This window comes from Massilia oculi (genome assembly GCF_017582745.1).
In the GTDB taxonomy this organism is placed as follows: domain Bacteria; phylum Pseudomonadota; class Gammaproteobacteria; order Burkholderiales; family Burkholderiaceae_D; genus Telluria; species Telluria oculi_A.
Window position 1 is genome coordinate 1 of record NZ_JAFVIM010000008.1, and the last position, 57,671, is coordinate 57,671.

The 57,671-nt window shown below is 66.0% G+C and carries 45 protein-coding genes (1 of these 45 running past the window's edge); 24 read left to right on the forward strand and 21 right to left on the reverse strand.

Annotation, left to right across the window (positions count from 1 at the left end; all coding sequences use genetic code 11):
* Positions 1 to 107 precede the first annotated feature (107 nt).
* Positions 108 to 1,568 carry a T6SS effector BTH_I2691 family protein gene (locus J3U95_RS11210; protein ID WP_208278683.1) on the forward strand — a complete coding sequence of 487 codons (1,461 nt, stop codon included), beginning with the start codon at positions 108 to 110 and terminating at the stop codon, positions 1,566 to 1,568.
* 619 nt (positions 1,569 to 2,187) lie between these two features.
* Entirely contained in the window at positions 2,188 to 2,646 is a 459-nt protein-coding gene (locus J3U95_RS11215) for a DUF6708 domain-containing protein (RefSeq protein WP_441295264.1), read from the forward strand.
* A 79-nt stretch (positions 2,647 to 2,725) separates the two neighbouring features.
* Here the strand turns inward: J3U95_RS11215 and J3U95_RS11220 are convergent, their stop codons facing one another.
* The 3 genes from J3U95_RS11220 to J3U95_RS11230 all read right to left on the reverse strand — a co-directional run bounded on the left by J3U95_RS11220 (position 2,726) and on the right by J3U95_RS11230 (position 6,202).
* A complete protein-coding gene (locus J3U95_RS11220; RefSeq protein ID WP_208278685.1) occupies positions 2,726 to 3,325 on the reverse strand; it encodes a class I SAM-dependent methyltransferase in 600 nt (199 codons plus the stop codon).
* A gap of 52 nt (positions 3,326 to 3,377) precedes the next feature.
* A complete protein-coding gene (locus J3U95_RS11225) occupies positions 3,378 to 4,784 on the reverse strand; it encodes an APC family permease (RefSeq protein ID WP_229519776.1) in 1,407 nt (468 codons plus the stop codon).
* Between the two features lie 233 nt (positions 4,785 to 5,017).
* Entirely contained in the window at positions 5,018 to 6,202 is a 1,185-nt protein-coding gene (locus J3U95_RS11230; RefSeq protein ID WP_208278687.1) for an alpha/beta fold hydrolase, read from the reverse strand.
* Positions 6,203 to 6,481: 279 nt separating this feature from the next.
* On the opposite strand from J3U95_RS11230, the gene J3U95_RS11235 reads away from it, so the two are divergent.
* The gene (locus J3U95_RS11235) at positions 6,482 to 7,426 is read left to right on the forward strand and encodes a 2-hydroxyacid dehydrogenase (RefSeq protein ID WP_208278688.1); all 945 of its coding nucleotides are present in this window, start codon (positions 6,482 to 6,484) and stop codon (positions 7,424 to 7,426) included.
* A gap of 30 nt (positions 7,427 to 7,456) precedes the next feature.
* On the opposite strand, the gene J3U95_RS11240 is transcribed toward J3U95_RS11235, so the two are convergent.
* On the reverse strand, positions 7,457 to 8,020 hold the full coding sequence (locus J3U95_RS11240) for a TetR/AcrR family transcriptional regulator (protein ID WP_208278689.1): 564 nt from the start codon (positions 8,018 to 8,020) through the stop codon (positions 7,457 to 7,459).
* A gap of 93 nt (positions 8,021 to 8,113) precedes the next feature.
* On the opposite strand from J3U95_RS11240, the gene J3U95_RS11245 reads away from it, so the two are divergent.
* Positions 8,114 to 8,854: an SDR family NAD(P)-dependent oxidoreductase gene (locus J3U95_RS11245; RefSeq protein WP_208278690.1), complete on the forward strand. Its 741-nt coding sequence runs from the start codon at positions 8,114 to 8,116 to the stop codon at positions 8,852 to 8,854.
* 28 nt (positions 8,855 to 8,882) lie between these two features.
* On the opposite strand, the gene J3U95_RS11250 is transcribed toward J3U95_RS11245, so the two are convergent.
* Positions 8,883 to 9,611: a siderophore-interacting protein gene (locus J3U95_RS11250; RefSeq protein WP_208278691.1), complete on the reverse strand. Its 729-nt coding sequence runs from the start codon at positions 9,609 to 9,611 to the stop codon at positions 8,883 to 8,885.
* An 18-nt stretch (positions 9,612 to 9,629) separates the two neighbouring features.
* On the opposite strand from J3U95_RS11250, the gene J3U95_RS11255 reads away from it, so the two are divergent.
* Positions 9,630 to 10,124: a MarR family winged helix-turn-helix transcriptional regulator gene (locus J3U95_RS11255; RefSeq protein ID WP_229519777.1), complete on the forward strand. Its 495-nt coding sequence runs from the start codon at positions 9,630 to 9,632 to the stop codon at positions 10,122 to 10,124.
* A gap of 20 nt (positions 10,125 to 10,144) precedes the next feature.
* Here the strand turns inward: J3U95_RS11255 and zwf are convergent, their stop codons facing one another.
* The 5 genes from zwf to J3U95_RS11280 form a co-directional block, all read right to left on the reverse strand.
* Positions 10,145 to 11,623 carry a glucose-6-phosphate dehydrogenase gene (gene zwf, locus J3U95_RS11260; RefSeq protein ID WP_208278692.1) on the reverse strand — a complete coding sequence of 493 codons (1,479 nt, stop codon included), beginning with the start codon at positions 11,621 to 11,623 and terminating at the stop codon, positions 10,145 to 10,147.
* A gap of 197 nt (positions 11,624 to 11,820) precedes the next feature.
* Positions 11,821 to 14,772, reverse strand: coding sequence for a TonB-dependent receptor (locus J3U95_RS11265; RefSeq protein WP_208278693.1), 2,952 nt, complete (start codon positions 14,770 to 14,772; stop codon positions 11,821 to 11,823).
* 184 nt (positions 14,773 to 14,956) lie between these two features.
* Positions 14,957 to 16,822: a glycoside hydrolase family 28 protein gene (locus J3U95_RS11270; RefSeq protein ID WP_208278694.1), complete on the reverse strand. Its 1,866-nt coding sequence runs from the start codon at positions 16,820 to 16,822 to the stop codon at positions 14,957 to 14,959.
* A gap of 9 nt (positions 16,823 to 16,831) precedes the next feature.
* Positions 16,832 to 18,043 carry a BT3233 family polysaccharide utilization protein gene (locus tag J3U95_RS11275; protein WP_208278695.1) on the reverse strand — a complete coding sequence of 404 codons (1,212 nt, stop codon included), beginning with the start codon at positions 18,041 to 18,043 and terminating at the stop codon, positions 16,832 to 16,834.
* A gap of 12 nt (positions 18,044 to 18,055) precedes the next feature.
* Entirely contained in the window at positions 18,056 to 19,453 is a 1,398-nt protein-coding gene (locus tag J3U95_RS11280; protein WP_208278696.1) for a glycoside hydrolase family 88/105 protein, read from the reverse strand.
* A 211-nt stretch (positions 19,454 to 19,664) separates the two neighbouring features.
* On the opposite strand from J3U95_RS11280, the gene garD reads away from it, so the two are divergent.
* Genes garD through J3U95_RS11305 form a run of 4 tightly spaced genes read left to right on the forward strand, consistent with a single transcriptional unit; the run spans position 19,665 to position 25,365 of the window.
* Positions 19,665 to 21,206, forward strand: a complete 1,542-nt coding sequence (gene garD / locus J3U95_RS11285) for a galactarate dehydratase (RefSeq protein ID WP_208278697.1) — start codon at positions 19,665 to 19,667, stop codon at positions 21,204 to 21,206.
* A 27-nt stretch (positions 21,207 to 21,233) separates the two neighbouring features.
* Positions 21,234 to 22,067 carry an NAD-dependent epimerase/dehydratase family protein gene (locus J3U95_RS11290; RefSeq protein WP_208278698.1) on the forward strand — a complete coding sequence of 278 codons (834 nt, stop codon included), beginning with the start codon at positions 21,234 to 21,236 and terminating at the stop codon, positions 22,065 to 22,067.
* Complete coding sequence (locus tag J3U95_RS11295; protein ID WP_208278699.1) at positions 22,067 to 22,942, forward strand: aldose 1-epimerase; 876 nt, start codon at positions 22,067 to 22,069, stop codon at positions 22,940 to 22,942. The genes J3U95_RS11290 and J3U95_RS11295 overlap by 1 nt, the downstream gene beginning before the upstream one ends.
* Positions 22,939 to 25,365, forward strand: coding sequence for a family 43 glycosylhydrolase (locus J3U95_RS11305; RefSeq protein WP_370662061.1), 2,427 nt, complete (start codon positions 22,939 to 22,941; stop codon positions 25,363 to 25,365). Before J3U95_RS11295 ends, J3U95_RS11305 begins: the two co-directional genes overlap by 4 nt.
* Before the next feature lie 6 nt (positions 25,366 to 25,371).
* On the opposite strand, the gene J3U95_RS11310 is transcribed toward J3U95_RS11305, so the two are convergent.
* The 3 genes from J3U95_RS11310 to J3U95_RS11320 all read right to left on the reverse strand — a co-directional run bounded on the left by J3U95_RS11310 (position 25,372) and on the right by J3U95_RS11320 (position 30,013).
* On the reverse strand, positions 25,372 to 28,482 hold the full coding sequence (locus tag J3U95_RS11310; protein ID WP_208278700.1) for a pectinesterase family protein: 3,111 nt from the start codon (positions 28,480 to 28,482) through the stop codon (positions 25,372 to 25,374).
* Entirely contained in the window at positions 28,479 to 29,231 is a 753-nt protein-coding gene (locus J3U95_RS11315) for a rhamnogalacturonan acetylesterase (RefSeq protein WP_109347702.1), read from the reverse strand. Before J3U95_RS11315 ends, J3U95_RS11310 begins: the two co-directional genes overlap by 4 nt.
* An 86-nt stretch (positions 29,232 to 29,317) precedes the next feature.
* A complete protein-coding gene (locus J3U95_RS11320; RefSeq protein ID WP_208278701.1) occupies positions 29,318 to 30,013 on the reverse strand; it encodes a FadR/GntR family transcriptional regulator in 696 nt (231 codons plus the stop codon).
* A gap of 189 nt (positions 30,014 to 30,202) precedes the next feature.
* Here J3U95_RS11320 and J3U95_RS11325 point away from each other — a divergent pair, with 189 nt between their 5' ends.
* From J3U95_RS11325 to J3U95_RS11345, 5 genes are all read left to right on the forward strand, one after another.
* Positions 30,203 to 30,931 carry a FadR/GntR family transcriptional regulator gene (locus J3U95_RS11325; RefSeq protein ID WP_208278702.1) on the forward strand — a complete coding sequence of 243 codons (729 nt, stop codon included), beginning with the start codon at positions 30,203 to 30,205 and terminating at the stop codon, positions 30,929 to 30,931.
* A gap of 124 nt (positions 30,932 to 31,055) precedes the next feature.
* Positions 31,056 to 31,967: a 5-dehydro-4-deoxyglucarate dehydratase gene (gene kdgD, locus J3U95_RS11330; RefSeq protein WP_208278703.1), complete on the forward strand. Its 912-nt coding sequence runs from the start codon at positions 31,056 to 31,058 to the stop codon at positions 31,965 to 31,967.
* A 2-nt stretch (positions 31,968 to 31,969) separates the two neighbouring features.
* Positions 31,970 to 33,556, forward strand: a complete 1,587-nt coding sequence (locus tag J3U95_RS11335; protein ID WP_208278704.1) for an aldehyde dehydrogenase (NADP(+)) — start codon at positions 31,970 to 31,972, stop codon at positions 33,554 to 33,556.
* A 72-nt stretch (positions 33,557 to 33,628) separates the two neighbouring features.
* Positions 33,629 to 35,029, forward strand: coding sequence for an MFS transporter (locus J3U95_RS11340; protein ID WP_208278705.1), 1,401 nt, complete (start codon positions 33,629 to 33,631; stop codon positions 35,027 to 35,029).
* 8 nt (positions 35,030 to 35,037) lie between these two features.
* Complete coding sequence (locus tag J3U95_RS11345) at positions 35,038 to 35,931, forward strand: SMP-30/gluconolactonase/LRE family protein (RefSeq protein WP_370662062.1); 894 nt, start codon at positions 35,038 to 35,040, stop codon at positions 35,929 to 35,931.
* On the opposite strand, the gene J3U95_RS11350 is transcribed toward J3U95_RS11345, so the two are convergent.
* From J3U95_RS11350 to J3U95_RS11360, 3 genes are all read right to left on the reverse strand, one after another.
* Positions 35,920 to 36,966: a DUF4380 domain-containing protein gene (locus J3U95_RS11350; RefSeq protein WP_307728379.1), complete on the reverse strand. Its 1,047-nt coding sequence runs from the start codon at positions 36,964 to 36,966 to the stop codon at positions 35,920 to 35,922. The genes J3U95_RS11345 and J3U95_RS11350 overlap by 12 nt on opposite strands.
* A 101-nt stretch (positions 36,967 to 37,067) precedes the next feature.
* On the reverse strand, positions 37,068 to 37,457 hold the full coding sequence (locus tag J3U95_RS11355) for a hypothetical protein (RefSeq protein ID WP_109347708.1): 390 nt from the start codon (positions 37,455 to 37,457) through the stop codon (positions 37,068 to 37,070).
* Positions 37,458 to 37,569: 112 nt separating this feature from the next.
* Entirely contained in the window at positions 37,570 to 38,457 is an 888-nt protein-coding gene (locus tag J3U95_RS11360; protein ID WP_208278707.1) for a LysR family transcriptional regulator, read from the reverse strand.
* A gap of 97 nt (positions 38,458 to 38,554) precedes the next feature.
* On the opposite strand from J3U95_RS11360, the gene J3U95_RS11365 reads away from it, so the two are divergent.
* On the forward strand, positions 38,555 to 39,484 hold the full coding sequence (locus tag J3U95_RS11365) for a DMT family transporter (protein WP_208278708.1): 930 nt from the start codon (positions 38,555 to 38,557) through the stop codon (positions 39,482 to 39,484).
* Between the two features lie 105 nt (positions 39,485 to 39,589).
* Positions 39,590 to 41,092, forward strand: a complete 1,503-nt coding sequence (locus J3U95_RS11370) for a S41 family peptidase (RefSeq protein WP_208278709.1) — start codon at positions 39,590 to 39,592, stop codon at positions 41,090 to 41,092.
* Here the strand turns inward: J3U95_RS11370 and J3U95_RS11375 are convergent.
* Positions 40,998 to 41,804 (reverse strand): MOSC domain-containing protein, encoded by an 807-nt coding sequence (locus tag J3U95_RS11375; protein WP_229519778.1) that lies wholly within the window; start codon positions 41,802 to 41,804, stop codon positions 40,998 to 41,000. The two genes, J3U95_RS11370 and J3U95_RS11375, sit on opposite strands and share 95 nt — an antisense overlap.
* Positions 41,719 to 43,176, reverse strand: coding sequence for a M28 family peptidase (locus tag J3U95_RS11380; protein ID WP_208278710.1), 1,458 nt, complete (start codon positions 43,174 to 43,176; stop codon positions 41,719 to 41,721). Before J3U95_RS11380 ends, J3U95_RS11375 begins: the two co-directional genes overlap by 86 nt.
* A 387-nt stretch (positions 43,177 to 43,563) precedes the next feature.
* Here J3U95_RS11380 and J3U95_RS11385 point away from each other — a divergent pair, with 387 nt between their 5' ends.
* The 3 genes from J3U95_RS11385 to J3U95_RS11395 all read left to right on the forward strand — a co-directional run bounded on the left by J3U95_RS11385 (position 43,564) and on the right by J3U95_RS11395 (position 48,153).
* Positions 43,564 to 46,131 carry a TonB-dependent receptor plug domain-containing protein gene (locus tag J3U95_RS11385; RefSeq protein WP_208278711.1) on the forward strand — a complete coding sequence of 856 codons (2,568 nt, stop codon included), beginning with the start codon at positions 43,564 to 43,566 and terminating at the stop codon, positions 46,129 to 46,131.
* Between the two features lie 133 nt (positions 46,132 to 46,264).
* A complete protein-coding gene (locus tag J3U95_RS11390) occupies positions 46,265 to 47,356 on the forward strand; it encodes a sensor histidine kinase (protein WP_208278712.1) in 1,092 nt (363 codons plus the stop codon).
* Positions 47,353 to 48,153, forward strand: coding sequence for a LytR/AlgR family response regulator transcription factor (locus tag J3U95_RS11395; protein ID WP_208278713.1), 801 nt, complete (start codon positions 47,353 to 47,355; stop codon positions 48,151 to 48,153). Before J3U95_RS11390 ends, J3U95_RS11395 begins: the two co-directional genes overlap by 4 nt.
* Before the next feature lie 413 nt (positions 48,154 to 48,566).
* Here the strand turns inward: J3U95_RS11395 and J3U95_RS11400 are convergent, their stop codons facing one another.
* Together J3U95_RS11400 and J3U95_RS11405 are read right to left on the reverse strand one after the other, a co-directional pair.
* The gene (locus J3U95_RS11400; RefSeq protein ID WP_208278714.1) at positions 48,567 to 48,944 is read right to left on the reverse strand and encodes a hypothetical protein; all 378 of its coding nucleotides are present in this window, start codon (positions 48,942 to 48,944) and stop codon (positions 48,567 to 48,569) included.
* A gap of 9 nt (positions 48,945 to 48,953) precedes the next feature.
* Positions 48,954 to 49,355, reverse strand: a complete 402-nt coding sequence (locus J3U95_RS11405; protein ID WP_208278715.1) for a DUF6973 domain-containing protein — start codon at positions 49,353 to 49,355, stop codon at positions 48,954 to 48,956.
* A gap of 165 nt (positions 49,356 to 49,520) precedes the next feature.
* Here J3U95_RS11405 and J3U95_RS11410 point away from each other — a divergent pair, with 165 nt between their 5' ends.
* Both J3U95_RS11410 and J3U95_RS11415 read left to right on the forward strand, forming a co-directional pair.
* The gene (locus J3U95_RS11410; RefSeq protein ID WP_208278716.1) at positions 49,521 to 50,309 is read left to right on the forward strand and encodes a ferritin-like domain-containing protein; all 789 of its coding nucleotides are present in this window, start codon (positions 49,521 to 49,523) and stop codon (positions 50,307 to 50,309) included.
* Entirely contained in the window at positions 50,309 to 52,669 is a 2,361-nt protein-coding gene (locus J3U95_RS11415) for a DNA polymerase II (RefSeq protein WP_208278717.1), read from the forward strand. The genes J3U95_RS11410 and J3U95_RS11415 overlap by 1 nt, the downstream gene beginning before the upstream one ends.
* Here J3U95_RS11415 and J3U95_RS11420 read toward each other — a convergent pair.
* Complete coding sequence (locus tag J3U95_RS11420; RefSeq protein ID WP_208278718.1) at positions 52,666 to 53,835, reverse strand: FAD-dependent oxidoreductase; 1,170 nt, start codon at positions 53,833 to 53,835, stop codon at positions 52,666 to 52,668. The two genes, J3U95_RS11415 and J3U95_RS11420, sit on opposite strands and share 4 nt — an antisense overlap.
* Before the next feature lie 122 nt (positions 53,836 to 53,957).
* Here J3U95_RS11420 and J3U95_RS11425 point away from each other — a divergent pair, with 122 nt between their 5' ends.
* From J3U95_RS11425 to J3U95_RS11435, 3 genes are all read left to right on the forward strand, one after another.
* On the forward strand, positions 53,958 to 55,736 hold the full coding sequence (locus tag J3U95_RS11425; RefSeq protein WP_208278719.1) for an alkaline phosphatase D family protein: 1,779 nt from the start codon (positions 53,958 to 53,960) through the stop codon (positions 55,734 to 55,736).
* 118 nt (positions 55,737 to 55,854) lie between these two features.
* Positions 55,855 to 57,264: a GntP family permease gene (locus tag J3U95_RS11430; RefSeq protein WP_208278720.1), complete on the forward strand. Its 1,410-nt coding sequence runs from the start codon at positions 55,855 to 55,857 to the stop codon at positions 57,262 to 57,264.
* A gap of 135 nt (positions 57,265 to 57,399) precedes the next feature.
* Positions 57,400 to 57,671 carry the beginning of a chemotaxis protein gene (locus J3U95_RS11435; RefSeq protein WP_208278721.1) on the forward strand. 688 nt of this gene lie beyond the right edge of the window, so only the first 272 of its 960 coding nucleotides appear in the window; it begins with the start codon at positions 57,400 to 57,402; its stop codon lies off the right edge, out of view.

Here is a 57,671-nt window from a genome sequence, read left to right on the forward strand (position 1 = left end):
GTTGTGGACCTACAATCACGACCGGCCTAACATGGCGCTCGGCGGTATTACGCCAAAACAGAAATTGGCGCTCGCCGCTTAACCTCTACTTTTAGCGTGCTCTAAAAATGGGGGGATTACCGGCGGAATTCGATGCGAAGCTCAAGGCATTCGATGAGCAATCGATCGCACTGTTGGCTCTGCGCCATGTGGAATGGTTCAAGAGTGCAGCATTCACGGATTATCTTGAATTTAATTATGATCCGTCCAACGCCCTGTGTGGGGTGGCTTATACGAATGTCGTGACCAGATGTATCGCCGGGACACAGGATAAAGCCTGCTGCAGTAAATTGTATGTAGAACTCCTTCAGGGAAATTTTCAAGATAAAAAGAATGTTCTTTTGAGGGCGTCTATCCTTAACCAGTCTGCAGTTGCTGAGTCGATAGAGGAAGCTTCAAAAATCGCTCTCGATAGTCGGCAAATACCGTGGGACAGCCTGTTCGAAGTTTACAAGGCTGCAATGGAAGCACTGGATGATAATTCCACAAATGGGCTTGCACTGTATCTTGCGCAAATATCCGGTCCAGTGGCCCGGATCCTGGGTAAAGTCGTGGATGGCCGTCCCGGCTTTCACAAGACGCTGATGATGTTGGGGTTCATCTCTGGAGATGCCGTCACCGTCTTCGAGATTAATGGGAAGCGTTCGCAGTTTGTGAGGTATCTCGCAAAGCAGATGATACGGACGAGCGGTGCGGTGATCAGCGAGAATCAGCTGCGCGCGGCAGTAAGCCTCGAGTTGGAGCGCCTCCAAATACGCGGAATGAGAGTTGAAGGAAGCAGAAAATTGCGTTGGGTTGTCAGCGCCGACCGCGCCAACATCGAGAACCTGCCCAGCGGTATGAGTCGAGTTGCACAAGAAACGCAGCTGAAGTCTAGTCTGCGATCGGTGGAGCAACTGGAATCGCTTCGCCTGGAGCGCTGGCGATCAGTAATTAATCAAAAAGTTCGGTGGGGCGTGGTGACAGCAATCCTGCAGACTGTTTGTCTGACAAAAATATATGAAGATGAAGAAATGGGCCTCGCGAATGAAAGGCAAGATGCTCGCTGGCGACGGATAGCAGGAATTAGTGGCTTAGTCGGGACAACATGTGAGGTCATTGGAAACGCACTGGAATCTCGCGTACAACAAGGACTTCGCTTTGGACGAGAATTTATCTCACTAGCGGCAAAAGCTCTAAAATTTATTGGAAGAGTCGCCGGCGCGGCGGCAGGTATGATCCTGGCCGCACTGGATACGGCCAAAGCGTTTGAAGCAAGCGAAGAAGGTGGCTCCGGTTTGCTGATTGCCGCGTATTTAACATCTGGAATCGGGGGCTTATGTCTGACCGTGGCAATCTTCTTCGGAGCTGCATTCCCGGTAATCGTCGCACTTGTTGCGTTGCTGGTGGCCGTTGGGATATTTATTGAATTCATTAAAGACGATCCATTGCAAGACTGGCTGGAGCGGTGTCCATGGGGGGTGCTGCCGAATCAACGCTATCTGAATATGAAAATTGAGCAAGAGCAGCTTGCACAAGCTTTTAAGTGAGTTTATCAATGAACTATTTCGGATTATTCCCCGCGTATAAGGTTAATCGACGCCTGAGTGAAAACGAGATGAAGCGTCAGTTGGTGCAAACGCAACGATTGGATGTTGAGCCGCGTTCTCAATTATGTGTAATAAAGATGAACTCGACATTCCTCGAGTCTGTTGACAAATGGTATGGCTGGCGCGGGAGTCTTTTGCTATTTTTAATTCCTGCAACGGCGATACCTTCGTGGATGCTGGGCGGAATGGTGTACATAGCAGTCTCGAGAGCTGATGGATGGAACCTGCGGCCTTATGATGTCGAGATTCTATTAATAACAGCGGTGATTACCATCCCAACGCTTCTTACTGGGATCTGGATTCTACTTAAAGATTGCTTCTCCTTTACGCATTATCCGATGAGGTTCAATCGTAAGAAGCGAGTCGTCCACGTGTTCCATACGGATGGCTCCGTTAGTACAACACCTTGGGATGAGATCTATTTCACACTAGGTCACATGAAGGGGTTACACGAATGGGAGGTCCGGGGGCACATCCTTGAACCAAATACCTCGACTATAAAAAAACGTTTGCTTTAAGTTATACAGGACCGTTGAAGGCGAATGATGTCAACCCGGGTGTGAGCGGTCCATCCGAATACGACTTTATTCGATCGCATTGGGAATTCATCAGACGTTACATGGAAGAGGGACCTGAGGAAGTTTCGGGCCAGGTTCAGTTCTGTATGCCGCTGGATGGCCGCAGAGAGAGCATCCGTGTGGGGACTGAGCGAGTATTTGCAAATTTCGCTTCGGTGCCACTTGTGCTATACGTCGTGACTTGGCCGTTGTGTGCGCTTATCAGCCTGTTTCGCATCTTCGCGATGCGAACCAGTAAAATTCCTGTATGGCCAGATGAGGTCGAGAGAGACTGCAAGATAGAAATTGACGATCCATATGCCATCATCGGCGACGAGAACGGCGACAGAGTCGCCGTCTATCCCGACGCAGCTGCAGCAGCCGGAGTCGAATTCCGTGAGCCTGTGGAGGTGGCCGCACATTTACGATCGAGAATTGGAATCACCAAAGTCACCAGGTGAGGTGCCGATCGGCTTTGACCACAGCATGACTAGTTTTGCGGGTGGAGCCCTACTTCGGGGCTCTCGTCCGTTGTTTAAATCAAGCGACTTCCTTCTTGTTCGCCTCTGTAATGGTCCAGTAATAAATCGTCCGGCCATCCACCTCGACCGTCTTCTCCGCCGGCCATTCCGATCCCATATCGAAGGCATGCGACACCACCCGCGTGCCGACCTTGAGCTGCTTCCACAGTTGCGGACGCAGCTTGGCATTAATGGTCGGCAGCAGATACAGGGTCACGACGGTGGCCGTCGAAAAATCGGTCTTGAACAGGTCGCCTACACGAAACTGGGCGCGATCGGACACGCCAGCCTTCTTGGCGTTTTCCTTTGCTTCCGCGATACGGGTCGGGTCGATGTCGATGCCGGTGCCGCGCGCGCCGCGTTCCTTGGCGGCGGTGACGACGATGCGGCCGTCGCCGCAGCCCAGGTCGAACAGGGTGTCGTTCTTGCCGACCTTGGCCAGGTCGAGCATCTTGTCGACCACCTCTTGCGGGGTCGGGACGTAAGGCACGTCGAGGCGCGGCGTGGCGGCGCTGGCGGCAGTTGCCTGCGCCAGCGCGCGGCCGAACGGGAACATCATCAGGCCGGTCGCGGCGGCGGTGGACAGCAGCAGGGTACGGCGGCGAGGTTGCAGGTTCATCAACACAGCTCCTTGGTCAGGTTTGGTCTTGGGGGGATAAAACGGTTGGTATTTATCGATCGCTCTTCGAGCGCAGCAGCAGCAACAGCACGACGCCGATGGCCAGCACGGCGACGCCGATCCAGGCGGCGTTCAGGCCGCCCAGCTGCTGGCTGTACACATACGACAAGCTCGACCACAGCATATAGGCGCAGCTGGCGCAGAACAGCAGCGGCAGCACCGGATACAGCGGCACCTTGAACGGCCGCGGCACGTTCGGCTCGCGCCGGCGCAGCACGAACAGCGAGATGCCGGTGAGCAGGAAGAACAGCCAGAACACGGGCGCCGTGAACTCGACCATGGCCTTGAAGCCGCCGCCCAGGGCGGCGCCAGTCGCGACCAGGGCCAGGGCCGCCACGCACTGCACCGTCATGGCGACCGTCGGCGTGCCGCGCTCGTTGTCCCACTCGGCCAGGCGGCCCAGCTTTTTCCAGTCGAGGCCCATGGCGTAGCTGGTGCGGGCGCCGACGATCATGGTGGCGTTGATCGAGGTGAGGGCGGAGATCGCCACCAGCACCGAGATGATTTTTTCGCCGGCCGGGCCGAAGACGACCTTCATGACGTCGGCCGCGACAGCTTCGGAGGCGGACATGCCGTCCATGCCGAGCACTTTCCAATAGGCCCAGGTCACCATCAGGTAGAGCACGGTGATGATGACGATGCCCATGGTCAGCGCCTTGACCATGTCGCGCGGGCCGCCGCGCATCTCGGCGCTGATGTAGGCGGCCTCGTTCCAGCCGCCGTAGGTGAGCAGGACGAAGACCATCGCCATGCCGAGGGCGGCGGCCGCTGGGCTGGACACGCCGCCGGCGGCCGTTGCGGTAGCCGCAGGTGCGGGCGCCGGATCGGTGAACAGTGCGGCGGCGCCGACGATGAGCAGCAGGCCGAGGATCTCCGCGACCGTCAGGAAGGTCTGGGTGCCGGTGCCGGTGCGGATGCCGCGCAGGTTGAGCGCCGACAGGCCGGCGATCACGGCGACGCCGTACACGGTGCTGCCCCAGCCGGCCGGCAGCATGCTCAAGGGAACCGCCTGCTGCATGTAGTCGCCGAAGACGAAACCGAGCAGCGCGATCGAGCCGGTGGTGATCACCGAGAAGCGCGCCCAGCCGAACAGGAAAGCGACCGAGCGGCCGTAGGCGCGGTGCAGGTAGTGGTAGTCGCCGCCGGCATGCGGATACGAGGTGGTCAGTTCGGCATAGCACAGGGCGCCGATGAGCGAGACCACGCCGCCCATGATCCAGAGGGTAAACATGGCCGTGGCGTCGCCGCTCATGCTGGCGACCAGGGACGGGGCCTTGAAGATGCCGGCGCCGATCACGACGCCGACGATGACGGCGACCGCTTCGCGCAGGCCGATGGTGGGTCGAGGTCGGGTGTCGTGAGGGGCTGAGACAGTGCGTTCTGCTTCTATGGCATCCATGTCGTGATCGGTTGGGCACGTCGGCGGCCGCGGGCCGTGTCGCGCTTGGTTGCACATGGGGAGCCTATAAACACTACCGCTCACCCGCTTTTCGGTACTGGATGTTATCCAGACCGCAGAGCAGATGGCGCGCGATTGAATTGCTATAAAGATAAATACAGTTTGGTTGGACGGGGCGCGGAGAAATGTGCAATGCACGGGCGCGGCACGACGCCGCGCCCGTGCCCCGGGTACTAGTCCGCTGCCGGGGAAGCCTTGGTGTCAGTCGCGGCACTGACCGTGACGGCCGGCAGCGCACGCTTGCCTCCCTCGTTCGATGCATTCGCCAGCGCGGGCGAGCCGAGCCACTCGAAGATGGCCGGCCAGATCGCGGCGTGGGCGCTGCGGCCCACCAGCACACCGACGTGCTGCAGGTTGACGCCGACGTCGCCCTGGTATTCGAGCACGCGCTTGCGCTCGCTGCCGGCTGCTTCGTGGAACGGCAGCACCGATTCCGGTGGAATCACCTTGCTGCGGAAATCGACCACGCACAGCAGCGGCGCGCACAGGTCGCGCGGGCCGATCGTGCGCCCGCCGATGTCGAGCCGGCCCTGCATGAACTCGTCGTTGCGGTACAGCGACTCGACGATGTCGGTGAACAGCCGGCCGGGCAGCGGGAATTCGTCATGGGTCCAGCGCTCTACCCGCATATGGGTGGCCAGCGCCTTCGGGTCGAGCAGCGACAGCCAGCGGTCGGCGATGCGCTCCCACTGGAAGGCCTGCGGTTCGGCCATGGCGCTCATCATGTTCAGGTAGACGCCCGGTACGTGGCGGAAGGCATCGGCGATGCCGCGCGCGTGCGGGGTGGCGTTGACCAGTGGCGAGAAGCAGCAGCTGGCTTGCTCGAAGTGCAGCGGAGATTCGAGCAGGACGGTCGCCGCCACATGCTCGGGATGGGTGCAGCTGTAGATGGCGGCCAGGATGCCGCCCAGCGAGTGGCCGACAATTGTCAATTGCTCTTGCCCGCTGTCTTCCATGATCGCCTGCTGGCAGGTTGACAGCATGCGGTCGCCATAGTCGTCCAGGCCGACGTCGCCGTCGTCATCCGGCATCGGCAGCCACTCGGCCAGGTAGACCCGGTAGCCGCGCTCGCTCCAGCGCTGGACCACGCTGATGTCGGGCGCCAGGTCCCAGATATAGGCGCGCTTGATCGGGGCCGGCACCAGCAGCACCGCCGGGCCGCCGCCGGGCGCGTCGTGGTAGCGGTGCAGATGGAGGCCGGGCTGCTCGAGGATCACGGTCGACGGGGTTGGCTGCGGCCCATAATCGGCGCGATCCAGCATCTTGCCGCGCGCCTGGCGGCTGCGGTCCATTTGCTTGAGGGCCTGCGTTCCGAGGTCTCCGAAGGCCCCGAGGCGGTTCCAGTTGCTGGCGTACATGAATGGCGATCCCGTCGAATTGGCGATCACGAGACTCTACGCCAACTACTGCCTGGCTCCAACTGCGCACGCTTCGAATCGCGAGCGTGTTTGCGCTAGGTAAAACTTTGGGCGAACAGAACTAGCCGAGCAGAATCGAACTGTACTCACAGACACGTGACCCACGCCTTGCCGCTCTGGCGCTCGACCTGTCCGAAACGCTTCGTCGGCCGGCGCGGGGCGTGCTCCTCTGGCATACTCGACCCATCCATATTCAGTCACAGGGCAGGGTGTTCATCGATGAAACCAGAGATTCTCGTGTTGGGCAGCGTGTGGTCGCCAGAGGTGCGCGCGCAGGTAGAGCAGGCATTCCAGTGCCATTTCGTGCCGTCGATTCCGGTGGCCGGAGATCCGGATTTCCAGCGAATAGCCGGCGGCATCCGCGCCATCCTCACCACCGGCACGCTCGGCGTGACGCCGGAGCTGGTGGGCAGCCTGCCGGCGCTCGAGATCGTGTCGGTGCACGGTGTCGGCGTCGACGCGGTACCGCTGGCGTTGCTGGCGGACAAGGGCATCCACGTCACCAACACGCCCGACGTGCTCACCGACGACGTGGCCGATTTCGCAGTCACCCTGCTGCTGTCGGCCGTGCGCCGCCTGCCACTGCTGGATCGCTACGTGCGCGCCGGCGGGTGGCCGGCCAAGGCGCCGTTGACCCAGGCGCGCAGCCTGAAGGGCAAGGTGGCGGGCATCGTCGGCTTCGGCCGCATCGGCCAGGCGGTGGCGCAGCGCTTGCAGGGCTTCGGGATGGAGATCCGATACTACCAGCGCAGCCCGGGGCCGGCGCCGGAACGGCGCAGCGGCTCGCTGCTGGCGCTGGCCGGGGAGAGCGATATGCTGGTGCTGTGCATGCCGGGCGGCCCCGAGACCCGGCACATGATCGGGCTGGACGTGATCGAGGCGCTGGGGCCGGAAGGCACGCTGGTGAACATCGCGCGCGGCTCGGTGGTGGACGAGGCGGCGCTGGTCGCGGCCCTGCAGGACGGGCGGCTCGGCGCGGCGGGGCTGGATGTGTTCGAGGACGAGCCGAACGTGCCGGCGGCGCTGCTCGCGCTCGATAACGTGGTGCTTACGCCGCACGTCGGCAGCTTCACCGTGGAAGCGCGGCGTGCGATGGGGCGGCTGGCGGTGGCCAATCTGCTGGCCCATTTCGGTGGCGAGCCGCTGCCGACGCCTGTCCGGTAGCCGCGCCGGCCCCGGCCCCGGCCCCGCCTGTCAGGCGCGCGGCCGGGTGGTCACACCATCGAAGAAGATGCCGGCCAGTTGGCCGATGCGCGTCGTCGATCCGCCTTCCTGTTCGATCGCCAGCGAAATCGCCGTGATCACGTACACCAGGTCATTGAACGCGATGTCAGTGCGAACGGCGCCGCCGTCCTGGGCCTGGCGCAGCAGCAGGGCGCCAGTCTCGGAGATCGCCGCGCAGCCGGGGGTGCCGCTTTGCAGCACCATGCCGATCGATGCCGCCAGCCCGCGGTAGATATTGATGTGGATGACCAGGCCCTCGACGAAGCCGCGCAGGGCCTGGTCCGGGGCCAGCGTGGCGGCGCCGGCGCGGCACGCCTCGGCGAATGCCAGCAGCCGCTCGCTATAGGTCGCGGCGAGCAGCTCGTCGCGCGTCGGAAAGCGTCGGTACAAGGTGCCGATGCCGACGCCCGCGCGCTTCGCTACCGCCTCGAGCGACGCTCCGCCTCCCTGTTCCATAAAAACTTCTTCCGCCGCCGCGAGGATCCGTTCGCGGTTTTGCCGGGCATCGGCCCGCAGTGGCGCTTCCTTGTTCATTCCCTGCCTTCTCAATCGACACTTGCTAAGTGGAGGATACCTCCATATTATAAGTGGAGCAATCCTCCACTTAATGAAGAAAGGTCATGCAAGATGAAACTGTTCGAGAGCAAGGTGGTTGTCGTGACGGGCGGCAGCGAGGGTATCGGCCTGGCCACGGCCAGGCGCTTCGCCGCCGAAGGCGCGCACGTCTATTTCACGGGACGGCGCCAGGAGCGCCTGGACTCGGCGGCGGCCGAGATCGGCCACGGCGCGGTCGGCATCCAGGGCGACGTGGGCAGCGGCGCGGACCTGGACCGGCTGTATCGGCGGATCGCGCGCGACCACGGACGCGTCGACGTGGTGTTCGCCAACGCCGGCCTGTCCGAATCGGCGCCGCTCGGGGAGATCGACGAGGCGCATATCGGCCGGCTGTTCGACACGAATGTCAAGGGCACGGTGCTTACCGTGCAGAAGGCCCTGCCGCTGATGGGGACCGGCGGTGCGATCATCCTGGCGGGCTCGGTGGCGGGCAGCAAGGGCTTTCCGGCGCTGTCGATGTATAGCGCGACGAAAGCGGCCATCCGTTCGCTGGCGCGTACCTGGACCACCGATCTCAAGGAGCAGGGAATCCGCGTGAACGTCGTCTCGCCCGGCATGATCCTCACGCCGGCGATGGAGACCTACCTGAACGACAATCCAGGCGCAGAAGAGGGCTTGACGCAGTCGGTGCCGTTCCGGCGACTGGGCGAGCCCGACGAGATCGCAGCGGCCGTCCTGTTCCTGGCCTCGAGCGAGAGCCGCTACGTGGCGGGCGAGGAGCTCTTCGTGGACGGCGGGTTCAAGGCTGTCTGACGAATGTGAAGGCGTGGCCGGGCCTGGCTCAGTCCAGATGCTCGTGGTGGTCTGCCACGCCCCGCTTCCAATAGGCCGAGATACGAGCCGCCTGGCGTGGCAGACCCTTGTCGATCAAGAGCTGGCGCACCTGGACCATCAGCGAAGCCTCGCCGCCGCCCCAGGCCAGGCCGGCGCCGCCCGGCAATGGCAAGTCCTTCAGCGCTTGCAGCAATTCCTCGTTCGACGCCACCCAGTGGACGTCGGCGTTGGCTTGTGTGGCGAACTCGCGGCGGTCAGCCGCATCGACCAGCAATACGGCCTGTACCCGGGCCGAGGAGGGCAGTTCTTCCAGGCGCCGCGCTACAGCCGGCAGCGCGCTGGCGTCGCCCACCAGCAGGTGCCAGTCCATCTCCAGCGGCAGGATCATCGAGCCGCGCGGACCACCGATGATGGCTTTCGATCCAACCTTCGCATTGCGCGCCCACTCGGCCGCGCCGCCATGGCCGTGCAGGGCGAACTCGAGGTCGACCTCGCAGGCTTGGCGGTCGAAGCGGCGTGGCGTATAGTCGCGCCGAACCTGCTGGCCGCCTGCATCGTCGAACATGAACTTGACGTGGTCGTCGAAGGACAGCGACGTGAAATCCGAGAGTGCGGCGCCCTTGAAGGTGATGCCGGCAAAGCCGGGGCTCAGCTGCTCGATGCGCGCAACCTCGACCTCGCGCATCTTGAGATCGTGCCGGACGCGTTCAATGGACGGAATGTGGGATTCAGACATGCTACACTCCGGAATTAGTTGATAGTATCCACCATTATGCAAAAAGAAGTTGATAGAGTCAACCAAGTGCGCGGCAATCGTGCGGACGATCCCCTGGAGACGATGCACGCGATCGTGCATCTGTTCCGTTCGCGGCAGCTGCGCGGCTTGCGCAGCGGCCCGCACGAGCTGGCGCATATGGAGATGAAGGCGCTGGGATATTTTGCCCGCCATCCCGGCGCCACACAGAGCGATCTGGTGGCGCATTCGGGAAGGGACAAGGCCCAGGTGGCGCGCCTTATCCGGGCGCTGCGCGAAGCACAGCTGCTGGAAGCGGCCGCGGACGAGCAGGACCGGCGCAGCACGCGGCTGACGCTCAGCGCGGCCGGACAGGAAGTTTTTGCGGGACTGCACCGCCAGAGCGGCGCATTGGGAGAGGCTGCGCTCGCCGGGCTGTCCGAAGGTGAACGAGCCCAGCTGACTTCGCTGCTGGCGCGGGTGCGCGCCAATCTGGAAGAGACGCGGGCGGATTAGGCCGCCCGATCGATCGAAGTTTATTCGACCCAGCCGAACCCGTCGCGCGCCAGCAGCGCGAACGACTCCGCCGGACCCCACGAGCCAGCCGCATACGGATGCGGCTTCTCGTTCAGGGTTTCCCAACCGTTGATGATCGGCTCGACCCATTCCCACGCCGCTTCCAGTTCGTCGCGGCGCATGAAGTGGGTCAGGCGGCCGCGCACCACGTCGATCAGCAGGCGCTCATAGGCTTCGGCGCGGCGTTGCTGGAACGCCGACTGCAGGTCGAGGTTGAGCGCGACCTGCTGCATCTGCATGCCGCTGCCGGGCTGCTTGGCGAAGAGCTGCAGCTTGATCGCTTCTTCGGGCTGCAGCTCGATCACGAGGCGGTTGGCGACGCCGCCCGGGGTTTCCGGGAACAGCGGGAACGGCGGATTCGCGAATTCGATCACGATCTTGGACGAGCGGCGCTGCATCCGTTTGCCGGTGCGCAGGTAGAACGGCACCTTCGACCAGCGCCATGTATCGATGTGGGCGCGCAGGGCCACGAAGGTCTCGGTGTGGCTGTTGGCCGGCACGTTGCTCTCTTCGTGGTAGCCCTTGACCTCCTGGTTGCCGCTCACGCCGCGGCTGTACTGGCCGCGTACGGTGTCGCGCGCGATGTCGGCCAAGGTCATGCGGCGCAGCGAACGGATCACCTTCAGCTTCTCGTCGCGCACTGCGTCCGGCGACAGCGAGGTCGGCGGCTCCATGGCGACGATGCACAGCAGCTGCATCAGGTGGTTCTGCACCATGTCGCGCATCGCGCCGGCGCTGTCGTAGAAGCCGGCGCGGCTGCCCACGCCCACTTCCTCGGCCACCGTGATCTGCACGCTCGAGATGTTCGGCGCGCGCCACAGCGGTTCCAGGATCGAATTCCCGAAGCGCAGCACCATCAGGTTCTGCACCGTCTCTTTACCCAGGTAGTGGTCGATACGGTAGATCTGCGATTCGGCGAAGTGCTTGCCGACCGCCTCGTTGATCTCGACCGCCGAGGCCAGGTCGCGGCCCAGCGGCTTCTCGAGCACCACGCGCGCATTGGCGTCGACCAGGCCGGTTGCGGCCAGCTTGTCGCAGATGGTGGTGAACAGCGATGGCGCGGTGGCCAGGTAGAACACGCGCTGGGCGCCGTCGCGCGAAGCGTCCTTCAGCGTGTCGAAGATCTCGGTGTTCGACACGTCCAGGCGCACGTAGACCAGCAGGTCGAGGAAGCCGGCCCAGCTCTTTTCGTTGAAATTGGCGGCGCTGATGAAGGAGCGCGAATGTTCCTCGACGAAGGCCAGATAGGCGGCGCGATCGTAGTCCTGGCGGCCGGTCGACAGGATGCGGGTCGACGGCGGCAGGTTACCGTGCAAAAAGGCCATGTACAGGGCGGGCAACAGCTTGCGCATGGCAAGGTCGCCCATGCCGCCGAAGATGGTCATGTCGAGGGGAAGGCCGTCATTGTGCTGATTCGCTTGCTCGTTCGAGGTGCTCATGTCTCTTTCGCTGACAGGTTGTATAGATCGCTTGCGTCGTGCGCTCGCCTGAAATGGTCTTTGATTGTAGCCTACATGACCGAATAAAGTCTGGCAAAAGCGGCAAGCTTGCCTTCGCCGGTGGTTGGACCAACGGTGGAACGAAAAAAAGCCCGCGCAAGCGCGGGCCTGAAAGCCACCAAGAGAAGAGATAAAACTTAGAACTTGTAGCGCAAGCCGAACAGGTACTCGCGGCCGGTCACGTTGTTCACCACCACGCTGTCGCGCTGGCGGCTGATGAACTGGTCGTTTTCCTCGTTGGTCAGGTTGACGCCTTCGAGCGTGAACTCGAGGTTCTCGTTGACCTTGTACGACAGCGACAGGTCGACGTTGAACGTCTCGTTCTTGCCCTCGACGTCGTTGTTGTTCTGGCCCGGCACGCGGGTCACGAAGCCCGAACGCTTGGCGCCCGAGATGCGCGCGCTGAACTTGCCGTCGTCATAGAAGAAGGTGGCGTTCCACGATTTCGGCGACAGGTTCAGCAGGTCGTCGGTGATGGTGGCGCCGCCGGTCGGCGAGACCAGGTATTCGATCTTCGAGCTCACCTTGGTGTAGTTCAGCAGGGTGCCGAAGTTCTTGCCCCAGCCGGGCAGGAAGGTGAATGGCTGCTGGTAGCTGATCTCGAAGCCCTTCAGCTTGCCGCCATCGGTATTGACCGGCAGCGTCTGCTGGAACACTTCCTCGCCCGTGAAGTTCGACGGCAGCAGCGACAGCGGCAGGCCCGAATCCTTGAACGCCACGTTGGTGCGCAGGCTCTGGATATAGGTGTCGATGTTCTTCTGGAACAGGCCCAGGCCGACGAAGGCCTTGTTGGCGAAGTAGTACTCGAAGCTGCTGTCGAAGGTCTTGGCGCGGAACGGCTTCAGGAACGGGTTGCCCGAGTTGATCGACAGGTTGCCGGTGGTGGCGATGCTGCCGCCCGGCGACAGGAAGCCCAGCTGCGGACGGGTCATTACCTTGGCCGCGCCGAAACGCACGATGAACTCGTCGGTCACGTTGGCGGTCAGGTTGAACGACGGCAGGGTGTCGGTGTAGTCGTGGTTGACCTTGACCTGGGTGCCGCCGCCGGCCGCCTGGTAGCCGATGGTTTCGAGGTCGGTCTTCACGTAGCGCACGCCGACGTTGCCGCGCACCGGAATATTCCACAGGTCGTGGCGGAACTCGCCCATCAGGTAGACGCCGTCGCTCTTCTCGGTGACGGAACGGTTGTTGCCGCGCGCATTGCCGTTCTCGATCGACGACAGGGTGAAGTCGCCCGGGCCGCCGGCAGGGCCGCTCTTGATGCAGTTGCAGTAGATGTCGTAGGCGGCGGCGATGGCTTGCAGGTTCGGCACCACCCAGCCGGTCGCGTTCCCGGCCGGCATGCCGAGCTGGCTGCCGAAACCGGTCATGTTCGTGGTCAGGCCGGTCGCGCCGGCAGGCGGGGCGAAGATCGTGTCGTTCTGGTTCACCCGGCGGAACTCATAGGTGTCCGAGGTGTACTTCTTGCTGTTGACGCCGCCCTTGAAGGTCAGGTTGTCGCTCGCTTCCCAGGCCAGGTCGAACTGGGCGACGTTGTTGACGTTGTCGGTGCCTTGCGGACGGATGCGGATCTCGCTGGTGGTGGTGTTCGGCACGGTCGTCGGCTGGGCGCCGCTGGCGACCTGCGGCACGCCGATCAGGCCCAGCGGACCGCCGTTGACGTCGAACGGATAGCTGATGACCGGACGGCGGCTGTCGCCGCGGAAGTCGATGCTGTAGCCATCCACGTTCAGGGCGTCGAGCGTGACCGTGGTCTGGATCGGATTGCGGAACTTGGATTCGGCGCGGCCATACTTGGCGCTCATGCTCCAGGTGTCGGAGAGCTTGTGTTCCAGGGTCAGCGTCGGCTGGGTGAAGGTGGTCTTCAGCTCGTCGAATCGCTGCTCGGAGCGAATGTCGACGTTGTTGTAGCGGCCGTACAGCAGCGAGCCGTTCGGCGCGTACTGCGCTTCGAGCACGCCGACCTGCGGCTTGCCGCCCTGGCTGGCGCTGCGGCTGAACGAGGTCGCCTGCAGGAAGTCTTCCTGGCGGGTCGCATCGAGCTTCGAGTACAGCATGTCGAAGGTCAAGAGGGTGCCGCGTTGCGGACGCCATTGCACCGAACCGGTCAGGCCCAGGCGATCCTGGTCGTGGGTCTGGCGGCCGTAGCGCGGCAGGCGCGGATGGAAGTTGTTCGGGTCGCTGGCCGCGTTGTAGGCGGCGATGTTCTCGGGCGTGCCGGGCAGGCGCTCGGCGCCCTGTGCGGCCGGGCCGCAGGTGGTCGCGGTCGAGTTGCTCGGATTGGCGACCATGCCTTGCGGCGCGCACCAGCCGCCCGACGATGGGCCGTTATCCCAGCGCACGGTGCTGAAACCGTCTTCCAGCACGCGGCGCTTGGAGTAGGCGCCCGAGAACAGCACGCCGACCTTGCGGTCGAAGAAGGTGTTCGAGACCATGAAGGCCGCGCGCGGGTCGGTCTTTTCCGAGCCGTCGTTGTACTTGCCCTTCAGCGCCACGGTGGCGTTGAAGCCGCGCAGGTCGAACGGGCGCAGGGTCTGCAGGTCGACGGTGGCGCCGAGCGAGCCTTCGTCGACGTCGGCCGAGGAGCTCTTGCGCACCGTCAGGGCGCTGAACAACTCGGAGGCGAACACATTGAAGTCGAAGCCGCGGCCGCGGTTGGTGCCGCCCGAGCTGTCGGTGCCGCCGGTGGTGGCCAGGCCCTCGATGCCGTTGATCCGCACGCGGGTAAAGTCCTGGCCCAGGCCGCGCACCGTGATGCTGCGGCCTTCGCCGGCGTCACGGTCGATCACCACGCCCGGCACGCGCTGCAGCGACTCGGCCAGGTTCGTGTCCGGGAACTTGCCCATGTCTTCCGACTTGATGACGTCGACGATGCCGTTGTCCTGGCGCTTGGCGTTCAGTGCGCTTTCCAGCGAGGCGCGCAGGCCGGTCACGACCACGGTTTGCGCATTGGCCGTCTCGGCGCCGGCTGGCGTGGCCGCCACTTCCTGGGCAAATGCCGGGCCGAGCGAGAGGGCCGACACCGAGGCGGTGCCGAGCAGGCACAGGGTAAGTTTGCGCAGGACTGCGCGGTGGGGATTGTGGTTCATCTTGTCTCCATGCGTTTTTGATCCGGTGGACTATGAACATGTCCGCCGCCGCTACTTTGTGATTATTTGGTCACCCCGGTGTTGATCCCGGTGGTCAGGCCAGTTGTTGAATTCTATGTCAACTTTTGTAGTTTTGGTCAGACCAATTAAAAAATATTTTTCAACTGGCCTGACCTCTTGCGAGTCAGGTCTTTGTCGACAAGACCTGCTTGTACCGCTTGCCGCCGATGGTGACGTTATCGAGGGTGATGTCGACGGCGTTGTGGATGAACCACGGCTGCTTCGTATTGGCGGGCGTCCCGAAGTCCGAATCGCTGATGCGGATGCGCGCGATCGGCGGGATTGGCGTGCCAGGCTTGCCGTTGAAGCTCGACGCGACCGGCCCCAGCAGCATGAAGGCCTGGTAGCACGAGAAGCTGCCTTTGCCGGTATCGACATTGCTGGCGCGGACATTGCGGATGTCGATGTCCGACACCTGCGGCGGCCGGATGCGCATCGTGTCGTCGCCCGGCACGTAGTCGCAGTCGATCGTGACGATGGCGCCGGCGCTCGAGGCCACCGGCACCTTGATCTCGTGCGCGCCCGGCAGGGGCTTGTACAGCATCGGCTCGATCGAGACGCCGTGGGGCAGGGTGACGTCGCGCACGTACAGGTGGCGCAGGAAGCCGCCCCGGTTCATATTCGTCTTGAGCCGAATCGCCGTGTTCAGCGGATCGTCCTTCCAGTGGATGTTGCGGAACTCGAGCTTCTCCGCGAACACGTATTCGATGCCGCCCGCCATCTCGCTGCCGAGGGTGACCCCGCCATGGCCGCTGTTCATCACGCAGTTCTGGATGACGATATTACGCGTCGGGCCGTGCTGGGTATCGAGGTTCTTGCCTGCCTTGATCGCGATGCAGTCGTCGCCATTGTTGAACATGCAGTCGTCGACCAGCACCCCGTCGCAGGCTTCCGGATCGAAGCCGTCGCTGTTCGGGCCCAGGCTTTCCATGTTCACGCGCCGGATCAACAGGTCGCGGCAGTTCACCGGATGATGCAGCCAGAACGGCGCCGCATTCACCTGGTAACCCTGCAGCAGCACTTTATTACAGCCGATCAGCTCGATCATGCACGGGCGCAGGTAGTGACCATGGCCGAACACGCGCCGTTCCACGGGCACTCCGGCTTCGGACAGCGCCGGCAGGTAGCGCGAATCGGTCTGCCAGCGATCGCCTTCACCCTGGATGCTGGCCTGGCGCGAGGCATCGATGCCAGGAACGACCTTATCGAGGGGCGGATTGTTCGGATTGGCATAAACCTCGGTGCGCTTACGCACCGGTTTGCCACGTCCCTTCCAGTCCCACCAGCATTCCGGCCCCTCGGCGAAGCCCGGCTCGAACGGCACGCCGCCCTGGCCATTGAGGATGCTGGTCCAGTCCTCGCCGGTGAGGGCGATATTGGTCTGGTTGATCGCGTACACCATCGGAGAATAGTTCAGGCAATCGTTGCCCTGCCAGCGCGACAGCACCAGCTTGCCGTTCTTGCCGCAATCGTGTTCGCCGTGGCGCGCATAGTGGGCCGGATTGGCGGCGAAGTGCACGCGCGCGCCGGCGGCGAGGTGCACGTGCACGTTCGAGCGCAGCACGATCGGGCCGGCGCAATACCACTCTCCCTTCGGGATCACGACCCGGCCGCCACCCTTGGCGTGGCAGGCCGCGATGGCGGCGGCGATCGCCGGATAGCAGTCGGGGGAGCCCGGCGCCGGTGTGTCGAGCGTGCCTTCGACCAGCGATTCGGTCTGGCCGTTCACTTTGACAAGCGTGCAGGGTTTGGCGCCATGGGCGGTGATGGGGAAATCCTCGTCGCGGAACTTCAGCGGCGTGGCGAAGCGGGCCACGATGGCGGCGGCGCGCTGCCATGGGTCGGCCGCAGTCGCGGCCGCGGTGGCCAATGCCCCCGTGGCGGCCAGTGCGCCGGCCTGGTGCGCCGCAGCGGTCTTGACGCCGCCCAGCATGAGCGAGGCGGCCGGGACGGTGCGCAGCAGGGCGCGGCGTTTTGCTTGAAAAGTCATCGAGATCCTTTACTTCGCAGGCTGGATGGTCACGCGCACCGGGCTGGCGTCGCGCGCGGCGATGTCCTGGGCCAGGCGTTCCCACTGTGCGCGGCTGGTGATTTCACCGGCACGGCTCCAGGCGGCGCCGGCGTAGTAGCGGAGCAGCTTGCCCGGCGTAGCCTTCGCGAACACGAGTTCGTTGAGCGGGTCCTGGGCGAAGCCTTCGGCGCTTGGCAGCACGATAGCGGTGCCGAAGGCGTCGTTGCTCTTCTGTTCGACCCATTGAAGCAGCACTTTGCCGTCGCGGCCGACCCCGATCTTCGCGTCCTGGCCCTTGTCGCTCGGCGTCTTGTTCAGGCCCACGGCCACCGTCAGCGGCGTGGTGTCACCCGCGGTAGTGGTGAAGGTGCTGTCGATGCGGTCCAGCCAGTGGCCGGCGTCGACCGTGAAGCGCTTGACCTCGCTGACCTGGCGGCCGCACGCGTCCCATGGCGCGTAGTGCAGCTCGAACACGGCGCGGATCGGGCCATTCGCCAGGATCTTGTAGCTGGCGTAGTTCACGCCCGTGTACAGCGTCTTGCCATCCCAGATGCCGGTGCCGCCGGCGCCGCGCGACTTGCCGACGTTGTACATGTCCATGCCTTCACCCTGGTCCTTGTGGTAATGGTCATGGCCCTTGTTGTACCAGCGGTCGACGATCGGATAGTCGACCCGCTTGAACCAGATATCCAGGCCGCTGGTCACCAGCACTTCCTTGAGCACGCCGGCGGGCGCCGGCGCGGCCAGGGCCGGTCCGTAGGTGCGGTGCGCCACCTTGTCGTTCTCCCAGGCGAAATCGTCCAGGCGTTCCGGCACCTGGCGCGCGAACGCCTTGATCGGGAAGGGCGGCGCCACGCCGTCGATGCGCTCGACGGTGAAGCTGGCGCTCTTTTCGCCGGCGCCGAAGCTGTGCTGGAACAGCAGCTCGCCGTAGGCGACGCCCTCGTTGTTCGGATCCTTGGCTTGCGGGGCGACGTTGGTCACCTGGTGCGGCAGCACACGGCCACTGGCATCCTTGACCGCGATCTTCTGCACCATCGCGCCCGGCATGGCGGCATTGACCTGTTTCCAGGGGATGGCAATGGTCTCGGATGGCCGCGCGATCGACAGGTCGTGCTGCACGGTGACCGTGAATTTGTCCTGGGCCTGCGCCTGCGCGAGCGCCGCCCCCAGCATGGCTGCTAGTACGAGTCGTTTCATCTTGTCCCCCGATCAGTGGTGTTCGCGGTAGTCGGTCTGGCCGCCCTTGGGCATGTAGTGGTAGGTGCGCACCTTGTGCTGCACCTCGAAGGCCGGATTCTTCACCAGGCGGATGATCTCGGCGCCGGCCATCAGCATCGGACCGTAGCCATGCAGGGCGTCGACGCTGGTCGGGCGGTGGTAGTAATAGACCATGTCGCTCGCGAGCGTCGTGCCCACGCAGGTGCCTTCCACCTGGCCCAGCGAATTGATGCGGGTCGACAGCGCGTTCCAGCCGGCCTGGGCGATCGAGCCATAGGTGGTCGGGCTGACCCAGCCTTCATTCACGGCGTGCGCGAACACGTAGGTGAACATGGCGCTGGCCGAGGTCTCGAGATAGGAGTCGTTGCGGTCCAGCATCTGGTGCCATAGGCCGCTGCCGCTTTGCAGCTCGGCGATGCCCTTCAAGGAAGCGCGCAACTGGGCCAGCACCTTCGGATAGCCCGGATGGTCTTTCGGCAGCACGTCGAGCAGGTCGGACATCGCCAGTACCGCCCAGCCGTTGGCCCGCGCCCAGTAGAAGCGCGGCGCATCCTGGTGATTGGCGTGCCAGCCGTGGGTGTACAGGCCCAGTTGCGGATTGAACATGCGGCTAGACATGCCCAGCACATTGTTGACGGCGTCGTCGAAGTGTTCGCGCTTTCCGGTCAGGCGGCCCATCTCGGCCAGCGCCGGGATGCTCATATACATATCGTCGGCCCACAGCGAGACTTCCTGCGGACGCTTGCGCGCCATGGTGCCGTCGTCCAGGCGGAACTGGCGCTTGGCGACCCAGTCGCTGCAGGTGTCGATCATGCTCTTGAGATCGGGGCCGACCTTGGCCAGGCGCGCGCGGATCAGGGCCGCGCACATCGAGCCGGTGTCGTCGAGCGAGCGCGGATCGAGGAAGCGCGAGAAACTGTTGCCGCGCTCGAGCTTGAACTTTTGCTCTTGGGCGCGGAAATAGGGGAGGGTGTCGTTGAAGAACTGGAAGTGGCGGCGGGTCATGCCGGTGAAACCGTCATCGCCGGTGATCCGGGCGGCCTTGAGCAGGCCCGAATGCACCACGCCCATTTCGTATACCTGAATGCCGTAGTCGCCGGCGCTGCGCTCGAACACCGCGTCGGCGTTCGGCGTCCTGAGGTCAAGGATCGGCTGGCCGGTGCGCTTGCTGACGATGCGGGTCGGGGTGGCGCGGTCCATGAAGGAGCGGATCGATTGCAGCTGGGCCGTCACTTCGGCCACGACCGGCATCTTGTAGGGGATCGGGTAGGTTCCTTCGCCCGGGTCGCCCAGGTTGGTGTTGTCGGGATTGCGGTACTTGCCCTCGGCGAGGGCGGGTCCGCAAGCGAGCGCGCAGCCCAGCAGGGCTGCCAGCAGTTGCAGTTTCATTTGTCTCCAATCGGCGTTGTTGTGTTACCCGTGTTGCATTTCCAGCAGGTCCGAGTCTTGTGTGCTGCGTTTTGGTCAGGCCATTCTAATTTGGTCAGACCAAAATCGCAAGGTGGACTAGCCACTTTCGATTTTTGTGTGGCATACTGAAAAAAACATCACGCATGGCAGCTCGCCATTGCAGACCTCTATGAACTCGCAGGCAGACCCTATGAACCAGCTCGTACCCCGTACCATCCGCATGCAGGCCAGCGACAACGTGGCGATCGTCGCCAACGATGGCGGCCTGCCCGCCGGCACTGTCCTGGCCGATGGCCTGGTGCTGGTCGAAGGGGTGCCGCAGGGGCACAAGGTCGCGTTGGTCGACTTTCTCGATAACGATCCGGTGATCCGCTATGGCGTGGTGATCGGCTATGCCAATGGCGCCATCCCGCGCGGCAGCTGGATCTCGGAGAAGGTGCTGCGCATGCCGGCCGCGCGTTCGCTCGACAACCTGCCGATCGGCACCCATGCCGTGACCGATTTCGCGCCGCTGGAAGGTTTCACCTTCGAGGGCTACCGCAACGCCGACGGTTCGGTCGGCACCCGCAACCTGCTGGCGATCACCAGCACCGTGCAATGCGTGTCGGGCGTGATCGAGTACGCGGTCAAGCGCATCCGCGACGAGCTGCTGCCGCGCTATCCGAACGTCGACGACGTGGTCTCGCTCGAACACATCTATGGCTGCGGCGTCGCGATCGACGCGCCCGGCGCCGAGATCCCGATCCGCACCATCCGCAACCTGTCGAAGAACCCGAACTTCGGCGACGACGTGATGGTCGTCAGCCTGGGCTGCGAGAAGCTGCCGCCGACGCGCCTGTTCCCGGCCGGCTCGATCCCGATCGGCACGGCCCAACCTTCGGTCGTGACCTTGCAGGACCAGCAGCACGTCGGCTTCATGTCGATGATCGACAACCTGATGGCGACCGCCGAACGGCACCTGCAAAAGCTGAACGCCCGCCGCCGCGAGACCTGCCCGGCCTCGAACCTGGTGGTGGGCGTGCAGTGCGGCGGCAGCGACGCGTTCTCGGGCGTCACCGCCAACCCGGCGGTAGGCTACGCCACCGACCTGATCGTGCGCGCCGGCGGCACCGTCATGTTCTCCGAGACGACCGAGGTGCGCGACGGGATCGACCAGCTGACCGCGCGCGCCGCGACGCCGGAAATCGCCCAGGCCATGGTCCGCGAGATGCAGTGGTACGATGACTACCTGGTGCGGGGCGGCGTGGACCGCAGCGCGAACACGACGCCGGGGAACAAGAAGGGCGGCCTGTCCAATATCGTCGAAAAGGCGATGGGATCGATCGTCAAATCGGGCAGCACGGCCATCACCGGCGTGCTCTCGCCCGGCGACAAGCTCGAGCAAAAAGGCCTGATCTACGCCGCCACGCCGGCCAGCGACTTCATTTGCGGTACGCTGCAGATGGCCGCCGGGATGAACGTGCATATTTTCACCACCGGCCGCGGCACGCCTTATGGCCTGGCCGCGGTCCCGGTGATCAAGATGGCGACCCGTTCCGACCTGGCGCGCCGCTGGCACGACCTGATGGACGTCGATGCCGGCCGCATCGCCACGGGCGAGGCGAGCATCGAGGACGTGGGCTGGGAATTGTTCCGCCTGATCCTCGACGTGGCCAGCGGACGCCGCACCTGGGCCGAGCAGTGGAAACTGCATAATTCGCTGGCGCTGTTCAATCCGGCGCCGGTGACGTAAACGATAAAGAGAAAGAGGAGTGGTGGAATGACCGAAGGAGTAGGCAGTACGAAGAAGATTGGCAAGCCGTTCAAGCGCATCCTGCTGACCGGCGCCGCCGGCGGCCTGGGCAAGGTGCTGCGCGACCGCATCAAGCCATGGGCCGAGGTGGTGCGCCTGTCGGACGTGGCGGACATGGGCGAGGCGCGCGAGGGCGAAGAGATCGTCCAGTGCGACCTGGCCGACAAGGAGGCGGTGATCAAGCTCCTGGAAGGCGTGGACGCGGTGCTGCACTTCGGCGGCATTTCGACGGAAAAGCCGTTCGAACCGATCATGCAGGCCAACATCCTGGGCGTTGCCAACCTGTACGAGGCGCTGCACAAGGCCGGCACCCGGCGCGTGGTCTTCGCCAGCTCCAACCACGCCATCGGCTACCACCGCACCACCGAGGTGCTCGATGCGAACTCGCCGACCCGCCCGGACAGCTACTACGGCCTGTCGAAGGTGTTCGGCGAACAGATGGCGCGCTACTACTTCGACCGCTTCGGCATCGAGACCGTCTGCATCCGCATCGGCTCGAGCTTCCCGGAGCCGGCCAACAAGCGCATGATGAGCACCTTCCTCTCCTACGACGACCTGACCGAGCTGCTGCGCTGCTCGCTGTTCGCGCCGCGCGTCGGCCACACCATCGTGTACGGCCAGTCGGACAACGACAGCACCTGGTGGGACAACCGCCTGGCATCGCACCTCGGCTACAAGCCAAAGGACAGCTCGAGCAAGTTCGCCCACCTGTTCCCGGATACCTCCGAGTTCCCGGCCCAGGACGACGTGACCACGATGTACCAGGGCGGGAAGTTCCTGCTCGACGGTCCGCAATACTGATGCTGCAGCGCCTGCAGCTCGGGAACGGCCGCCTGCGTGCCGACGTCGTGCCGCAGGCGGGGGGCGGTCTCGGTCGCCTCGACTGGCTGGGCGGAGCGAGCCCGCAGCCGCTGTTGCGGCCCCTGGCAACGGACACGCAGGAAGTGCCGCTGCCTTCGCAACTTGCGTGCTTTCCTCTCGTGCCGTGGTCGAACCGCATGGCGCCGTTTGGCTTCGCGTTCGATGACCGACGTCACGTGCCGGCGCCGAATCGCGCCGGCGAACCATGTCCGATCCATGGCGACGGCTGGCAGCAGGCGTGGGAAGTGATGTCCCACACCCCCGATTCGGCGCTGCTGCGCCTGAAGCGCCATGCTGCTTCGCCGTTTTCCTATGACGCCGCGCTGCGCTATGCCCTGGAAGGCGATGCGCTGGTGGTGGAACTGGAAGTGCGCAACGCCGGCAAATACGCCTTGCCGTTCGGCCTTGGCCTGCATCCCTGGCTTCCCGATCCACAAGGCGCGCGCCTGCAGGCCAGGGCATCCCAGGTGTGGCTGGCAGGCGCCGACAAGCTGCCGTCGATGCGCGGGCCCCTGCCACCGGACTGGAACTTCGTCGATCCGGCCCGCCTGCCCGAGCATGGCGTCGATAACGTTTTCGACGGTTGGGACGGGACGGCCCACGTTACCTGGCCGGCGCGCGGCGTGGGCCTGAGCATCGAGGCCAACATGGATTACTTCATCCTGTACGCGCCACCCGGACGCGACTTCTTTTGTTTCGAACCGGTCGACCACCCGATCAACGCCCATAATCTGCCGGGCTATCCGGGCTTGAGCATCCTGGCGCCGGGCGCCAGCCTGCGTCGCCGCGTCGTGTTCAGGGGCAGTGTGCTGTGAGGCGCTGGCCGCTGGCCTTGTTGCTGCCATTTGCTGCGGCAAGCGCGCAGCCGCAGCCTTACAATGCCGAGACTACCTACCGCAAATTGGCGGCCGACTATCCGTTCATCCGCATCGCCAGCGGCACGGCGCCGGCTCCAGTCCAGGTGCGCAAGGACCTGGTCTATGCGGTCCGGGGCGACACTTCACTGGCGCTCGACCTGTACCTGCCCGCGCGAGGCAAGAGGCCGGCGCCGCTGGTCGTGCTGGTCCACGGCGGCGGCTGGCGCAGCGGCGACCGTAGCGAGATGGCGCCGCTGGCGGCGCGGCTGGCAGCGCGTGGCTATGCTGCCGCCAGCGTCAGCTATCGCCTGTCCGGCCAGGCACCTTACCCAGCGGCGATCGACGACGTCAGGCAAGCCGTAGGCTGGCTGCAGGCGAGCGCTGAGCGCTTCGGCGTCGATCCGGCGCGCGTGGCGATCGCAGGCGGTTCGGCCGGAGGGCAGATTGCCGCCCTGGTCGGCATGACGGATCGGGGCGCCATCCGGGCGGTCGTCAATATCGATGGCCTGTCCGACTTCACCTCCGCCGAAGCCCTGCGTCACGAGGACGACCCAGCCAAGAGTCCGTCGGCCGCCGGCGCCTGGTTTGGCGGGCGCTATGCCGAACAGCGTGAGGTATGGCATGCAGCGTCGCCGATTTCGCATGTCGACATGGCGAGCCCGCCGGTCCTGTTCATCGTGAGCGGTGTGCCGCGCTTCTCGGCCGGGCGCGAAGCGATGATGGCCAAGCTGCGGAGCCATGGCGTCCTGGCCGAGACCGTGGCGCTGCCCGGTACGCCGCACGCGTTCTGGCTGTTCGACCCGTGGCTGGCGCCGACCGTGGACGCGATGGGCGACTTCCTGGGGCGAGTACTCGGCCCCATGCCGGCCCGGGCGCCCTGGTCGCCCGACCTGGGAAATGGCCGCTACCGCAATCCGATCCTGCACGCCGATTACTCCGACCCGGACGTGATCCGCGTGGGGGACACCTACTACATGGTGGCGTCGAGCTTCGCCAACTCGCCCGGCTTGCCCCTGTTGACGTCGAAGGACATGGTCAACTGGGAGCTGACGGGCCATGCGCTGCCGCGCCTCGTGCCCGAGGCGGCGTTCGCGACGCCCCAACACGGCAAGGGCGTCTGGGCGCCGTGCCTGCGCTACCACGACGGCAAGTTCTGGATCTTCTATCCGGATCCCGACCAGGGCGTGTTCGTCACCACCGCGACCAGTTTCAACGGCCCATGGAGCGCGCCGCACCTGCTCCTGCCGGGCAAGGGCATCATCGACCCGACGCCGCTGTGGGACGACGACGGCAAGGCCTGGCTGCTGCACGCCTGGGCGAAAAGCCGCGCCGGCTTCAATAATGTCTTGACCTTGCGTCGCATGGCGCCCGATGGCCGCAGCCTGCAGGACGACAAAGGCAAGGTGGTCATCGACGGCAATCGTCTGCCGGCCTACCGCACGCTGGAAGGACCGAAGCTGTACAAGGCCGATGGCTGGTACTACGTGTTCGCCCCGGCCGGCGGCGTCGAGCATGGCTGGCAGTCGGTGTTCCGTTCGCGTTCGATCGAGGGGCCGTACGAGGACCGCATCGTGCTGGCCCAGTCGACCACCGACGTCAATGGCCCGCACCAGGGCGCCTGGGTCAGGACGCTGGAAGGGACTGACTGGTTCTTCCACTTCCAGGACAAGCGCGCCTATGGCCGCGTGGTGCACCTGCAACCGATGCGCTGGCAGGACGGCTGGCCGCTGATTGGCGAGCCGTCCGCTGCCCCTGGCGTCGGCCAGCCGGTGCTGGAGCACGACAAGCCGGTGGCGGGCGCCTATCCGCGGCGTCAGCCTGCGGTCGGCGACGAGTTCGACGGAGCGACGCTCGGCCCGCAGTGGCAATGGGCCGCCAACTGGAAGACCGGCTGGTATGCGCTGGGGGACGGCAAGCTGCGCCTGAACGCCCAGCCGCAGGCGCCGTTGCGCCAGCTGGCGTCGGTGCTGACCCATAAATTCGTGGCGCCGACGTTCAGCGCGACGGCAAGCGTGCGCCTGAACGCGGTGCGCGATGGCGACCAGGCCGGCTTCGGCATCGCGGGGCTGGCGGACAACTGGTTCGGGGTGCGCCAGGTTGCCGGAGTTCCTCGAATGGTGACAATGCGCTGCGGCGAGGGCGGGCCATGCGTGGAAGAGGTCGGGGCTGCGCTGCCGCGCCTCGACGTGCGCCTGAAGATCGACGTGACGGATGGCGCGCGGGTGGCGTTCTCGTACAGCGCCGATGGCGGCGGCTTCGTTGCGCTCGGCACGCCGTTCGAGGCGCGCATGGGGCGCTGGGTGGGCGCGCAACTGGCGCTGTTCGCCACCGGGGCGCCGGGCGCGCACGCGGACGTCGACTACGTCCGCATCACGCCCTGAACCTGTTCATGGCAGGGGTTCCCAGCCCTGGCCGTCGTTGAAGCGCTTGAATATGCCGCTGCGGGCCGACCAGTCGCGCGCTTCTTCTTCACGCAGGCGATAGCCACCGAAGGATCGCGGCGTCCCATCCGGCGCCGTATTGCCGGATTCGCGCCAGCCCGATACCGCATCTGCGGCCTGCGGATTCGGCGCCGGTTGGCGCAGCCAGGCCTCGGCGGCGATGTGGCGGTCGACCGAGTTGCCGATGAAGGCGACGTTGTCCCATGTGTGGGCGGTCCCCGGAGAGCGGGCGAGATACACGCTGCCGGGCGGCGGCAGGTTCCCCGCTGGCCCTGGTCCGTGCGTCAGCCGCGAGCGCAGGAAGACGAAGCCAGGATCATCGCGTTCGACAGTCCTTGCCTGCACCAGGTAGCCGCCGTTCTGGATCGACGCGCTGTCGCCGACGCTGCGGATCTCGCTCTCCTCGAACAGCGCCGCGCGATTGTTACCCCAGATAAAGTCGACGTTGCCCTCGACCAGCGAGCGGTGGATCCAGGCATAGCCGGTCAGCTGCAGCGTGTCCTGCTCGCTGAGGAAGGCGGCGTTGCGGGCGATGAGCCTGCCTTTGTCGTTGCTGAAGAAGAGCGTTTCGGCCTGGGCCGAGTGGCCGTCGCTGCGGCGCGTCGTGTTGTGCAGCGTCAGGTCGCGGATCTCGAGCAGGTCGCTGCCCTGGACCAGGAATTGCGCCCGTCCTTCTGAACCCGGGTTGCGCGCATCGCTGTTGGCCGCCCGGATGATGGTCGCCTCGCGGCTCTGCCCGCGCAGCATCAGCTTGTCCTTGTCGCGCAGGTAGAGCAGTTCCGGGTAGACGCCGCTGCGCACGTTGACGGTCACCGCCTGCGCGCGCGGCAGCGTCATCGCATGGTCGAGCGCGCCCTGCACGGTGCGGAAATCGGCGCGGCCATCGTCATCCACCGTCACGCTGTCGCCGACAGGCGGATAGGGTGTGGTGCGGAAGGTCCAGCGCGCTCCCTTGAACGCCGGGTCGCGCAGCAGGGCCGGATCGACGACGGCTTCGTACTCGACGCCGTAGCCGAGCTTGAGCGGCAGGCGAATGCGCACCGCATGGCCTTCGACCGAGATTGGCTGGTGGCGTAGCAGGCGCTGCTTCCCGGCCGGGCCGAGCGCGATGACGGTTTCGCCGGGCCGTATCGTCGCGAGTTGCGCGCCATCATGGCGCCGCACGATGCGCACGCTGCCGGCGCCGCTCAGGACTGGAGGACGATCGAAGGTCATCAGCAGCGGCGTGTCCGGCGGGACGCCGCGTTCGGCATGCGCCGGGCGCAGGCGCGCTGCCGGCAGCGCGGTGCGTCGTGGCCCGGCGAATGGCGTACCGACTTCCAGCGCGAACGTGGCTTGCTGCCAGGCCGGGTCCGGGCCGCCGACGGTGATGGTGGCGCGCCCGGGTTTGAGCGGCGTGACCAGCAGCCGGCCGTCAGCGCGGGCGACCGAGGCGACACCGGGATCGCTGGAGGTGACGAGCGATGCCTGCCCCGTGACGACGACGCTCTCGGCCGGATCGCCGGCCTGCAAGGCCAGCGTGTTCGCGCCGAGCCGCAGGGCGATGCGCTCCGCAGGCAGGCCGGCCGGACCGTCGCGCAGGTCGAGCAGTGCATGCCCCGCGGCGTCCCAGGCCGCCGGCGCGCTGGCGGCCAGCGGCGCGACCTGGCTCGACGTCACCCGCTCGCCATCGAGCCAGGCCGACAGCATGCCGGCCTGACTTTCCACGCGCAGCACCAGCGGCGTACCCACCAGCGGCGCGCGCCGCCTGACCTGCTTGAGGCGCACTGGTCCGCCGCCGCGTGCTTCCAGCAGCTCGACCTGGAGCGTGGCGCCGTCGTCGATGGCGCGCACGCTTGCGCCTTGCCAGCCACCGTGCTCATCCCGCCGCGCCTGCAGGACGAACGGTGGCGCGCCGGCCTTCACTACCAGGCGCGCCTCGACGACGCCGTTCTCCCGGTCGAGGGGGCGCGGGCCTGCGTGGGCCAGAACATGACGCGGCACCTCGTGCGCGGGCAGGGCGGCGAACATGTAGGGCACGCGCCAGCCGGCGTCGCCGCCATACGGGCAGCCGGCCAATGGCTGGCCATTCAGGACCGAATCCTGATCGATGTGGACGCCGGCGCTGCCGCCTGGCGCGCGCACCACCTGTGCGCAGCCGGTCGCGCCCAGGATCTCGTAGGCATTGGCATGGGCAATGACGTGGGCTTCGGTGCCGACGCCCACGCTGTAGGCGTGCGCATACACGGGATGCTTGCGGTCGCCGACGTGGTAGTTGTTCAGCAGGTGCACCTGGCCGTAGCGCACGCGCGGCGCGCGTTCGCTCACGTGCTCGAACAGGTTGCCCTTGAAGGTCACGCGCAGGTGCTCACGGTCGCCCTGCGCGCGGTCGCTGCCGCCCACCAGGGTGTTCTTCTGGTGCTGCGCGAAGCGGTTGTAGGTGACGCTGACGAAGTCCGAGCCATTGGTGATGTCCAGCGCGCCGTCGTGGCACTGCCTGGGCATGCCGTTTTCCACCGGCTGGGTATCGTCAGTCACCGGCGCGTCGGTGAAGCTGTTGTGGTCGATCCAGACGTGATGGGCGTTCGAGACGCTGATGCCGTCGTAGCGCGCATTCCAGTTGCCCCTGGCCCCGTCCCGCGGGTCCCACTGCGGTTCGACGTCGCAGGGATTCCGGAGCATCAGGTTGCGCACGATGACCTGCGACACGCCGGATACGACCAGGCTGGCGTTGACGAAGCCGGCGCCCGGCGTCACGCCGAGCAGGGTGGTGTTGGCGGGAATGCGCACCACGCCGCGGCGCGCCTGGTCTGCGGCGTCTTGAAAAGGTCGGCCCGCGCTCATGTCGATGCTGGCTGCGACGCGCACGATGCGGGCCGGCGCCGGCGCAGTTGCCGGAACCTGCAGCGCCGCCAGCAACTCGTCCGGACTGCGCACCGTGTAGACGTGGGCAGGGGCCGCCATGGCGCCGCCGCGCGTGCCGCCCTCCTGGGCCGCCCAGCCGTCGCCGGGCGCATGCTGACGCTCGCTGACCGCCCCCGCCAGGGCTAGCGCAACCGCCGCCAGGGCGGCGCTCATCGGGCGCTCCCGAATGCGGCGGCCATGCCGGGCACCTGGCGCCGCAAGGCGTGCGCCATCATGCTCCCGTAGCGCTCGGCTCCGGCCGGCCCGACGTGCGTGTGGTCGAAGTTTGCGCCGGCGCGGGCCAGGGCGTCGGCCTGGCGCGGTCCCATGGCCTGGACGTCGGCCATCGACAGCGCGTTCAGGTCGACCAGCGCGGTCGTCGTCTCACGCGCGACCTGGCGTACCGCGGCCGACCAAGGCGCGAGGTCGTCATGCACCCAGGCGCCGCGGAAGCTGCGCCGCGTCAGCGGCGTCACCAACACCGGGATGCCGCCGGCGGCCCGGGTCTCCTCGACGTAGCGCCGCATATTGGCCGGGAACTCGTTTACGATGTCGGTCGAACGTCCCGGCTTGCCGGGCTGGTCGTTGTGGCCGAACTGGATCAGGACGTAGCTTGCCCCGAATGCCTCGCCAGCGCGCAGCAGCGACTGCACCTCGTCCCAGCGGCCTTCGGCGCGGAAGCTCCCCGAGCTGCGACCGCCGCGCGCCAGGTTGAGGCAGGCGGTGTCGGGAGTGAGGCGGGCGCACAGTGCGTCGCCATAACCGGTGCTGCTGGCCATGGTCGAGTCGCCCACGAGGATCAGGCGCAGCGGCCTGTCGGGAGCGGCGCTGGCGCCGGTCGCAAGAAAGGCCGGCAGAACGAGCGGCAGGAAGAGCGGCAGGAAGCGCGGCAGGAAGCGACGAGCGCGGAAATGAAACGGCATTGGCAAACTCCAAGGGGTTTGCCGGATTCTATTTTGGCCTGACCAATTTAGCAAGCGGTCAGGCCATGCGCTTGTCTGGCAATCAGCTAGCCGCGCGAGAACGTTCGCGTCACGCGCTCCAGGTGTGCACGCATCGCGGCGCGGGCAGCAGGCGCATCGTGCGAGGCGATCGCGGCCAGGATGTTGCGGTGGTCGAGCAGGGTTTGCTTGCGCAATTCCTCGGTCTGGAAGTGTTCCTTCAGCTTGTGCCACAGGCTGCCGCGCTGGGCCCACAGGTATTCGATCACGCCCACCATGGCGGTGTTGCCGGTGGCGCGCGCCAGCGCCAGGTGGAAGTTGCGGTCGGCATTCTCGTTGCTGGCGCGGTCGTCGTGCTGGCGCTCCATCTCTTCGACCGCCTTCAGGATGGCGTCGATCGCCGAATCGGTGGCGTTCTTGGCGGCAAGGGCGGCGATCTCCGATTCGATCATGCGGCGCGCGGCCAGCACCTCGAATGGGCCCGGGCCGGCTTCCGGCACGTCGGACGGCGCCACCGCCTTCTCGCTGACATAGACACCGGAACCGCCGCGCACCTCGACGATGCCCGACAACTCCAGCACGATCAGCGCCTCGCGCAGCGAGGCGCGGCTGACTTCGAGCTTGGCGGCCAGCTCGCGCTCCGCAGGCAGCCGCGTGCCGGGCTGGATCTTTTCGTCCCGGATCAGATCCTGGATGCGCGCGGCGACGACGCGGTACAGGCGCGGCTCCTGGCCTGGCTCGGCGATTGCTGGAACTTTTTTCATGTGGCGGGGGCGCTGTCGGCGTGATGACCGACGGGTAGGTGACGGTCAGGCGATTCTAATTTGGCCAGACCAATCCCGCAAGGTGGACATACCAATGATGCAAGAAAAGACGTCTGCTCATAAGACGTCTGACAACTTGTACCAAGGTATAATCAACTGAATTCTCTTTAACTTCATTCTTAGGCAATCATGGTACTCCCGCAGCGCAAGCACCGCAGTCTGGCACAGGGCGTGGTCGAGCAGGTCACCGGCATCATCCGCGACGGCATGCTCAAACCGGGCGACAAGCTGCCCACCGAATCGTCCCTGATGACGCAGTACGGGGTCAGCCGCACCGTGGTGCGCGAGGCGATCTCGCACCTGCAGGCGGCCGGCCTGGTGCAGACCCGGCACGGCATCGGCACCTTCGTGCTGGACCGTCCGCAGTCGGGCCTCGGCCTCGATGCCGAGAGCATCCTGACCTTGCGCGACGTGCTGTCCATCCTCGAGCTGCGCATCGGCGTCGAGACCGAGACGGCGGGCCTGGCGGCCAGCCGGCGCAGCGAAGACCAGGTCGACGAGCTGGCCGGCGCGCTGCTCGAGATGCAGCAGGCGATGGCAGAGGGCAGGTCGGCGGTGGACGCCGACAAGCGCTTCCACCTGCTGATCGCCCAGGCCACCGGCAACCGCTATTTCGTCGACATCCTCGAACAGCTGGGCAATGCCATCATCCCGCGCGCGCGCCTCGATACGCCCAAGCTGGAGCAGGACAAGCCGGCCGATTTCCTCGAACGCGTCAGCCGCGAGCACGACGACATCTTCCGCGCTATCGAGCGACGCGACCCGGAAGCGGCGCGGGCGGCGATGCGCACCCACCTTTCGAACAGCCGCGAACGCCTGGTGCAGGCGCAGCGCCGCCTGGAAGGAGCCCTCAACTAAAGATTGCCGCACATTTTGCTTGCGGTCGACTTCGCTAGGTTGTACGATGACTTACAACTGAGTTGACTGATCATTCGTCAACATACTTTTTCGTCCAACACCTAGACCTACGGAGACCTAAGCAATGCAACCAAATGAACTCAAGCAAGTCCTGTCGCACGGCCTGCTGTCCTTCCCGATCACCGACTTCGACGCGCAGGGCGAGTTCGATCCGAAGGGCTACGCCGCGCGCCTCGAATGGCTCGCGCCGTTCGGCGCGACCGCGCTGTTCGCTGCCGGCGGCACCGGCGAATACTTCTCGCTGCATGGCGAGGAATACGGCCAGATCATCAAGACCGCGGTCGACACCTGCGCCGGCGTGGTGCCGATCCTGGCCGGTTGCGGCGGTCCGACCCGCACCGCCATCGCGCACGCCCAGGAAGCCGAGCGCCAGGGCGCCAAGGGCCTGCTGCTGCTGCCGCACTACCTGACCGAAGCCAGCCAGGACGGCCTGATCGCCCACGTCGAGGCGGTGTGCCGCTCGGTCAAGATCGGCGTCGTGGTCTACAACCGCGCCAACTGCCGCCTGACCCCGGACTCGCTGGCCAAGCTGGCCGACCGCTGCCCGAACCTGATCGGCTTCAAGGACGGCAACGGCGACATCGAACTGATGGTCTCGATCTGGCGCAAGCTGGGCGACCGCTTCAGCTACCTGGGCGGCCTGCCGACCGCCGAAGTGTATGCCGGCGCCTATAAAGCCCTGGGCACTCCGGTCTATTCGTCGGCCGTGTTCAACTTCGTGCCGCAACTGGCGATGGACTTCTACCACGCCACCGCCGCCGGCGACACCGACACCACCAACCGCCTGATCGACGACTTCTTCCTGCCTTACCTCGAGATCCGCAACCGCAAGGCCGGCTACGCCGTCAGCATCATCAAGGCCGGCGCCCGCCTGGTCGGCCACGGCGCCGGTCCGGTGCGTCCGCCGCTGACCGACCTGACCGCCGAAGAAGACGCGATGCTGCTCGACCTGCTGAAGAAGAACGGAGTGCTGTAATCATGACGATTCTCGGCGAAATGATCATTGGCCAGCAGTGCGTGCGCGGCACCGCCGGCGAGGCCTTCGGCTTCAACCCGTCCACCCGTGCCAACCTGGAGCCGGGCTTCGGCCAGGCGACCGGCGACGACGTCGAGCGCGCCTGCGCGCTGGCCGGCCAGGCTTTCGACCCTTATCGCGCACTGCCGCTCGAACAGCGTGCGCGCTTCCTGGAAGCGATCGCCGAGCAGATCCTGGCCGTGGGCCCGGAACTGATCGAGCGCGCGATGCTGGAGACCGGCCTGCCGCAGGCGCGCCTGGAAGGCGAGCGGATGCGCACCGTGAACCAGCTGCGCCTGTTCGCCAAGGTGGTGCGCGACGGTTACTTCATGGACGCGACGATCGACAGCGCGCTGCCGGACCGTGCGCCGCCGCGTCCCGACCTGCGCCTCTCCAAGATCGGCCTCGGACCGGTCGCCGTGTTCGGCGCCAGTAACTTCCCGCTGGCGTTCTCGGTGGCCGGGGGCGACACCGCCTCGGCGCTGGCGGCCGGCTGCCCGGTCGTGGTCAAGGCCCATGCCGCCCACCCAGGCACGTCGGAACTGGTCGGCCGCGCCGTCCAGCGCGCCGCGAAGGAAGCCGGCATGCCGGAAGGCGTGTTCTCGATGCTGTACGGCGATGGCCGTACCGTCGGCCAGCAACTGGTGGCCCACCCCGCGATCAAGGCGGTGGGCTTCACCGGTTCGCGCCAGGGCGGCACTGCGCTGATGCGCACCGCCGCCGGCCGCTCCGAGCCGATCCCGGTCTATGCCGAAATGAGCAGCGTGAATCCGGTATTCCTGCTGCCGGCCGCGCTGCAGGCCGGCGGCGCCGGCCTGGCGCAGGGCTTCGTCGACTCGCTGACGCTGGGCGTCGGCCAGTTCTGCACCAACCCGGGCCTGGTGTTCGCCCTCGAAAGCGCCGAGCTGGACGCCTTCGTCAAGGCGGCCGGCGAGGCGCTGGCGGGCAAGGGCGCCGGCACCATGCTCACCGCCGGCATCCATGAGGCGTACAACACCGGCGTTGCCAAGTTCGGCCAGGTCGAGGGATTGCAGCTGGTGGCCCAGGGGGCCGAAGAGGGCGCCGGTTGCGCGGCGCGCGCCGCGCTGTACCTGTGCGATGCCGACACCTATCTCGGTAACGCGGCGCTCGAAGACGAAGTGTTCGGCCCGGCCGCGGTGCTGGTGCGCTTCAAGGATGCAGAGCAGCTGTTGAAGGCGGCCGAGCACCTGCACGGCCAGCTGACCGCCACCGTCCATGCGCAAGCCGCCGACCACGGCCTGGCCGGCGCGCTGTTGCCTATCCTGGAGCGCAAGGCGGGCCGAGTGCTGTTCAACGGCTTCCCGACCGGCGTCGAAGTGTCGCACGCGATGGTCCACGGCGGCCCGTTCCCGGCCACCAGCGACAGCCGCACCACCTCGGTCGGCGCCAGCGCGATCGACCGCTTCCTGCGGCCGGTGTGCTACCAGAACCTGCCTGCCAACCTGCTGCCGGAAGCGCTGCGCGACGAGAACCCGCTGGGCCTCGCGCGCCTGCTGGACGGCGCACTGCAAGCTGGAGGGAAAGCGTAACGCCGTAAGTTTCTGTCGCAGCACCAGCCGGGGGAGACACCGGCTGTTTTAACTTGTAAAGAACTGATCACCATGAATCAGCAAGTCATCGACCTCGCACCGGCACAGACGGTGGTGGGCAAATATCGCTGGACGATTTGCGCACTGCTGTTCTTCGCCACCACCATCAATTACCTGGACCGCCAGGTCCTCAGCCTGCTGGCGCCGATGTTGTCAGCCGAATTCGGCTGGTCCAACACCGACTACGCGAACATCGCGGCCACCTTCCAGTTCGTCTACGCCATCTCGATGCTGTTCGCCGGCCGCGTGATCGACCGCATGGGCACCAAGCGCGCCTACGTGCTGGCCATCGTCGTGTGGTCGCTCGGCGCCGTCGCCCACGCCTACGCGATCTGGATCGGCGAGGCGGTCAACACCGTCTTCACCGCCATCGGATTGGCCGTGGTGCCGGTGTCGATCGCCGGCTTCATGATCGGCCGCGCGATCCTCGCCATCGGCGAGGCGGGCAACTTCCCGGCCGCGATCAAGGCCACCGCCGAATACTTTCCCAAGCGCGAGCGCTCGTTCGCGACCGGCATCTTCAACTCGGGCGCCAACGTCGGCGCCATCCTGGCGCCGCTGACGGTGCCGGTGATCGCCGAGTTCTGGGGCTGGCAGGCGGCTTTCATCGTGATCGGGGCCATCGGCTTCGTCTGGATGGGCGCCTGGATCTGGCTGTACGACGTCCCGGAGCGCTCGCCGCGCGTCGGCGCGGCCGAACTGGCGTATATCAACAGCGACGCCGGTGCAGGCGTGGCTGCGGCCGCGGTCGACAACACGCAGGTGGCCAAGAGCTCGTGGTTCAAGCTGCTTGGCTACCGCCAGACCTGGGCCTTCGTCGCCGGTAAATTCCTGACCGACGGCGTGTGGTGGTTCTTCCTGTTCTGGCTGCCCAAGTACATGTCGGCGCAGTACGGCATGTCGGCCACCGCCATGATCCTGCCGCTCGCCGTCCTGTACAGCATGACGATGGTGGGCAGTATCGGCGGCGGCTGGCTGCCGACCTACTTCCTGAACCGCGGCGCCGACATCTATCACGGCCGCATGCGCGCCATGCTGCTGATCGCGCTGTGCCCGCTGGTGGTGCTGCTGGCGCAACCGCTGGGCTACCTTGGCTTCTGGATTCCCGTGATCCTGATCGGCATCGGCGCCTCGGCCCACCAGGCCTGGTCGGCCAACCTGTTCACGACGGTGTCGGACATGTTCCCGAAACACAGCGTGGGCTCGGTGGTCGGCATCGGCGGCATGGCCGGCGGCCTGGGCGGCGTGCTGCTGACCAAGCTCGGTGGCTGGCTGTTCGACTATTATGGCGCGCTGGGCCAGCTGTCGACCGGTTACATGATCATGTTCTCGATCTGCGCGCTGGCCTATCTGGTGGCCTGGTGCGTGATGAAGGCGCTGGTGCCGCAGCACCGGGAAATCAAGGACCTGTAAGGATGTCGATGGAAATGGAAATCGTCGCCGGCGTGCACTGCGCGACCGGTGAGAGCCCGATGTGGCATGCGGGGGAACAGGCCTGGTACTGGGTCGACATTCCCGCCCGCCGCATCTGGCGGCTGGACCACGCCAGCGGAGAGTTGCGCCGCTGGCTGGCGCCGGAGATGGTGGCCTGCATCGCTGCGAGCGGCGGCGGCGGCCTGGTGGCGGGAATGGAGACTGGGATCTTCCATCTCGACCTGCACGACGACGGCACGGTCGGCGCCAGCCGGCTGGCTGCACCGGCGGCAAGCGAGCTGGGCGAGGGCATGCGCTTCAACGACGGCCGCTGCGACCGCCAGGGACGGTTCTGGAGCGGCACCATGTTCATGGACATGGGCGCCGCGCGCGCGGTCGGCGGGCTGTATCGCTACTCGAATCGGGAAGGCCTGCACGGGCCGGTGGTGTCGAATATGCTGACCCAGAACGGGCTGGCCTGGTCGCCCGACGGGAAGACGATGTACCTGTCCGACTCCCACCCACAGCGCCGCATGGTCTGGGCCTTCGACTACGACGTCGACGCCGGCCTGCCGCATGAGCAGCGGGTGTTCCTCGACCTGAACGGCCAGAAGGGCCGGCCGGACGGCGCCGCGGTCGATGCCGACGGCTGCTACTGGACCTGCGCCAACGATGGCGGCGTGGTGCAGCGCTACACCCCGGCGGGCAAGCTCGATCGGGAGATCGAGCTGCCGATGGCCAAGCCGTCGATGTGCGCCTTCGGCGGGCCGGATCTCGACCTGCTGCTGGTGACGTCGATCGATCCGGCAGGCGCGGCCAACCCGGGCGGGGATGCCGGCGCCGTGGTGTTGTTGCGTCCCGGCGTCAAGGGCGTGGCCGAGACGCCGTTTTTACGGGATTGATATTCCGAGCTGCGCCGCATGCCGGCGCAGGAAATCCAGGTGGGCGTCGCGGGTGGCGGGACCGGTGTAGGGCATAATGGTCCACAGCTCCGACGCCCGCATCGCCGCGCCGGGCGCCAGCTCGACATAGGGCGCGTGCACCTCGAGCTCGAGCATCCCCTTGCCCGGGGCGTCGGCAACGGCGTCCTGGTACAGCTCGACCTGGCCCTGGGCCGGGTGGATCGCTGCGCGCGGCTGGTGGGCGAACTGGATCACCAGCGCCTGGCCATCGCGGAACGCCGCCAGCCAGCCGTGTGACGGCTGGGCGAACAGCTTGCCCTTGCGTGGGGCGTCTCCCGGCATCGGCAAGTCCAGCGACAGCAGGCCGCCACCCAGCGTGTAGCGCAAGGCCCCGGACGGCTCGATCCGGAGGTCTTCCTGCGAAGCGACCGGCATGTAGGCCATCGTGTGCGCCGGCACGCGCGTATTGAACCAGATGTCGCGTCCCGCCAGCTTGCCGCTACGGTTGGTCGCTTCTGCCTCCAGCCTCAGGCTGTCCGGCTTGCCCGTGACCAGGGCATAGCGCTTGCGCAGCTGGATGCCGGACACCGGACTGGCCGGGCTGTCGAGCACGATCTCGCCCTGTTTTTTCTCCACCAGCGCGTACTTCGCAAGGCTCAGCCAGGGATCGGGCGGCCAGGTCGCCTTCGCCGCGGCGCGCGCCGGATTGAGGTCCTGGTGCACCCACCATTCGCGTTGCGGCCCGATCCAGACCTCGTGGCCCTGGTAGCGGATATAGCCCGACGCGGCATCCGGCGCCACGCCGGGATCGCCGGCAGCTTCGTCGATGAGCAGGAAATTGGGCTTGCCCTTCAGCGCGAACGACAGCAGGCGGCCTCCGGCGACTTCCGATACGCGCGATTCCACGACGTCGTTGTCGAGGCGATGCGAAGGGAGCTGGGCGGATGCGAGTGCGGCAGGGGTGGCGAGGAGGCAGAGGCAGGCGAGATGGAGCGCCGGAAAAGAAGGGTGCGGGCGTGGCATGAATGCGGGCATCTGCTGGGCGTTGGGCGTTGGGCGCTCCAGCATATCAGAGAACAAGCCGCGAAACCGGTTGCCCGGCTTCGCGGCTTGCCGATGCCTCGGGGACGACCGAATTACTTCGAAGCGTCCTGCATTTTTTCGCCGGCGCGTTCGACGCTGCGGCCAGCAGCGGCGGTGGCGTCGCTGGCGGCTTCCTTGGCCTCGGCGGCGGCTTCACGCGATTCCTGGCGCACTTCGGCGGTGGCGTTGTCGATGCGGTCGCCGGCACGGTCGGCAGCGGCTTCGGCGCGGTCGCCGGCGGCTTCGATACGGTCGCCCGCGCGCTCGGCGGCGGCGTCGGCAGCAGCCACGCCTTCGCGGGTTTCATTGGCGACGGTGCGGCCGGCATTGTCGATCGCGGCGCCGGCTTCTTGTGCCGGACCCATATTGTCGTTCTTGTTGCAGCCGGTAGCCAGCACGGCGACGGACAGCATGAGGGCGGAGAGGGCGATAGTGGTTTTCATGGTGTGCTCCTTAAAATAAATGTTGTCGTTTAGCTTACACCTACTGCTAATTTTTTGACTCACGCCACGACCGCAATCGTGCGCGACGAAGTCATTACAACATTTCCAACACTCATCCGCTGTGCGCTAGATAACGTAACAACGTTTCGGCATGCGGGGACAAGATATTCGGATCGGCGAAGCACAGTCGAAGTTCCCGGTTGGCCCAGGTATCGTCCAGCAGCACGATGCCGACCGGCAGCTCGCGCGCGAAGCGGGTGGCGGCGGCCTCGGGCAGCATGGCGATGCCGACGTCCTGCGCAACGAGCTGGGCGATGGCGTCGAAGCTGGGCGCCCGCACCCGGACCTTGAGCGGCCGGCCGCTCTGGACCGCACGCGCCTCGATGAAATGCTGCATCGGACGCTCGGCCGGCAGGCAGACGAAGGCGAACTCGAAGGCATCGCGCATCCGGGTGGCCGGGCGTTCGGTCAGGGGGTGGCCGGCCGGCACCAGCAGCACCAGGCGGTCGGTGCGAAACGGCAGCGAGATCACGTCGCCCGTCGCCACGTTGCCATCCAGGATGCCGATCTCGATCTCCCGCGCGCGCACCGCCTGCAGGATGTCGCGGCTGGTGCGTTCCTCGAGCTGCAGGTCGACCGACGGGTGGTCGGCCAGGAACACGCCCAGCGCCGCCGGCAGGAAGGTGCTGATCGCCACCGTGGTGCCGGCCAGCCGCACCGCGCCGCGCTGCGGCCCGCGCAGCTCGCGCACGGTGTCGCGCAGCTGGTCGGCCTCGCTGACCACGCGCGCGGCGCGCTCCAGGATGAAGCGGCCGGCCGGCGTCGGCGTCATGCCGCCGGCGGAGCGCGTGAAGACGACGAGGCCGCAGTCGTCCTCGAAGCCGCGCAGGCGGTTGCTGGCGGCCGACAGGGCGATCGGGAAGCGCTCGGCGGCCTTGCTGAGGCTTCCGGCATCGGCGATGGCGAGCAGGAGGCGAAGGTCGGTGAGGTCGACATGCATGGGGTTTCTCGGATGGCGAAGGCTGGGTCCAGGATTGACGCATTCTAGCGCGGAACCTTTCTCGGCAGAATAAGGTCTTTACCACCGAACCCTGATCATGAGTCCAACCCAAGTACGCCTGCGCAGCTGGTCGCAGGATGGCCGCCTGTATGCGGTGCTGGCCGCCGCCGGCTTCAGCATGAAGGCGGTATTCGTCAAGCTGGCTTATGCGGCGGCGCCTGTCGATGCGCTGACCCTGCTGGCCTTGCGCATGGGTGTCGCGTTGCCGCTGTTCGTGTGGCTGGCCTGGCTGGCGCGTGACCGGGACGCCGCGCCGCTGTCGGTGAAGGACGGCATCCATATCGCCGTGTTGGGTTTTCTTGGCTACTATCTCTCCAGCCTGTTCGACTTCTATGGGCTGGAAACCATCACGGCCGGACTCGAACGGCTGATCCTCTATCTGTATCCGACCCTGGTGCTGCTGTTCCAGGTTGCCCTCACGCGCCAGCGGCCGTCCAGCCGCACCTTGCAGGCGCTGGCCATCTGCTACCTGGGCCTGGGCATCGGCTTCGTGCACGACCTGCAGGTGACCGGCTGGAGCCGCGACGTGATGGTCGGATCGGCCTGGGTATTCGCCAGCGCCGTGACCTATGCCATGTATTACCTCGGCACCGGCGCGCTCGTGGGCCGGATCGGCTCCATGCGCCTGGCCGGCCTGGCCGGCAGCGCTTCATGCGTGTTCGTGCTGGGGCACTTCGTGGCGGCCGGCGACCTGGCCGCGCTGGCGGCGCTGCCGCCGGCGGTCTGGCTCAATGGCGGCTTGATGGCCGTGGTCTCGACCGCGCTGCCGATCTACTGGCTGGCGCTGGCCATCGGGCGCATGGGCGCGGCGCAGGCGGCGGCGGTGGGCAATCTGGGGCCGGTGCTGACCTTGTTCGCAGCATGGTTGCTGTTGGGAGAGCCACTGTCGCTGTACCAGATCGGGGGCCTGGCGCTGGTGATCCTGGGTGTCGCGCGCCTCAAGCCGAAGGCGCCACCGCATCGGTAGCGCACGATATGCGACACACAAACGCATTTGGCGATCCACTTGAAGCGAGTGGGACATGGTAAAACTCTTGCTGCAATGTATTTTCATCGACAGCAACGAGGAATCATGACCCGCACCTTATCACTGAAGGCGCTTGCCTTCGGTCTTTGCAGCCTGCAGGCGACGCTGGCGCTTGCGGCGCCGCCGCAGAATCCCTGGGCCGCGATGGCGCGGGCGGACGCGGATTTCATCCACGAGTGGATCGAGCGGCAATCCATCTCGGCGGTCTACCCGGCCGACGGCGCTTTCAAGGCGCAACTGGCCAGGGCGAGGAGCGCATTCGACGCCGACTCGGCCCGGGTCGACAGCTACGCGGGCTACCGTCATGCACTCGGATCGTTCGTGGGTTCCCTGCAGGACCTGCACCTCACGCTGCGCCATTCGCTGACGCCATCGAGCTACGGGTGGCCCGGCTTCATGGCAGTCTATCGTGGTGGTCGCTACCTTGTCGCTACCCAGGGCAGCGACCTGGCCGGCCAGGAAATCACGCAATGCGACGGCCAGCCGATGGATGCGCTGGTGCGCCGTGTCGCCACCTACGAACAGCTCATCGCCGGCCTGGAGTCGACCAAGGCCCGGGCCGCGCCCCTGGTCTTCAGGGACGCCGGCAGTCCCTTCGTGCCGCGCCCGCGCAGCTGCCGGATCGGCGGCCGGGACATCGTCCTCGACTGGCAGCCGGTCGCGGCCAGCAGGTTTGCGGCGGACATGCGCAGCGCGATCGCCTACACGGACCGGGTCACGGGCATCACGCCCTTCGGCGCCGATGGGGCCTGGGTGCGCCTGGGCATCTTCGACATGCAGACGCAGGCCGAAGGCAAGGCGTTCAAGCAGCTCATGGCCGATGCGCCGGCATTGCGGGACAAATCCGTCATCGTCCTCGACGTGCGCGGCAATGGCGGCGGCCCTTATGAATGGTTCATGGGTTTCCTGCGCGCGCTGTATGGCAAGGATTACGCCGACTACCACGCGCGGTCACGCCTGGAGATCTCGCATGTCTACCGGGTCACGCCCGAGATCATGGCCTTCTTTGGCGAGCACGAAGCCGCCGAGACGGGCGAACTCGTGCCTCCTGCCGACGGCACGCCTTTCGACAAGGGCAATGTCAAATACCGTCAGGCCGTCGAGGCCGGGAAGACAGTCCTCGTCACGCCGCCCAATGCGCGCGCCATCCCGAAGCCGGCCAGGGAACCGGTCAACCCGGTAAAGGCGCGGGTACTGCTGCTGACCGACTACAACTGCGCCAGCGCGTGCATCGTCTTCGTCGATGAACTGAAACGGTTCCCGGGTGTCGAGCAGGTGGGCGTCGAGACGTCGGTCGATTCGCGTACCGGCACTGGGTTCGGGGCGCCGCTGCCGAGCAAGAATGGCGTGATCGAGGTGCCGGTCGTCACACGCGACGGCCGCGCACGGGGGGACAATATTCCGCAGCGTCCGAGCCGGATCTTCAGCGGGAACATCCTCGACACGACGGCCGTCAAGGCCTGGATCGGCGAACAGATCCTGGGCGGGAAGATGGGAGCGCATCCCGATCGAACAGGCCCGCCCCCGTCCAGCGCGGCAGCGAAGTGAGCGTGCGCGCAGCGACGGCCTTCTGCGCATAAGCGGCGCCGAGTGTGCGCAGGACGCGTGGAAAGGCGCGGCAATAGCTGGACTGGATGCCTGCCAGGCGCGCCAGCTGCGCGTAGTCGACCACGGCGCCAGGGGGGACGGCGTCGAGCACCTGTGCGATGCGCAGGCGCCAGTCGTCCGACCATGAGGCAAAGTGTTGTCCGAGATCGCGCACCGGATCGCCCGGACGAATCACCCCGCCCTGGATCACCCGCGCCAGGACGCCGCGCCGGGCGCCGATCCTGGCCGCCAGCCGCTCGCCGTGCAGGTCGAGCCGGCCGCAGGCTTCGCAGGCGAACATCAGGCGAATCGTCGCCTCGGCGCCGACCTGCAGCACGGTCCCGGAGGGGAAATGTTCGATGTCCTCGTCGAGCAGCAGGTTTTCGCGCAGCGCCTGCGACGGCAGCAGAAGGGCGGCGTACCCGGCGCGGGAAGCCAGCAGCAGCTGGCGTGGCGACAGCGGGTCGAGATGGCGGTCGCCCTCGGCGCCGCTGCCGGCGAGCAGCCGCATGCTGTCGACCCGCATTGGCGCGGGCGCGCCGGCGGGGCGGATCGACAGCTCGGCAATCACCTGGCGGGCGCTGACGTCAAGGCGCGGCGTGCAGCGCGCGCGCCGCTTCGCGGTACCTGGCGGCGTTGGGAACGTCGGTCCATGCCGGCTTGGCCGTGTCATTGGCGATGTCCTGCAGGGCGACGGCGATCATGCGGTTCACGCGCACCATATTGTCGTAGTCGATCTTGTCCCAGGTGTCGTCCTTGCCGTGGTAGTCAGGGAAGCCGAAGGCCACCGCCAGGGTGTGGGCCGGCACGCCGGCATCGGCCAGCGCCTGGTTGTCGCTGCGCGCGAAATAGCGGTCGCTGTTGGTCGGGTGCTTCCAGAAGCGGATGCCGGTGCGCTCGGCGGCGCGCTGCATGGTCGTGCCGACGGTCGAGTAGTCGAAGCCGGTCATGGTCGCGGACGAGACCTGCGGGCCCTCGCTGTCGTCGGTGCGGCCCAGCTGCTCGAGGTTCAGGTTCATCACGGTGTCCTTCAGCGGGAACACAGGGTGCTTCGCATAGTAGCGCGAGCCCAGCAGGCCGAGTTCCTCGCCGAACAGGGCGACGAACACGATGCTGCGGCGCGGACGCTCCTTCTGGGCGGCCATGGCCGCGGCGATCTCGATCATCGACACGGTGCCGCTGCCGTCGTCGTTGGCGCCGTTGTAGATCTCGCCGTCGCGGATGCCCAGGTGATCGTAGTGGGCGCTGAGCATGACGTAGGTGCTCTTCAGTTGCGGGTCCGATCCGCGCAGCACGCCAATCACATTGCGCAGCTTGAGCGGGCTGACGGTTGGCGCCACGATCCTGGCCGCCACGCTGGCGCCGCCTTGTTCGAGCGTGCCGGCGACGTCGGCCGCGTGCAGCAGCACGACCGGCGGGCCGTCCTTGGCCGCCGGCTGGCTCGGGTCGATCAGCCAGCCGCCCTGGGTACGGCTGTGGCGGCGTTCGCGGTCGATCATCACGACCAGCGCCGGTTTGCTCTGCAGCTTCGATTGCAGGGCGGCGGCCGCGCCCGGGATTGCCGCCGCGGGCACGACCAGCACCTTGCCGTTTGCTGCGCTCTTGTCGTCCAGCGCCGCCTGCCATTGCATGAACACGGCCGGCGTGTTCCTGAGGGTGACCGGATCGACGAAGTTGGCCGAGGCGCCGCCCAGCGGCACCTCGATGGTCTTGCCGCCGGCCGTCACCGTGATCGTGATGTCCTTCTCGCCGCGCTTGGCATATTGCCAGTTGGCGGTCTGGTAGTAGCCGTCGTCGCCGGCCGCTTCGAGCCCGGCGCGGCGGAACTGGGCGGCAATGTATTCGGCCGCCAGGTCGACGCCGCGCGAAGGCGTGCCGCGGCCCTCCAGCAGGTCGGACGAGAGGAAGGACAGGTGGCCGCGCAGCGAGTCGGCCGAGATGTGGGCGGTCAGCGCCGCATGGTATGGCGCGCGTGGGGCTTCGGCATGAACCGCGCAGCCGGCGAGGGCGACGCTGAAGCCGAGGGCAGAGACAAGGTGACGCATGCGTTGACTTCCTTGGGGTAGAAAAAATTGCAATATGACATGTTGAGCAAGTGCGGTCAATCGGATGGTCTAGATGGCATTTCGATGGCGATTTGCATAAGCTTGTATTTATTTATTCGTTTGGCATAGCATTTCCGCCCGGTATTATGCGTCTTCCACAGTAATTCGACGATCATCCAGCCATGACAGATTCGCAGCACCGCACTCCACCCACCCGCACGGCGCTCATGCCGGGCAAGGTCGGGGCGTGCTGTCGAATGCCGCGCCACTGATCGCCTGAACCACACCGCCGTCTCCCGCACCCGTCCTCCATGGATGGGGCAGGGAGCGCACGCCCGCAGCACTGCCCCTGGCAGCGCCGGCGGGAAGACCACCACCAGGAATACCATGCATAAACCTCTCGCTATCGTCGTGGCGCTCGCCGCCGCATTCTCGCAACACGCCGCTGCCCAGGACATCGAAAAAGTCGTCGTCACCGGTTCCAACATCCGCACCACGCAAAAGGAAGGCGCCAGCGCCGTGCAGGTCATCTCCGCGAAAGAGCTGGCCGCCACCGGCAAGGCCAGCATCGCCGACGTGATCCGCTCGATCTCGGCCAACAGCGGCAACAGCTACAACGAGCAGTTCACCGGCAGCTTCTCGGCCGGTACCGCCGGCCTGTCGCTGCGCGGCCTGGGCCAGAAGAACACGCTGATCCTGGTGAACGGCAAGCGCGTCAGCCCCTACGCCACCGCCCAGAACCTGCAGGAAGTCTTCGTCGACCTGAACAGCCTGCCGATGGCGGCGGTGCAGCGCATCGAGGTGCTGAAGGACGGTGCCTCGTCGGTCTACGGTTCGGACGCCGTGGCCGGCGTGGTCAACATCATCCTCTATAAAGAGTTCAAGGGAACCGAGATCAGCGCCCAGGCCGGCCGCTCCACCGAGGGCACCGGCCAGGACGACAAGAGCGTGACTCTGCAGACCGGCTTCGGTTCGCTGGTCGAGGATGGCTATAGTGTCGTGTTCTCGGCGGACGCGCAGTGGCGCGACAAGCTGCAGCAGGACCAGGTGGGCTGGATGGCGGGCAGCGATTTCCGCGGCAATCCGAACGGGACCCTGGCCTGGGTGCCGACCAACTACGTCAACAACGATCCGACTCAGTGGCTGGGCGGCGCTTCCGGCGCGAATGCGGGTCCGCTGGCGGTCCAGCCCTACGGCGAGATCACTCCTGGCCGCAGCGGTAACGTGCTGGCCTATAATCCGGCCACCTACAAGACCCTGATCCCGGGCATCCAGCGCGCCCATGCTTCGCTGCGCGGCACCGTCAAGCTGGGCCAGGACCACGAGGCCTATGCCGAGGTGCTGTATGGGCGTTCGCGCGCCGACCAGACCTTCAGCGCTCCCTTGACCGTCGGCACCGGCCTGCGCGCCTGGAACGACGTCACCCAGCAGCTGGACAACATCAATGTGGTGCTGCCGGTCGGCCATCCGAACAATCCCGGCGCCACCCCGCTGCCGTTCAACGCCACCCTGTTCGACCTGGGCCCGCGCATGAAGCAGGGCCGTGTCGAGTTCTTCCGCGTGCTGACCGGCGTGAAAGGCTATGCCGGCGGCTGGGAATACGACGCCTCGGTCGGTCATTCGGGCAGCGAGCTGAAAGAGACCGTGCAGAACTTTGTCAACCGCTACGAATTCGAGAAGGTGCTGGCGGACGGCAGCTATGACTTCGTCAACCAGGCCAACAACAGCGAAGAAGTGCGCAACCGCCTGCGCCTGTCGACCCTGCGCCCGGCCGAATCGAAGCTCACCACCGTCGACCTGAGCGCCACCCGCGAACTGGCGCAGCTGCCGGCCGGCGCGCTCGGCTTCGCGGTGGGCGCCCAGTGGCGCCGCGAAGAGATGGATTCGCAGACCTCGACGGCCGTCCTGTCGGGCACCGAGCTGCGCCCGGCGATCAACATCATCGACGGCAGCCGCGACGTGGCGGCGCTGTTCGCCGAATTGAACGTGCCGGTCTTGACAGACCTGAGCGTCAACCTGGCCGGCCGCGGCGACCATTACGACGACTTCGGCAGCGCTTTCTCGCCGAAAGCCAGCGTGCGCTGGCAGGCGGCGCCGTGGCTGCTGGTGCGCGGCACGCTGTCGCGCGGCTTCCGGGCGCCGTCGCTGCCCGAGATCACCAACTCGACCTCGGTCAGCTATGGCAACGTGGTAGATCCGCGCGATCCGATCTCGCCGACCCAGGCGCGCGGCATCACCAACCTGACGATCGCCAACCCCGACCTGTCGCCGGAGCGTTCGACCAACGCCAACTTCGGCATCGTGCTGGCCCCGAACAACCGCACCAGCCTGGGCCTGGACTTCTACCGCATCCGGACCGAGGGCGTGATCGGCACCGAATCGGCCGACAACATCATCGCCAACGAAGCGATCGCCCCCGGCAAGATCGTGCGCGACGCCCAGGGCCGCATCCTGACCCTGTACCGGCAGTATGCCAACCAGGGCAACCGCTCGGTTTCCGGCTTCGACATCGACCTGCGCCACGTGCAGCCGCTGGCCGCGTACGGCAAGCTGACCTTGAACGCCCAGCTGAGCCGCGTGCTGTCGTTCGAGCAGCCGCTGGCGGTCGGCCTGCCGCTGACCGAGGGCGCCGGCAACAACTACTTCGGCTCGATTCCGAAGTGGCGCGGCGTGACCGGCCTGACCTGGGACATCCAGGACTGGAGCAATACGCTGGTGTGGAACTACGTGGACGGCTATGACCAGACCACCCGCCCGGGAGAACGCGTCAAGCCATATGGCACCTTCGACCTGAACCTGGCGTGGAAGGCAACCCAGGCGGCCACCGTCAGCTTCATCGTGCATAACCTGGGCGACAAGCGGCCGTCGTGGGATTCGTCGACCGCCTTCTTCGACTATACCCAGGGCGATCCGCGCGGCCGGGTGGCGTCGGTGAAGGTCAACTACCGCTTCTAAGCGCCACCGCGAAGCGGTTTCGGTCGATGCCGGAGCCGCTTCGCGCCATCCTTTCTCCGGTTCGTCGCAACGCGGCTTGCCGGGCGCACGCCTGCTGGGCACAATGACTTTACTTCCAGTTGAGCGAGCCAGCATGTCCAGTCCCATCCAATCTCTCCTGCCAGCGCCCCGGTCGCGCCTGCGACGCCTGCTGGCCGACCTGCCGCTGTCGATCGCCGTCAGCGCGGTGCTCGCGATCTTCATCAGCCTCGTCTCGGGACAGTTCCTCGAGAATTTCCTGGTTTCGATCCTCATCGGTATCGTCGCGTTTACCATCGTCAACGGCGGCAGGCTGCTGTGGTGGGACCGGCCGCACTGGGGCGTGCGCGAATGGGCGCCGTTCCTGGCGCTCGCCGTCGCGACGGCGCCGGTCGCGCACTTCACCGGTTTGCGCGCCGGCGGCATGCTGCTCGGGATCCGTACGCCCACGTTGGCCGAGTATCCGACGCAGGGCCGCTTGAGCATGATCCTGTTCACCATGATTGGTACGATGATGATGGTGGTGCTGGTGATGTACCGCGAGCGCGTGCGCCGCATCGAGGACGAGCATGCCGCCGCACGGCTGCGCGCCGAAATCATCGAGCGCCAGGCGCTGCAGGCGCAACTACGGCTGCTGCAGGCCCAGATCGAGCCGCACATGCTGTTCAATACGCTGGCCAACCTGCAGGGCCTGATCGCCATCGACCCGGACCGCGCCAGCGAGATGCTCGACCAGCTGATCCAGTACCTGCGCGCCACCCTGAGCGTCTCGCGCGCCGAGACCACGACGCTGGAGCAGGAATTCGCGGCGATGGATGCCTACCTGGGCCTGATGGGCGTGCGGATGGGCGAGCGGCTGGCCTATCGCGTCGACCTGCCGCCCGAACTGAAGACGGCGCGCCTGCCCACGATGCTGCTGCAGCCGCTGGTGGAGAACGCGATCGTGCATGGCCTGGAGCCGAAGGTCGATGGCGGCGAGGTCGTCGTCAAGGCCAGCGCCGCCGGCGACAGCCTCGTGATCGAAGTGTGCGACACTGGCCTGGGCCTTGGCCAGGTCCATGGCCGGCGCGGCGGCGGGGTGGGCGTCTCGACCACCCGCGAGCGGCTCGAAGCCTTGTATGGCGAGCGCGCGACGATGTCCCTGACGCCAGCCCCGCCACAGGGCACGCTGGCCCGACTGACCCTTCCACTGGAGACCACCGCATGACCCGCGCCCTGATTGCAGAAGACGAACCGATCCTCGCCGCCACCCTGGCCAAGACCTTGCAGGGTTTGTGGCCCGAGCTGGAGATCGTGGGCACGGCCCAGAATGGCCTGGCGGCGGTGGAGCAATCGCTGGCGCTGCGTCCGGACGTGCTGTTCCTCGACATCCGCATGCCGGGCCAGACCGGCCTGGAAGCGGCCGAGGAACTGGCCGAGCGCTGGGAAGGGCCGCAGCCGTTCCCGCACATCGTGTTCGTGACCGCATTCGACGACTACGCGGTCGAGGCATTCGAAAGGGCTGCGGTCGACTACGTGCTCAAGCCGGTCAGCGCGGGGCGGCTGGGCAAGACGGTGGAACGCCTGCGCGCGCTGGTCGATGCGGGGCGCGTGCCGGCAGTGGGCGTGGCGGATGCGGACTCGCTGGGCCAGCTGCTCGGCCAGCTCCAGGCGCTGCTGCCGGCGGCCGCGTCGGCCGAGCGCTTGACGACGGTGCGGGCGGCGGTCGGCAACGTGGTGCGGATGATCCCGGTGGCCGACGTCGTGTTCTTCCAGGCGGTCGACAAGTACGTGAACGTGGCGACGGCGGACAGCGAGGCGCTGATCCGGGTGCCGCTGAAGGATTTGCTGCCGCAGCTCGATCCGGACCGGTTCCGGCAGGTCAGCCGCAGCATGGTGGTGAATATGGCGTGCGTGGTGAGTGCGGGGCGCGATGACACGGGCAAGGTGACCTTGAACCTGCGTGGGCGGGCGGATAAGCCGCGGGTCAGTCCCGTATATGCGCATTTGTTCAGGCAGATGTAGGGCTGCTGGTTGTCTTACTCGAGATCCGGTACAAAAAACACGCTGTCGATCCGGCCGGTGTCTTTGTCTGCCTCAAAGACGAGTAAATATCCTTTGCCGTACGTGCTCCTGACCGTATCCGGCCCGACGACTTGAGCAACGTTCGTGTCGTAGTCGTGATATCCCGTCTTCCAGCAGCCCCGAGAGCAGAATCGGGAGCAATAAAATTTGCGCCGGGATTCGCATCTGGTCCTTTTCCGGTTTGATCGCTCTTGACTGCCCAGACCGTAAAGCGCTGATGCAAAGTCGGCTGAGTAATTGGTTCGACGTGAGAGTGCGGCAATCCTGAAACCGACTGCATTGCTATGAAGATCCATGGCTTTCTCTGCCGGCGGGTTCTCCGGGAAGTCTCGCGCGCCGAAGTTGCAGTTGATTTACTTTACTTCGGGAACGAAATGAACCCGTTCGATCCGGCCGTTATTCTTGTTTGCTTCAAACACCCATAGATAGCCTTTCCCGTGAATACTGTTGACAGTATCTGGGCCAACAAAATAAGCCGGATTATTATCGTAGTAGTAGTAGCCTGTGGATTGACCCAATATCTTTTCGACCTGGCGCCGGTCGAGGGCGGTAGCGTCATACTGGCGCAAGAATGACGCGGTCATCTGACCACGCTCGATCCGCGATGCAGTGGCCCATGATTCGGGCGTGAACTCTCGGTGCCCCAGTTTCACCGCCTGGTCGAGGGCTACGTTCGGCGAGCAAGCGGAGAGGACAAGCAATGTAGAAAGCGCAGTGAGGACGGCTCGCATGGGGTCATCCTAGCGTTCGATGATCTTGAGTCGTCCGCTGCGGAGTGCATCAATGCATCGCAAGATCAGTATCTGATTCGGTCCTCCGTAACGGCCAATATTCAGACCGACGGCATTATTATGCAGGTCCATCGTCTTCTCGCTCGGTGGATTGTCCGGAAAAGCTTCGTGCGCATTCGTGTACCGCCATGCACTGGCGTACCCAATATCTCGCGCGAGAAGTGCGGACCAAAAACAGTGACGAAACGCGTCCCCCGGCGTATTGCGGCGGCTTCCAGGAAAGCGCAGCTCGCTCTCGAGCAGTGCGCGCTGCGAGGATCGCTTGATCACCGCCACCTGCTCGGGAAACAAGGCTAGATGAATCTTTTCACTCGCCGTCAGTTTTTGGAAAAGTTCCGCATACGTCGTCATGTGCGTTCCCTCCTTTGATGGACGCTCAGAGTATTTCATGTCCTGTCGTAATCGTTCTTGGTCATCCTCAATCTGAACGCTGGCCCGGCGCCAGGGCCGATATCGGCGGCACAGGCACGGAACGAATTGAGTAAAATGCCATCTTTCGCCAGAACAGATCACACGATGGAACTCCGCGCCGCCGCGCTGCACGCGCTGCTCGAAACCGATCCCGCAACCAAGGCCCAGGCGGTCGCCGCATTGACCGCCGCCTGCAAGGCCGGGAACGTGCGCATCGACACCGGCGTCGCACTCGTCGCGCCCGCCGGCATTCCCGGCCGCCCGATCCGCCCCGAACTGGTGCCGCCGCTGCAGGTCGGCCGCCGCTCGATGGCCACGCCCGAGGGCCGGGCCATGCTGATCCACGCCCTCGCGCACATCGAATTCAACGCCATCAACCTGGCTTTGGATGCGCTGTGGCGCTTTGCCGGCATGCCGGAGCGGTATTACCTCGACTGGCTGCGCGTGGCCGACGAAGAGGCGCTGCACTTCACGATGCTGAGCGCGCACCTGGCCACGCTCGGTTACGCCTACGGTGACTTCCCCGGCCACGACAGCCTGTGGGAGATGGTGGCAAAGACCAGTGACGACGTCATGGCCCGAATGGCGCTGGTGCCGCGCACCCTGGAGGCGCGCGGGCTCGATGCGATTCCGCCGCTGCGCAAGAAGATCGCCCAGGCCGGCGACCTGGCGGCAGCCCTGATCCTCGACCGGCTGCTGGTGGACGAAGTAGGGCATGTCGAAATCGGCAACCGCTGGTACTTCAGCCTGTGCGAGCAACGCGGGCTGGAGCCGATCGCCACCTACGACGAACTGACCGTGCGCTACAAGGCGCCCGTCCTCAAGGGACCGTTCAATATCGAAGGCCGGCGCCAGGCCGGCTTCACCGAGGCCGAGCTGCAGCGTTACCGGTGATGGACACTGGCTTCCTCCTGACGCGCCACTGGCGCGACACCGCCGCCGGCTGCGAAGTCGAGTTCTGGCTCGCCACCGATGCCGGGCCGCGCCGCCTGCGGCTGCCGGCGCAGAAGCCGGTGGCCTTCATCCCCGAGGAGCAGCGCGCCACCGTCGAGCAGTTGCTGATCGACGAGCGCGGCTGGGAATTGCGCCCGCTCGACCTGCTCGATTTTCGCCACCGGCCGGTCGCCGGCCTGTATTGCCGCAAATACCGCCAGCTGCTGCGCATCGAAAAGCAGCTGCGCCAGCACGGCCTCGACGTGTTCGAGGGCGACGTGCGTCCGCCCGAGCGCTACCTGATGGAGCGCTTCATCACGGCGCCGGTGAGCTTCGCCGGGACGCCGGTCGACGGCGATCCGCTGCTGTTGGTCGACGCTGTCCTGAAGCCGGCGCCGGGCTATCGGCCGACCATTCGCACGGTGTCGCTCGACATCGAGACCACCTTCCAGGGCGAGCTGCGCTCGATCGCGCTCGAAGGCTGCGGCCAGCGCCAGGTCTATATGTTGGGGCCGCCCAATGGGCAAGAGGTCGAGCGGGATTTTGAACTCGACTACTGCGACACCCGGCTCGCACTGCTCGACCGGCTGGAAGAATGGTTCATCCGCCACGACCCCGACGCCATCATCGGCTGGAACCTGATCCAGTTCGATATGCGGGTGCTGCAAAAACACGCCGACCGCTTCAATCGCCCGCTGCGCCTGGGCCGCGACGGCAGCGCAATCGAGTGGCGCGAGCATGGCGGCAAGCAGGAACACTACTTCATCTGCATCGCCGGCCGCCTGGTCATCGACGGCATCGACGCGCTGCACTCGGCCACCTGGAGCTTCCCGTCCTTCAGTCTCGAGAACGTCTCGCGCGCCCTGCTGGGCGAAGGCAAGGCGATCGACAACCCGCACGACCGCATGGCCGAGATCGACCGCATGTTCGCCGAGGACAAGCCGGCGCTGGCCTGGTACAACCTCAAGGATTGCGAGCTGGTCACACGCATCTTCGACAAGACCAAGCTGATGGCCTTCCTGCTGGAGCGCGCCAGCGTGACCGGGCTGGCGGCCGACCGCAGCGGCGGTTCGGTGGCGGCGTTCGAGCACCTGTACATGCCGCTGCTGCACCGCCAGGGGCGGGTGGCGCCGAACATCGGCGACGTCGCCGGCGCCGACAGCCCCGGCGGCTTCGTGATGGATTCGCGCTCGGGCCTGTACGACTCGGTCCTGGTGCTGGACTACAAAAGCCTGTATCCGTCCATCATCCGCACCTTTCTGATCGATCCGCTCGGCCTGGTCGAAGGCTTGCGCGAGCCCGAGGAAGCCACGGTGCCGGGCTATCGCGGTGGACGTTTTTCGCGCACCCGGCACTGCCTGCCCGGCATCGTGACCCAGGTCTGGGCCGGCCGCGAGGCCGCGAAGAAGGAAAGCAATGCGCCGCTGTCGCAGGCGCTGAAGATCATCATGAACGCCTTCTACGGCGTGCTCGGCACCACCGGCTGCCGCTTCTTCGACCCGCGGCTGGCCTCGTCGATCACGATGCGCGGTCATGACATCATGCACCGCACGCGCGAGCTGATCGAGGAGCAGGGCTATCAGGTGATCTACGGCGACACCGATTCGACCTTCGTCTGGCTGGGGCGCGAGCATGCCGAGACCGATGCGCGCCGCATCGGGCAGGCATTGGTCGATCACGTCAACGGCTGGTGGCGAACGCATCTGCAGGCCGAACTGGGCATCGAGAGCGCGCTCGAACTGGAGTACGACGTGCACTTCCGCCGCTTCCTGATGCCGACAGTGCGCGGTTCCGATGAAGGCAGCAAGAAGCGCTACGCCGGGCTGGCTGCGACCGTCGACGGCGGCGAGGAGATGGTCTATAAAGGCCTGGAGACGGTGCGCACCGACTGGACCCCGCTCGCGCAAGCCTTCCAGCAGGGGCTCTATGAGCGCATCTTCAAGGGCCAGCCCTACGAAGACTATGTGCGCGAGCTGGTCGCGCGCATGTTGCGCGGCGAATGCGACGACGATCTCGTCTACCGCAAGCGCCTGCGCCGGCCGCTGGAGGAATACCAGCGCAACGTGCCGCCGCACGTGCGCGCCGCGCGCATGGCCGACGAGCACCACCTGCGCCAGGGCCGCCCCGCGCTCTACCGCAAGGGCGGCTGGATCCGCTATGTGATGACCTTGAACGGCCCCGAGCCGATGGAAGCGCGCCACGGAGCCATCGACTACGAACACTACCTCACGCGCCAGCTGGAACCGGTGGCCGACGCCATCCTGCCCTTCCTGGGCGACAGCTTCGCCAATCTCACGAGCCCTCAGCAAACGCTGTTCTAGCCCGCGGCCCAGGCGCGCCGCACGCAGCGCCGCGGCGCCGCGATACTGCGGTGCATCAGGTAGCGGCTGCCCGGCACCTGCAAGGCGCCGGCGAACAGCAGGTCGCGCCACAGGCCCTTGCCGTCGGCCTGGAAGCAGGGCGTGAGCGCGCGGCTCAAGGCCTGGTAGGCGCGCACGGTGCGCAGGCGGCTGCTCGAATAGCGCGCCAGGCCCGCGCCTGGTCCGGCCGCGTCGACGCAGGCGGCCAGCGTTAGCGCATCCTGCACCGCGAGCGTCGTGCCCAACCCGAGCTGGGGACTCATCGCATGGGCGGCGTCGCCGACGATGCAGACCGGTCCCGCCGCCAGCCGCGACGGCCGGGCGTGATGGTAGCTGGCGAAAGCCAGCTGCTCGTGAGAGTGGATGCGGTCGACCACCGGCCGCGCTGCGGGCCAAAGCGCGAGCAGTTCGCGCTTCCAGTCGGCGAGCGGCGCCGCGCGCCAGTCGGCGTAGCGGTCGCGCCGCAGGCTCCAGAACAGCGACACGCGCAGCTGGCGGCCCACGCGCTCGGTCGGCATGATGCCGAACATGCGCTCCGTGCCGCCGTAGCGCTGGGCGAGCAGGTGCGGATCTGGCCAGTCGTCCAGGTCGACCAGCGACCACAGCGCGCCCCAGTCATACAAGGTCGACGCGGTGGCCAGTCCACAGGCGGCTGGCAGCCGCGAGGAGGCGCCGTTGGCGATCGCGACGGCGTCGAAGCCGTGCTGGACCCCGCCCACGTCCACGATGCCCGTGGCGCCATCGGCCGAGACGGCGCGGACGTCGCAGCCGAAGTGCAGCCGCACCCCGAGTGCGGCGCATTCGCGCTCCAGGACGCCGCCCAGGGCCGACCGGCTGACCGCGCGCGCCTGCAGGTCGCGATAGGGGATGTCGACCAGGGTCCAGCCGCGTTCGCACTTGCCGACGAGGCGTTCGATCGGCACGCTGATCGCCTCGAATGCCGCGCCCACGCCCAGCTCGTCGAGCGCGGCGACGCCCTGCGGCTGGATCAGCACCCCCGCGCCGAGGGTGGCCAGCGATGGATGTTTTTCGAATACGTCGACCGCATGCCCGGCGCGGGCGAAGGCGATCGCCGTGGCCAGGCCGGCGGTGCCGGCGCCGACGATGCCGATCCGGTGGCGGGTCATGATGCAGCTCGCATATTTATCCTCGCGGAAACCTTTTGCTGGAGTATAACGCCGCCGTCCTGTCACGCCTTGGACATATCCGCTCGCTAGACTGCCCGCACGTTTTCAACAGGAGAAATCACGTGGATCGTCGCGGCTTTTTACGCAGTAGCGCATACTTTACCGTCGCCAGCGCGGGCGGCTTGCTGGCCGCCTGCGGCGGCTCGGATGACACACCGCCGCAGGGCAGTTTCACCTTCCCGCTGGGCGTCGCCAGCGGCGATCCGAAGGAGGGCAGCATCGTGTTCTGGACCCGCTGTGCGCCGAAGGGCGGCAGCGAAGAGGTCGAGTTGCGGCTCGAGGTGGCTACCGATACTGCGTTCACCCAGGTCGCCGGCGTGGTCGAGCTGAAGGCGGTGCCGGCCTACGACCACACGGTGCGCGCCAAGCTGACCGGCCTGGCCCCGGCCACCCGTTATTACTACCGCTTCCGCGCCGGCGCCGACCTGAGCCCGGTGGGCCAGGCCAGGACCGCACCAGGCGCCGCCAGCACCCCGGCCCAGATGCGCTTCGCCTGGATGACCTGCCAGGACTGGAGCGTCAACCACTGGGCCGCGATGGGCATGATGGCGGCCGAGGAACTCGATTTCATCGTCCACCTGGGCGACTACGTCTACGAGACGGTCGGCGCCGACTTCCAGGCCGGCCGCGCCGAGCCGGCCCATGCGCGCATCGAGCTGCCGGACGGCGTGACGATCGCCGGCGGCGCGCGCTACGCCAACACACTGGCCGACTACCGCACCCTGTACCGCACCTATCGCAGCGACGCGCGCCTGCAGGCGCTGCACGCCAAGTGCCCGATGATCGTGATCTGGGACGACCATGAATTTTCCGACGATTGCTGGCAAGACCACCAGACCTACGACAACGCCAACCAGCAGCAGACCTCGCGCCGCCGCAACGCCACCCAGGCCTGGGCCGAGTACATGCCGGTCGACTGGGGCGACGTCTCGTTCGACCTGAACAAGGCCGGCTACGACAATATCCGCATCTACCGCGACTTCCGCTTCGGCACCTTGATGCACCTGGTGATGACCGACCAGCGGCTGTACCGCGACGACCACGTGGTCAATGAAGCGACCTACGCCAGCATGCTGCAGGGCGACCCGGTGAACGGCGACGATTCGATCGGCTCGCGCTATTTCGTGCCGCAGCCGCTGCTGGCCCAGTTCGAGGCCGGCGCCAAGGCGGCGCTGGGCCGCAATCCCGGCCTTCTCGGACCGACCCAGACCCAGTGGTGGAAAGACACCATGAAGGGTTCGACGGCCACCTGGAAAGTGTGGGGCAACGAAGTGACCCTGAACCGGATGTGGCTCGACATGCGCACCATGGCGCCGCCGCCGTTCGACAACCTGTACATCGTGAACGCCGACGGCTGGGATGGTTATCCTTCCTACCGCGCCGAGATGCTGGGCCACCTGGCCAGCAACGGCGTGAAGAACGTGGTGGCGATCACGGGCGACCTGCACGCCTTCCAGTGCGGCGTGATCTACGACAGCAACGACCCGCGCAGCGGCAAACCGGTGGCGGTGGATTTCGTCAGCGCCGGCATCAGCAGCTCCTCGTTCTACCAGTACCTGCGCGCCGGCGCCGGCAGCACACCGCTGGCGCCGCTGGTGGCCACGCCGCAGGGCTTCGACCAGGTGCTGCGCATGAACAATCCGGCCTTCGCCTACGCCGACCACGATGCCCAGGGCTATGCGGTGGCCACCGTCACCGCGGCTTCATTCAGCGTCGTGTTCACCAAGGTCAAGCCGCTGGACGCGAACGGCGCCGCGCCGGGCGCGCCGCTGGCCAAGCGCACCCGCATCACGCTTGCCAGTGGCTCGACGACGCCGCGGGTCGAGGACAATGTGAGCTGAAGGAGGGAGCCCATGCCGCCTGCATGAGCGCGCGCGGCACCGGCACAAACGCTGGCCCACGGCCGCGCTCCCTTTCTATAATGATGACGTCTTTACATGCCATCACCATGGAGTCTTCGTGTCCTTCCTGATCGTCCTGGCCGCGCTGGCCTTCCTCATGTTCGCCGCCTACCGCGGCTACAGCGTCATCCTGTTCGCGCCGGTCGCCGCGCTCGGCGCCGTGCTGCTCACCGACCCGGCGCAGGTCGCCCCGGTTTTCTCCGGCATCTTCATGGAAAAGATGGTCGGCTTCGTCAAGCTGTACTTCCCGGTGTTCATGCTCGGCGCGGTGTTCGGCAAGGTGATCGAACTGTCGGGCTTTTCCGAGTCCATCGTGGCGGCTGCGATCCGCTACATCGGCGCGGCGCGCGCCAATGCCGTCATCGTCGCCGTGTGCGCCTTGCTCACCTACGGCGGCGTGTCGCTGTTCGTGGTGGTGTTCGCGGTCTATCCGTTCGCGGCCGAACTCTATCGGAGAAGCGAGATCCCCAAGCGCCTGCTGCCGGGGGCGATCGCGCTGGGCGCCTTCTCGTTCACGATGGATGCCTTGCCAGGGACGCCTCAGATCCAGAACATCATCCCGACCACCTTCTTCCAGACCACCTCGTGGGCCGCGCCGGTGCTGGGCACCACGGGCGCGATCTTCATCCTGGCGGTCGGCCTGACCTACCTCGAATGGCGGCGCCGTGCGGCCGCCGGCAAGGGGGAGGGCTACGGCACATCGCTGGTCAACGAGCCGGAACGGGTGGACACGGGCGCCGGCGGCTTGCCGCATCCGCTGCTGGCGGTGGCGCCGCTGCTGCTGGTCGGCGTGGCCAACTTCGTCTTCACCCGCATGATTCCGGTCTGGTACGGCGGCGACAGCCACACGGTGCCGCCCGAGATCCTGCCCGGGATCGCGACGCCGGTGACCACCACCATCAAGACCGTGACCGCGATCTGGGCGGTGCAGGCGGCGCTGCTGCTGGGGATCCTGTTCGTGATCGCGACCGCATTCGGGCGCGTGGCCGGGCGTTTCGCCGACGGCAGCAAGGCGGCGGTGGGCGGCGCGCTGCTGGCGGCGATGAACACGGCGTCGGAGTATGGTTTCGGTGGCGTGATCGCTGCGCTGCCGGGCTTCCTGGTGGTGAGCGATGCGCTGCGCAGCATCCCGAACCCGCTGGTGAACGCGGCAGTCTCGGTCAGCTCGCTGGCAGGCATCACCGGCTCGGCCTCGGGCGGCATGAGCATCGCGCTGGCTGCGATGTCCGACGTCTTCATCCGCGGCGCCGAAAGCGCGGGGATTTCGCTGGAGGTGATGCACCGCGTGGTGGCGATGGCGAGCGGCGGCATGGATACGCTACCGCACAATGGCGCCGTGATCACCCTGCTGGCCGTCACCGGGCTGACCCACCGCGAAGCCTACCGCGACATCTTCGCCGTCACCCTGATCAAGACGGCGGCGGTGTTTGTTGTCATCGGCGTATATTACCTGACTGGCCTGGTGTGACAATCCGTGGTTTTTTTGCACTGGTTCCGGCAAAATCAGCAAGGCGCGTGCGTCGTATTGACCCAAGAAAGGGCCGCACGACTACAATGAGTTCCGCAATGGTTTCCGTGTAGCACTATTTATCCAGGATGGAACATGAAATCGGTACAACAAGAAGTCGACGAACGCAGCAATCTGACCGGCACCAATAAATTCGAATTGCTGTTGTTCCGCCTGGGCGGTGACGAGCAGGGCAACCATAACGAGCTGTTCGGCATCAACGTCTTCAAGATCCGCGAGATCGTGGCCATGCCCGAGATCACGGCGGTAGCCGGCGCGCCCCAGCACGTGCTGGGCGTGGTGAACCTGCGCGGCCAGATCATCCAGGTGCTCGACCTGCCGGGCATCACCGGCGTCAAGCCCAAGAC

Bases quoted from the DNA above. Each gene is read 5' to 3' on its own strand.
- J3U95_RS11290 (WP_208278698.1), top strand. From the start codon at position 21,234: ATGACCGAAGGAGTAGGCAGTACGAAGAAGATTGGCAAGCCGTTCAAG.
- J3U95_RS11380 (WP_208278710.1), bottom strand. From the start codon at position 43,176: ATGCGTCACCTTGTCTCTGCCCTCGGCTTCAGCGTCGCCCTCGCCGGC.
- J3U95_RS11230 (WP_208278687.1), bottom strand. From the start codon at position 6,202: ATGTACGCCAGCAACTGGAACCGCCTCGGGGCCTTCGGAGACCTCGGA.
- J3U95_RS11310 (WP_208278700.1), bottom strand. From the start codon at position 28,482: ATGAGCGCCGCCCTGGCGGCGGTTGCGCTAGCCCTGGCGGGGGCGGTC.
- J3U95_RS11270 (WP_208278694.1), bottom strand. From the start codon at position 16,822: ATGACTTTTCAAGCAAAACGCCGCGCCCTGCTGCGCACCGTCCCGGCC.
- J3U95_RS11400 (WP_208278714.1), bottom strand. From the start codon at position 48,944: ATGCGAGCCGTCCTCACTGCGCTTTCTACATTGCTTGTCCTCTCCGCT.
- J3U95_RS11245 (WP_208278690.1), top strand. From the start codon at position 8,114: ATGAAACTGTTCGAGAGCAAGGTGGTTGTCGTGACGGGCGGCAGCGAG.
- J3U95_RS11355 (WP_109347708.1), bottom strand. From the start codon at position 37,457: ATGAAAACCACTATCGCCCTCTCCGCCCTCATGCTGTCCGTCGCCGTG.
- J3U95_RS11345 (WP_370662062.1), top strand. From the start codon at position 35,038: ATGGAAATGGAAATCGTCGCCGGCGTGCACTGCGCGACCGGTGAGAGC.
- J3U95_RS11335 (WP_208278704.1), top strand. From the start codon at position 31,970: ATGACGATTCTCGGCGAAATGATCATTGGCCAGCAGTGCGTGCGCGGC.
- J3U95_RS11275 (WP_208278695.1), bottom strand. From the start codon at position 18,043: ATGAAACGACTCGTACTAGCAGCCATGCTGGGGGCGGCGCTCGCGCAG.
- J3U95_RS11235 (WP_208278688.1), top strand. From the start codon at position 6,482: ATGAAACCAGAGATTCTCGTGTTGGGCAGCGTGTGGTCGCCAGAGGTG.
- J3U95_RS11405 (WP_208278715.1), bottom strand. From the start codon at position 49,355: ATGACGACGTATGCGGAACTTTTCCAAAAACTGACGGCGAGTGAAAAG.
- J3U95_RS11265 (WP_208278693.1), bottom strand. From the start codon at position 14,772: ATGAACCACAATCCCCACCGCGCAGTCCTGCGCAAACTTACCCTGTGC.
- J3U95_RS11395 (WP_208278713.1), top strand. From the start codon at position 47,353: ATGACCCGCGCCCTGATTGCAGAAGACGAACCGATCCTCGCCGCCACC.
- J3U95_RS11340 (WP_208278705.1), top strand. From the start codon at position 33,629: ATGAATCAGCAAGTCATCGACCTCGCACCGGCACAGACGGTGGTGGGC.
- J3U95_RS11225 (WP_229519776.1), bottom strand. From the start codon at position 4,784: ATGGATGCCATAGAAGCAGAACGCACTGTCTCAGCCCCTCACGACACC.
- J3U95_RS11325 (WP_208278702.1), top strand. From the start codon at position 30,203: ATGGTACTCCCGCAGCGCAAGCACCGCAGTCTGGCACAGGGCGTGGTC.
- J3U95_RS11365 (WP_208278708.1), top strand. From the start codon at position 38,555: ATGAGTCCAACCCAAGTACGCCTGCGCAGCTGGTCGCAGGATGGCCGC.
- kdgD (WP_208278703.1), top strand. From the start codon at position 31,056: ATGCAACCAAATGAACTCAAGCAAGTCCTGTCGCACGGCCTGCTGTCC.
- J3U95_RS11280 (WP_208278696.1), bottom strand. From the start codon at position 19,453: ATGAAACTGCAACTGCTGGCAGCCCTGCTGGGCTGCGCGCTCGCTTGC.
- J3U95_RS11375 (WP_229519778.1), bottom strand. From the start codon at position 41,804: ATGACACGGCCAAGCCGGCATGGACCGACGTTCCCAACGCCGCCAGGT.
- J3U95_RS11350 (WP_307728379.1), bottom strand. From the start codon at position 36,966: ATGCCCGCATTCATGCCACGCCCGCACCCTTCTTTTCCGGCGCTCCAT.
- J3U95_RS11360 (WP_208278707.1), bottom strand. From the start codon at position 38,457: ATGCATGTCGACCTCACCGACCTTCGCCTCCTGCTCGCCATCGCCGAT.
- J3U95_RS11250 (WP_208278691.1), bottom strand. From the start codon at position 9,611: ATGTCTGAATCCCACATTCCGTCCATTGAACGCGTCCGGCACGATCTC.
- garD (WP_208278697.1), top strand. From the start codon at position 19,665: ATGAACCAGCTCGTACCCCGTACCATCCGCATGCAGGCCAGCGACAAC.
- J3U95_RS11315 (WP_109347702.1), bottom strand. From the start codon at position 29,231: ATGCCGTTTCATTTCCGCGCTCGTCGCTTCCTGCCGCGCTTCCTGCCG.
- J3U95_RS11420 (WP_208278718.1), bottom strand. From the start codon at position 53,835: ATGACCCGCCACCGGATCGGCATCGTCGGCGCCGGCACCGCCGGCCTG.
- J3U95_RS11295 (WP_208278699.1), top strand. From the start codon at position 22,067: ATGCTGCAGCGCCTGCAGCTCGGGAACGGCCGCCTGCGTGCCGACGTC.
- J3U95_RS11320 (WP_208278701.1), bottom strand. From the start codon at position 30,013: ATGAAAAAAGTTCCAGCAATCGCCGAGCCAGGCCAGGAGCCGCGCCTG.
- J3U95_RS11210 (WP_208278683.1), top strand. From the start codon at position 108: ATGGGGGGATTACCGGCGGAATTCGATGCGAAGCTCAAGGCATTCGAT.
- J3U95_RS11410 (WP_208278716.1), top strand. From the start codon at position 49,521: ATGGAACTCCGCGCCGCCGCGCTGCACGCGCTGCTCGAAACCGATCCC.
- J3U95_RS11370 (WP_208278709.1), top strand. From the start codon at position 39,590: ATGACCCGCACCTTATCACTGAAGGCGCTTGCCTTCGGTCTTTGCAGC.
- J3U95_RS11390 (WP_208278712.1), top strand. From the start codon at position 46,265: ATGTCCAGTCCCATCCAATCTCTCCTGCCAGCGCCCCGGTCGCGCCTG.
- J3U95_RS11415 (WP_208278717.1), top strand. From the start codon at position 50,309: ATGGACACTGGCTTCCTCCTGACGCGCCACTGGCGCGACACCGCCGCC.
- J3U95_RS11385 (WP_208278711.1), top strand. From the start codon at position 43,564: ATGCATAAACCTCTCGCTATCGTCGTGGCGCTCGCCGCCGCATTCTCG.
- J3U95_RS11220 (WP_208278685.1), bottom strand. From the start codon at position 3,325: ATGAACCTGCAACCTCGCCGCCGTACCCTGCTGCTGTCCACCGCCGCC.
- zwf (WP_208278692.1), bottom strand. From the start codon at position 11,623: ATGAGCACCTCGAACGAGCAAGCGAATCAGCACAATGACGGCCTTCCC.
- J3U95_RS11240 (WP_208278689.1), bottom strand. From the start codon at position 8,020: ATGAACAAGGAAGCGCCACTGCGGGCCGATGCCCGGCAAAACCGCGAA.